The 57671-nt window shown below is 59.8% G+C and carries 42 protein-coding genes and 1 pseudogene (1 of these 43 running past the window's edge); 11 read left to right on the forward strand and 32 right to left on the reverse strand.

Translation table 11 applies throughout. The features are described 5' to 3' along the window. Positions 1 to 116: 116 nt before the first annotated feature. The 3 genes from C2U58_RS18580 to crcB are packed head-to-tail and all read left to right on the forward strand — an operon-like array spanning position 117 to position 4775. Positions 117 to 1391, forward strand: a complete 1275-nt coding sequence (locus C2U58_RS18580; RefSeq protein ID WP_102947205.1) for a tyrosine-type recombinase/integrase — start codon at positions 117 to 119, stop codon at positions 1389 to 1391. Between the two features lie 7 nt (positions 1392 to 1398). After that, positions 1399 to 4401, forward strand: a complete 3003-nt coding sequence (locus C2U58_RS18585) for a Tn3 family transposase (RefSeq protein ID WP_102947214.1) — start codon at positions 1399 to 1401, stop codon at positions 4399 to 4401. After that, positions 4398 to 4775, forward strand: a complete 378-nt coding sequence (crcB, locus tag C2U58_RS18590; protein ID WP_102947206.1) for a fluoride efflux transporter CrcB — start codon at positions 4398 to 4400, stop codon at positions 4773 to 4775. The genes C2U58_RS18585 and crcB overlap by 4 nt, the downstream gene beginning before the upstream one ends. A gap of 126 nt (positions 4776 to 4901) precedes the next feature. Here crcB and C2U58_RS18595 read toward each other — a convergent pair whose 3' ends face one another. Next, positions 4902 to 5858: an IS5 family transposase gene (locus tag C2U58_RS18595; RefSeq protein ID WP_102947207.1), complete on the reverse strand. Its 957-nt coding sequence runs from the start codon at positions 5856 to 5858 to the stop codon at positions 4902 to 4904. A gap of 350 nt (positions 5859 to 6208) precedes the next feature. On the opposite strand from C2U58_RS18595, the gene C2U58_RS18600 reads away from it, so the two are divergent. The 3 genes from C2U58_RS18600 to C2U58_RS18615 all read left to right on the forward strand — a co-directional run bounded on the left by C2U58_RS18600 (position 6209) and on the right by C2U58_RS18615 (position 9781). Beyond that, positions 6209 to 7348 carry a glutathione-independent formaldehyde dehydrogenase gene (locus C2U58_RS18600; protein ID WP_102947208.1) on the forward strand — a complete coding sequence of 380 codons (1140 nt, stop codon included), beginning with the start codon at positions 6209 to 6211 and terminating at the stop codon, positions 7346 to 7348. A gap of 203 nt (positions 7349 to 7551) precedes the next feature. After that, entirely contained in the window at positions 7552 to 7833 is a 282-nt protein-coding gene (locus tag C2U58_RS18605; protein WP_102947209.1) for a DUF427 domain-containing protein, read from the forward strand. A 511-nt stretch (positions 7834 to 8344) separates the two neighbouring features. Next, entirely contained in the window at positions 8345 to 9781 is a 1437-nt protein-coding gene (locus C2U58_RS18615; protein WP_216362419.1) for a hypothetical protein, read from the forward strand. A gap of 344 nt (positions 9782 to 10125) precedes the next feature. Here the strand turns inward: C2U58_RS18615 and C2U58_RS18620 are convergent, their stop codons facing one another. The 5 genes from C2U58_RS18620 to C2U58_RS18640 form a co-directional block, all read right to left on the reverse strand. Next, complete coding sequence (locus C2U58_RS18620; RefSeq protein WP_253256787.1) at positions 10126 to 13950, reverse strand: hypothetical protein; 3825 nt, start codon at positions 13948 to 13950, stop codon at positions 10126 to 10128. 91 nt (positions 13951 to 14041) lie between these two features. After that, positions 14042 to 15253 carry a Wadjet anti-phage system protein JetD domain-containing protein gene (locus tag C2U58_RS18625; RefSeq protein WP_102947211.1) on the reverse strand — a complete coding sequence of 404 codons (1212 nt, stop codon included), beginning with the start codon at positions 15251 to 15253 and terminating at the stop codon, positions 14042 to 14044. Then, entirely contained in the window at positions 15250 to 18669 is a 3420-nt protein-coding gene (locus tag C2U58_RS18630) for an SbcC/MukB-like Walker B domain-containing protein (protein ID WP_164171574.1), read from the reverse strand. The genes C2U58_RS18625 and C2U58_RS18630 overlap by 4 nt, the downstream gene beginning before the upstream one ends. After that, positions 18656 to 19312, reverse strand: coding sequence for a DUF4194 domain-containing protein (locus C2U58_RS18635; RefSeq protein WP_102947213.1), 657 nt, complete (start codon positions 19310 to 19312; stop codon positions 18656 to 18658). Before C2U58_RS18635 ends, C2U58_RS18630 begins: the two co-directional genes overlap by 14 nt. Before the next feature lies 1 nt (position 19313). Continuing rightward, complete coding sequence (locus tag C2U58_RS18640) at positions 19314 to 20735, reverse strand: Wadjet anti-phage system protein JetA family protein (protein WP_049400904.1); 1422 nt, start codon at positions 20733 to 20735, stop codon at positions 19314 to 19316. Positions 20736 to 20853: 118 nt separating this feature from the next. On the opposite strand from C2U58_RS18640, the gene C2U58_RS19945 reads away from it, so the two are divergent. The 4 genes from C2U58_RS19945 to C2U58_RS20335 all read left to right on the forward strand — a co-directional run bounded on the left by C2U58_RS19945 (position 20854) and on the right by C2U58_RS20335 (position 27203). After that, a complete protein-coding gene (locus C2U58_RS19945; RefSeq protein WP_146027645.1) occupies positions 20854 to 21711 on the forward strand; it encodes a hypothetical protein in 858 nt (285 codons plus the stop codon). Between the two features lie 353 nt (positions 21712 to 22064). After that, positions 22065 to 23630, forward strand: coding sequence for a hypothetical protein (locus tag C2U58_RS18655; protein ID WP_017354470.1), 1566 nt, complete (start codon positions 22065 to 22067; stop codon positions 23628 to 23630). A 57-nt stretch (positions 23631 to 23687) separates the two neighbouring features. Further along, a complete protein-coding gene (locus C2U58_RS18660; RefSeq protein ID WP_017354471.1) occupies positions 23688 to 26444 on the forward strand; it encodes a caspase family protein in 2757 nt (918 codons plus the stop codon). A 504-nt stretch (positions 26445 to 26948) separates the two neighbouring features. Then, a complete protein-coding gene (locus tag C2U58_RS20335; RefSeq protein ID WP_239669690.1) occupies positions 26949 to 27203 on the forward strand; it encodes a hypothetical protein in 255 nt (84 codons plus the stop codon). Positions 27204 to 28070: 867 nt separating this feature from the next. Here the strand turns inward: C2U58_RS20335 and C2U58_RS18675 are convergent. The 8 genes from C2U58_RS18675 to C2U58_RS18710 all read right to left on the reverse strand — a co-directional run bounded on the left by C2U58_RS18675 (position 28071) and on the right by C2U58_RS18710 (position 35748). Further along, on the reverse strand, positions 28071 to 29111 hold the full coding sequence (locus C2U58_RS18675; RefSeq protein ID WP_017354473.1) for a lipid A deacylase LpxR family protein: 1041 nt from the start codon (positions 29109 to 29111) through the stop codon (positions 28071 to 28073). Positions 29112 to 29654: 543 nt separating this feature from the next. Next, positions 29655 to 30398: a cation diffusion facilitator family transporter gene (locus tag C2U58_RS18680; protein ID WP_049400906.1), complete on the reverse strand. Its 744-nt coding sequence runs from the start codon at positions 30396 to 30398 to the stop codon at positions 29655 to 29657. A gap of 97 nt (positions 30399 to 30495) precedes the next feature. Then, positions 30496 to 31071: an S-(hydroxymethyl)glutathione synthase gene (gene gfa, locus C2U58_RS18685; RefSeq protein ID WP_005413334.1), complete on the reverse strand. Its 576-nt coding sequence runs from the start codon at positions 31069 to 31071 to the stop codon at positions 30496 to 30498. A gap of 56 nt (positions 31072 to 31127) precedes the next feature. Then, entirely contained in the window at positions 31128 to 32237 is a 1110-nt protein-coding gene (locus tag C2U58_RS18690; RefSeq protein WP_005413335.1) for an S-(hydroxymethyl)glutathione dehydrogenase/class III alcohol dehydrogenase, read from the reverse strand. A 265-nt stretch (positions 32238 to 32502) separates the two neighbouring features. Beyond that, positions 32503 to 33792: an NAD(P)/FAD-dependent oxidoreductase gene (locus C2U58_RS18695; protein WP_037590709.1), complete on the reverse strand. Its 1290-nt coding sequence runs from the start codon at positions 33790 to 33792 to the stop codon at positions 32503 to 32505. Positions 33793 to 33864: 72 nt separating this feature from the next. Then, complete coding sequence (locus tag C2U58_RS18700; RefSeq protein ID WP_017354476.1) at positions 33865 to 34737, reverse strand: carbon-nitrogen hydrolase family protein; 873 nt, start codon at positions 34735 to 34737, stop codon at positions 33865 to 33867. Beyond that, positions 34734 to 35339 (reverse strand): GNAT family N-acetyltransferase, encoded by a 606-nt coding sequence (locus tag C2U58_RS18705; RefSeq protein ID WP_017354477.1) that lies wholly within the window; start codon positions 35337 to 35339, stop codon positions 34734 to 34736. Before C2U58_RS18705 ends, C2U58_RS18700 begins: the two co-directional genes overlap by 4 nt. Before the next feature lies 1 nt (position 35340). Then, complete coding sequence (locus tag C2U58_RS18710) at positions 35341 to 35748, reverse strand: ketosteroid isomerase-related protein (protein ID WP_017354478.1); 408 nt, start codon at positions 35746 to 35748, stop codon at positions 35341 to 35343. 131 nt (positions 35749 to 35879) lie between these two features. Between C2U58_RS18710 and C2U58_RS18715 the strand changes: the two genes are divergently transcribed. Further along, positions 35880 to 36839, forward strand: coding sequence for a LysR family transcriptional regulator (locus C2U58_RS18715; protein ID WP_017354479.1), 960 nt, complete (start codon positions 35880 to 35882; stop codon positions 36837 to 36839). A gap of 85 nt (positions 36840 to 36924) precedes the next feature. On the opposite strand, the gene C2U58_RS18720 is transcribed toward C2U58_RS18715, so the two are convergent. From C2U58_RS18720 to glp, 18 genes and pseudogenes are all read right to left on the reverse strand, one after another. After that, on the reverse strand, positions 36925 to 39576 hold the full coding sequence (locus C2U58_RS18720) for an excinuclease ABC subunit UvrA (RefSeq protein ID WP_026070507.1): 2652 nt from the start codon (positions 39574 to 39576) through the stop codon (positions 36925 to 36927). 41 nt (positions 39577 to 39617) lie between these two features. Then, positions 39618 to 40946, reverse strand: coding sequence for a replication-associated recombination protein A (locus C2U58_RS18725; protein WP_005413341.1), 1329 nt, complete (start codon positions 40944 to 40946; stop codon positions 39618 to 39620). Positions 40947 to 41000: 54 nt separating this feature from the next. After that, positions 41001 to 42305: an NAD(P)/FAD-dependent oxidoreductase gene (locus C2U58_RS18730; RefSeq protein WP_026070508.1), complete on the reverse strand. Its 1305-nt coding sequence runs from the start codon at positions 42303 to 42305 to the stop codon at positions 41001 to 41003. A gap of 15 nt (positions 42306 to 42320) precedes the next feature. Continuing rightward, entirely contained in the window at positions 42321 to 43151 is an 831-nt protein-coding gene (gene fghA, locus C2U58_RS18735) for an S-formylglutathione hydrolase (RefSeq protein WP_017354482.1), read from the reverse strand. 68 nt (positions 43152 to 43219) lie between these two features. Beyond that, positions 43220 to 44548, reverse strand: a complete 1329-nt coding sequence (locus C2U58_RS18740; protein ID WP_026070509.1) for a DUF3422 family protein — start codon at positions 44546 to 44548, stop codon at positions 43220 to 43222. A 503-nt stretch (positions 44549 to 45051) separates the two neighbouring features. After that, on the reverse strand, positions 45052 to 45327 hold the full coding sequence (gene frmR / locus C2U58_RS18745) for a formaldehyde-responsive transcriptional repressor FrmR (RefSeq protein ID WP_017354484.1): 276 nt from the start codon (positions 45325 to 45327) through the stop codon (positions 45052 to 45054). Between the two features lie 212 nt (positions 45328 to 45539). Next, on the reverse strand, positions 45540 to 47519 hold the full coding sequence (gene uvrB / locus C2U58_RS18750) for an excinuclease ABC subunit UvrB (RefSeq protein WP_017354485.1): 1980 nt from the start codon (positions 47517 to 47519) through the stop codon (positions 45540 to 45542). Between the two features lie 233 nt (positions 47520 to 47752). Continuing rightward, positions 47753 to 48676: a bestrophin family protein gene (locus C2U58_RS18755; protein ID WP_227832955.1), complete on the reverse strand. Its 924-nt coding sequence runs from the start codon at positions 48674 to 48676 to the stop codon at positions 47753 to 47755. A 120-nt stretch (positions 48677 to 48796) separates the two neighbouring features. Then, the gene (locus C2U58_RS18760) at positions 48797 to 50818 is read right to left on the reverse strand and encodes a cache domain-containing protein (protein WP_017354487.1); all 2022 of its coding nucleotides are present in this window, start codon (positions 50816 to 50818) and stop codon (positions 48797 to 48799) included. Between the two features lie 9 nt (positions 50819 to 50827). Further along, the gene (locus C2U58_RS18765; RefSeq protein ID WP_026070510.1) at positions 50828 to 52225 is read right to left on the reverse strand and encodes a sigma-54 dependent transcriptional regulator; all 1398 of its coding nucleotides are present in this window, start codon (positions 52223 to 52225) and stop codon (positions 50828 to 50830) included. Between the two features lie 685 nt (positions 52226 to 52910). Beyond that, positions 52911 to 53570, reverse strand: a pseudogene (locus tag C2U58_RS18770) (ATP-binding cassette domain-containing protein); the annotation flags it as partial. Next, entirely contained in the window at positions 53560 to 54243 is a 684-nt protein-coding gene (modB, locus tag C2U58_RS18775; RefSeq protein WP_005413347.1) for a molybdate ABC transporter permease subunit, read from the reverse strand. The pseudogene C2U58_RS18770 and the gene modB, both read right to left, overlap by 11 nt. A gap of 3 nt (positions 54244 to 54246) precedes the next feature. Next, positions 54247 to 54990, reverse strand: coding sequence for a molybdate ABC transporter substrate-binding protein (gene modA, locus C2U58_RS18780; protein WP_026070511.1), 744 nt, complete (start codon positions 54988 to 54990; stop codon positions 54247 to 54249). A gap of 87 nt (positions 54991 to 55077) precedes the next feature. After that, complete coding sequence (locus tag C2U58_RS18785; protein ID WP_017354491.1) at positions 55078 to 55437, reverse strand: hypothetical protein; 360 nt, start codon at positions 55435 to 55437, stop codon at positions 55078 to 55080. Continuing rightward, positions 55434 to 56000, reverse strand: a complete 567-nt coding sequence (locus tag C2U58_RS18790; RefSeq protein ID WP_026070512.1) for a molybdenum cofactor guanylyltransferase — start codon at positions 55998 to 56000, stop codon at positions 55434 to 55436. Before C2U58_RS18790 ends, C2U58_RS18785 begins: the two co-directional genes overlap by 4 nt. Next, complete coding sequence (locus C2U58_RS18795) at positions 55966 to 56484, reverse strand: molybdenum cofactor biosynthesis protein MoaE (protein ID WP_017354493.1); 519 nt, start codon at positions 56482 to 56484, stop codon at positions 55966 to 55968. Before C2U58_RS18795 ends, C2U58_RS18790 begins: the two co-directional genes overlap by 35 nt. 3 nt (positions 56485 to 56487) lie before the next feature. Then, the gene (locus C2U58_RS18800) at positions 56488 to 56748 is read right to left on the reverse strand and encodes a MoaD/ThiS family protein (RefSeq protein WP_017354494.1); all 261 of its coding nucleotides are present in this window, start codon (positions 56746 to 56748) and stop codon (positions 56488 to 56490) included. Then, positions 56748 to 57671, reverse strand: partial view of a gephyrin-like molybdotransferase Glp gene (glp, locus tag C2U58_RS18805; protein ID WP_017354495.1) — the 3' portion only. The gene runs 330 nt beyond the window's last position; 924 of the gene's 1254 nt are visible here — the last part of the coding sequence; the start codon falls outside the window, past its right edge; the stop codon is at positions 56748 to 56750. Before glp ends, C2U58_RS18800 begins: the two co-directional genes overlap by 1 nt.

Here is a 57671-nt window from a genome sequence, read left to right on the forward strand (position 1 = left end):
GAATTATCCCGCCTTAGCCCCAAAACTGGGGTAGAGTCGGCCCGAAGCGGTACGAAACCCTCAGCGCAGGCGATTCGTCGTCGGTCCGCAGCGATGGCAAGCGGGGAGCACCCACCATGAGCACGGTCGAGCAGTACCTGGATGCGGCCACCCGCGCCAACACCGAGCGCGCGTACGCCGGCGCGACCCGTCACTTCGAGGTCGACTGGGGCGGTCATCTGCCGGCGACCGCCGATCAGGTGGCCCGCTACCTGGCCGCCTACGCGGGGCAACTCGCACTCAACACGCTCAAGCACCGGCTCGCAGCCTTGGCCCAGTGGCATCACGCGCACGGCTTTGCCGACCCCACGCGGGCCCCGATCGTGCGCAAGGTGCTCAAGGGCATCCAGACCTTGCACCCGAGCCAAGAGAAGCGCGCCACACCGCTGCAGCTCACGCAACTGGGCCAGGTGGTGGATTGGCTCGACGGCGCCGCGGCCGCGGCCGGCACGCGCGGCGATCCGGCCGGCCGGCTCCGGCACCTGCGCGATCGCGCCCTGGTGCTGCTGGGCTTCTGGCGCGGCTTCCGCGGCGACGAACTGGTTCGTCTGCAGGTGCAGGACCTGCGCCTGGTGCCCGGCGAAGGCATGACCTGCTTCCTGTCGCACAGCAAGGGCGACCGCCAGCACACCGGCCGGACCTACAAGGTGCCGGCGCTGTCGCGCTGGTGTCCGGTCGCGGCGACCTCGGCCTGGATCGCGGCGGCCGACCTCCACGAGGGCCCGCTGTTCCGCGCGGTCGACCAGTGGGCGGGGATCGCCGCCACGCCGCTGCATCCCAACAGCCTGGTGCGCCTGCTGCGGCGGATCTTCCGCGAGGCCGGCCTGGCCTCGCCCGACGACTACAGCAGCCACTCGCTGCGCCGGGGTTTCGCCGGCTGGGCCAACGCCAACGGCTGGGACGTGAAGGCGCTGATGGAGTACGTCGGCTGGCGCGACGTAAATTCGGCGATGCGCTACCTCGATGGCGCCGATCCGTTCGCCCGTGAGCGCATCGAAGCCAGTCTGCCGCCGATCGCGCCCCCGCGCCTGGCGCTGCCGGCGCCGGCTGTCGCGCCGGTGCCGAGCACGACAGTGGAGGCGACCATCACGCTGACCCGGCTCACCCCGCGCGTGCGCGGCCTGGCCAAGGCCCATCGGCTGATCGAGCAGATCTGCCTGCACCCCCACCAGGCGCAGCGGCTCGATGCCGATGGCACTCGCTACCGCCTGGCGATCGCCGCATCTGACGACGCGGCGCTGGAAGAAACCATCGCGATGCTGCTCGACGAGATGCACCGCATCGCCGACAACCACCAGTGCTTCCTCGCCGTCGCCTTGCGCGATGAAGCGGGCGGCCGCCATTGGGACTGAGCTGCGCATGACGACGCTGCACGAAACCGCCTACCCACGCCTCAAGCCCGATCCCACCGCCAAAGAACTGCAGGACATCTACACGCCCAGCGAGGCGGAACTTCAGTGCGTCCGAAGCATCACCAGCGGCCCGGCCACGCGTCTGGCCCTGTTGCTGCATCTGAAGCTGTTTCAGCGGTTGGGTTATTTCACGACACTGGACGAGGTGCCCCAACGCATCGCGCAGCACGTCGCCCAGGCCGTGGGGATGCGGCGCGTACCGGCCGACCGGTTGGCGAGCTACGACACGTCCGGTGGCAAGCGTGGGCACCTGGCCCAGCTGCGGGCGTTCCTCAATGTCCGCCCGCTCGATAGCGCCGGGCGTGACTGGCTTGGCACGGTTGCTGAAACGGCGGCTCAGACCAAACACATCGTGCCCGACATCGTGAACGTGATGCTCGAAGAGCTGGTGCACCACCGCTTTGAGCTGCCGGCGTTCAGCACGCTCGAACGTCTCGCGATCGCCGCCCGCGAACAGGTCCACGACGCGCACTACCGCCAGATTACGGACGCGCTGACGCCGGCGATGCGGGCGCTGATCGACGAGCTGCTGCTGACGCCGCCGGGCAGCCATCACAGCGGCTGGCACGCGCTCAAGCGCGAGCCCAAGCGGCCGACCAACAAGGAAGTGCGCCATTACCTGCAGCACATCCAGCGCCTGCGTACCTTGGCCGAGCAACTGCCGCCGATTGATGTCTCGGTGCCCAAGCTCAAGCAATTCCGCGCGATGGCCCGCGCGCTCGATGCCAGCGAACTGGCCGAACTGGTCCCGGTCAAGCGCTATGCGCTGGCCGCGATCTTCATCCGTTCGCAGTACCGCAAGACGCTCGACGATGCGGCCGACCTGTTCATCCGGCTGATTCAGAACCTGGAGAACACCGCGCAGCAGAAGCTGATCGCCTACCAGCTCGAACACAGCAAGCGCGCCGACGCGCTGATCGGCCAGCTCCGGGAGATCCTGCAGGCCTACCAGGTCGAGGGCACCGATACCCAGCGCGTGGATGCGATCGAGGGCGTGCTGGTCGCCGACATCAGCCTGCTGATGGCCGAATGCGATGAGCACATGGCCTACGCCGGCCGCAACTACCTGCCGTTCCTGCTGGCGCCGTACGGGACATTGCGCCCGCTGCTGTTCAACTGTCTGGAGATCATGGGCCTGCGGGCCGCCAGCCAGGATCCCAGCATGGAGCACATGATCGGCGCCGTACTCGCGCTGCGCAGCCAGCGTCGCGAGGCGGTCGACGCGGCCGGGCTGGGGCTGGAGGTGACCACCGACCTGACTTGGCTGTCGGCCGCCTGGCGAAAGCACGTGCTGCCCAAGGCCTTGGCTGCTGCCAGCCCCGGCTGGATCCACCGCAAGTATTTCGAGCTGGCGGTGCTGGCGCAGGTCAAGGACGAACTCAAATCCGGCGACTTGTACATCCCGCACGGCGAGCGCTACGACGACTACCGCGAGCAGCTGGTCGACGAGGCGACGTTCGCGCAGGAGCTGGACGCCTACGGCGAGGTATCGGGGATCGCCACCGACGCGGCCGACTTTGTGCAGGGCTTGCGCACCGAGCTGACGACATTGGCCGATGCCGTCGATGCCCGGTTTCCGGACAACCTGCACGCCAGCGTGGTCGACGGGCGATTGGTGCTCAGGCGCCTGCAGGGCGCCCAGGTAACGCAGGCGATCGCCGCGGTGGATAGCGCGATCACTGAACGCCTGCCACCGACCAGCATCGTCGATGTCCTGGTTGACACCACCCGCTGGCTGGATCTGCACGTGCACTTCCGTCCGATCGCCGGCACCGACGCGCGGGTCGACGATCTGCTGCGGCGGGTGATCACCACGCTGTTCTGCTACGGCTGCAATCTTGGGCCGACCCAGACCGCGCGCTCGGTCAAGGGTTTCAGCCGGCGTCAGATCTCCTGGTTGAACCTGAAATACGTCACCGACGAGACCCTCGACAAGGCGATCGTCGAGGTGATCAACCTGTACAACAAGTTCGAGCTGCCCGGTTATTGGGGCAGCGGCAAGAGCGCCTCGGCCGACGGCACCAAGTGGAGCGTGTACGAGCAGAACCTGTTGTCGGAGTACCACATCCGGTACGGCGGCTATGGCGGCATCGGCTATTACCACGTGTCCGACAAGTACATCGCGTTGTTCAGCCACTTCATCCCGTGCGGCGTGCACGAGGCGGTCTACATCCTCGACGGGCTGCTGGCCAACCGCTCCGACATCCAGCCCGACACGGTGCACGGCGACACCCAGGCGCAGAGCTTCCCGGTGTTCGGGCTGGCGCATCTGCTAGGCATCAACCTGATGCCTCGCATCCGCAACATCAAGGATCTGGTGTTCTCCCGGCCGGAGCCGGGGCGGACGTACGAGAACATCCAGGCACTGTTCGGCGACAGCATCGACTGGAAGCTGATCGAGACCCACCTGCACGACATGCTGCGGGTCGCGATTTCCATCAAAGTGGGCAAGATTACCGCCTCGACCATCCTGCGCCGGCTCGGCACCTACAGCCGGAAGAACAAGCTGTACTGGGCGTTTCGCGAACTGGGCAAGGCCGTGCGCACGTTGTTCCTGCTGCGCTACATCGACGATGTCGAAGTGCGCAAAACCATCCACGCCGCCACCAACAAAAGCGAGGAGTTCAACGGCTTCGTCAAATGGGCGTTCTTCGGCGGCGAGGGCATCATTGCCGAGAACGTCCAGCACGAGCAGCGCAAGATCGTGCGTTACAACCAGCTGGTGGCCAACCTGGTCATCCTGCACAACGTGGAGCAGATGACCCGGGTGCTGGCGGAGCTGCGGCAAGATGGCGCTAACATCAGCCCGGAAGTGCTTGCTGGGTTGTCGCCATACCGGACCAGCCACATCAACCGGTTCGGCGACTACACGCTGGACCTCAAGCGCGAAGTCGAGCCGATCGATTTCTCCAGGCGCATTCTTGAGTTCACGGCAGGTCACACAGCATGAAAGCCATCCTGCTCGTGGGTCTCGGAGGGTTCATTGGCGCGGTCGCTCGCTACAAGCTTGGCGGCGTCGTCCTACACCTGACCGCACAAGAGCGCTTTCCGTACAGCACGTTCGCCGTCAACGTGCTGGGATGTCTCGTTGTGGGCATTCTTGCCGGCCTCGCCGAGCGGTTCGAGCTGTTTGGCCCAAGCACAAGATTGTTCCTCTTCACCGGCCTACTCGGCGGGTTTACCACGTTTTCTGCATTCGGCCTTGAAGCAACCCACCTGTTGCGGCGTGGCGAGCTGTGGGTTGCCGTGCTGTACGCGGGCGCAAGTGTTGTACTCGGCATCGCCGCAGTCTGGCTGGGCATTAAGGCAACGCTGATCAAGTAGCTGCACAGCGATTGCACTGATCAAGATGAATTCGATGAAGCGATTTTTGTCCCTACATGGACTTTTGTAGCTTGAACCTTGCAGCGGTCGGGGATTTTCACCCCCATCGCTGCCCACCAAGGGCATCTATCCCGCCACACGGGCACGCGCCAAGTACAGGTTGGCCAGCCCCAACACCACGAAGCTGCGATTGGCATTCTTCTCCAGCCCTCGGTAGCGCACCTTGCTGAAGCCCCACAGCCGCTTCACCACCGCGAACACGTGTTCCACCCGTGCCCGGATCCTGGACTTGTTGCGGTTGCGCTCGGCTTCATCCACTTCGCCGCCCTTGCGCACCCGCTGGTTGGTGAAGTCCTTGGCATGCGGCGCATGCTCGCCAATCAGGGCCTTCTGGCTGGCATAGGCACTGTCGCCATAGACCCGCCGCTCCTCCCCGTGCAGCAGGTCCTCCAGCAAGTGCTTGTCGTGTACGTTGGCTGCGGTCACCGCCGCGCTGTGCGCCAGCCCCGTGCGGCTGTCCACGCCAATGTGCAGCTTCATCCCGTAATACCACTGCTGGCCTTTGCGCGTCTGGTGCATGTCAGGATCGCGGGCCTTGTCGGCGTTCTTGGTCGAACTCGGTGCTGCGATTATCGTGGCATCCACGATCGTGCCGGTGCCCACCTTCAGGCCGCGGTCCTCAAGCACGTCTCCCACTTGGGCGAACAACGCTGCGCCCAACTCGTGGTGCTCCAGCAAGCGGCGGAACTTCAGCAGCGTGGTGGCGTCGGGCACCCGCTCGCGGCCCAGGTCGATCCCCACGAACCGCCGCAGCGCCGGACTATCGAGCAGTGCTTCCTCGCATGCCTGGTCGGCCAGGTTGAACCAGTGCTGCACGAAATACATCCGCAGCATCCGCTCCAGCCCCACCGGCGGACGACCGTTGCCAGGCTTGGGGTAGTGCGGCTCGATCACCGCGCACAGCGCCGACCACGGCACGATCTGCTCCATCGTCGAAAGAAACACATCCCGGCGCGTGGGCCGACGGTACTGCTCGAACCCAACTTCCTGATCCGCCGCCATCGCCAAGGTCTGCTGCTTCATCGCTCGATTCCCGCTATCCAATACATGAGACTATTTTCTCAGGTTTTTGAGACTTGATCAGCGTTGCCTTAGACAAATTCGCGGCACCTGGCGTTACTTGCGGAGCGGTTGCCTCATGAATCCAGCAGGCGTTTCAGGTCAATCGATGGCGCTTCAGTGGCAAGCACGATTGTCGGTCATCGAGAAAAACCCCCAGGGCCGGACGAAGCCGGTTTCACCCACGGATCACATCGTCTTGCCGCGATGCATACGCGCCGATCGCTAAGCTCGCTTCAACACCCTTACCGCACAACAACAACGCTGCGACAGCGCGTCGGCACCCGGCGTCACTCTCGCTCAAGGAATTCCCCATGAAAGCCCTCGTCTATAACGGCCCGCGAGATGTCAGCGTGGTCGATGTCCCCGATGCGAAAGTCGAAAAATCCACCGATGCCCTGGTGCGCATCACCACCACCAATATCTGCGGCTCCGATCTGCACATGTACGAAGGTCGCACCGACATGCAGGCCGGGCGCATCCTCGGCCACGAGAACCTGGGCGAGGTGATCGAAGTCGGCGATGCGGTGGATCGGGTCAAGGTCGGCGACCGCGTGTGCCTGCCCTTCAACATCGGCTGTGGTTTCTGCGCCAACTGCGAACGCGGCAAGACTGGGTATTGCCTGACGGTGAACCCGGGCAACGCCGGCGGCGCCTACGGATTCGCCGGCATGGGACCGTACGAAGGTGGCCAGGCCGAGTATCTGCGCGTGCCGTATGCCGACTTCAACTGCCTGGTGTTGCCGCCGGATGCGCAGGAGAAGGAGAACGACTACGTGATGCTTTCCGATATCTTTCCCACCGGTTATCACGCCACCGAACTGGCCGGCGTGCAGCCTGGCGAAACGGTGGTGATCTACGGCGCCGGGCCAGTGGGACTGATGGCGGCGTATTCGGCGATGATCAAGGGCGCCAGCAAGGTCATGGTGGTCGACATGCAGAAGGACCGCCTGGCACTGGCCGAAAAAATCGGTGCAATCGCGATCCACGACGTGGAAGGCAGCGGCGTCGAGCAGGTGCTCGAACTCACAGAAGGCAACGGCGCCGATCGCGGCTGCGAATGCGTCGGTTATCAATGTTTCAACTGCAAGGGCCATGAAGTGCCCAACCTGACCATGAACAACCTGGTCAAGACGGTGAAGCCGACCGGCGGGATAGGCGTCGTGGGCGTGTTCATTCCCGAGGACCCGGGTGCCGAGGACAAGCTGGCCAAGCAAGGCCACCTGGCTTTCAACTTCGGTGAGTTCTGGTTCAAGGGCCAGCAGATCCGCACCGGCCAGGCCAACGTCAAGGCGTACAACCGCCAACTCTGCAACCTGATCCAGGCAGGCAAGGCCAAGCCTTCATTCCTGATCTCGCATGAGTTGCCACTGGCGCAGGCGCCCGAGGGTTACAAACGTTTCGATGCGCGCGAAGACGGCTGGACCAAGGTGGTTTTGAAGCCCGGTGGCTGAGTGCGGGCAATCACTAGCTTCACAAACCTGCCTGCAGTCAGATTTTCCTGTGGGAGCGACGTCAGTCGCGATGAGGCATTACCGGTAAAGCTTCATCGCGACTGACGTCGCTCTCACAGGATCAGCAGGTCGGAAGAGGCTGTATGTCCGTTTCTTTTTGTCGACGCGCATACTGGCCGGCACCCTCACTGCAGGTTCCCCCAATGAAACAAGCCATCTGGAACGACACCACCCTGGCCAGCAGCGACGCTACGGTCGTAGTCGAAAACAACCACTATTTCCCCTTGGCGTCGCTCCCGCGCGAATACTTCCGCGAATCCAGCCACACTACGGTATGTCCGTGGAAAGGCACGGCGCACTACTACGACGTGGTGGTCGGAGATGCGGTCAACGCCAATGCGGCCTGGTACTACCCGGAGCCGAAGGACGCCGCCAAACAGATTCGCGGGCATGTTGCGTTCTGGAAGGGTGTGCAGGGGACGTAGAAGGGGCGTCGCTTCGTACGCAGCGGCCACCCTGCTTTTGTGGGAGCGACGTGAGTCGTGATGAAGCTTTACCGGTAATGCCTCATCGCGACTCACGTCGCTCCCACAGTAGTTGCACCAACCATTGCCGCCGCACGAGGACGCCGCAGCTTCGCGATCGCGACGAGCTTTGACGAGGTTGGCTCGCACGTCATCGATGGCCAAACCCCGCGTGGGATCGGCTTTGAGTGCGTCGTAGGCCACGGCGACCTCGGTGCGCAGCCAATGCTCGCACTCAGCAGCGAGAGGGGGATAGCGGTCGCGCTCCATGCCTCACTCTAGGCGTCGGCTCTGGGAGCAGCATAGCAACCCGGGGCTTGCAGTGGCACAGTCGTCGCTGGAAACTTTAACCATGCCAATGACTTAACTCGCTTTTAGCTGTTTTTTACACGAATCCCTGCCGACCCTCCAGTTGGGGCGGCCCTTCCAGTCGAGCGAGCTACCACTCAGCGACACGGACCTTTTGGAGGATTTGCTGCACTTTGCCTATCGGCTTCCCATTGCAGAGGTTCAGCGGCACGCGCGCAATTGCGCGCTGAGCTTGGCAAGGCAAGCCGGACAGGGTCAATCTTTGTTCACATCTCTTATCCGGCGACTTATGGACGGTGAGTTGGACGCCCCCTTGCAGGCACTCGGAACGCTGCTCGCTGCCGACAGCGCGAACCTCGAGCCCGTATTGGGCCGCGCCGTAGCTGCAATGGTCAGTCACCGTGACATTGCGGTAGCCGAGTCAGCCACGCTCTTGTCGCATCGGTGGGGGCTGGCTGTCTCTTTGGACGCGACGCCACTGCCACTCTTCTATCTCCTCGAATTCAGTGACCTGCCAGAGAGCGACCAGGCATTCACGGACGAGAGAACTGGTGCAATGCGCGTCGAATCGCCGCTTGGCTGGACTCGTATGTTGCGCTCGACGGCACGTCACATTGCAAAGGCGGCAGACATCGAGGAGATGACAGTCCGCCGGCGCGCGGCGATGTTCATCCAGGATTGGGGTGGACTTGAGGCCTTCGGGCCCTCTGGTGTCAAAGAGCTTGAGGCTCAGCTTCGTGTCCTTGATATGCAGATCACTTACATGAAGCCACACGCCTACATTGCCATTGCTGCCCTTCGCCACGTCGCAGGGGAACTGCGCCTGGCCGGCAAGTTGGAGAGCCGGGACAGTCCGATGCTGTTGGAGAAATTGGGCTACCCCCTTCCGCCTCGGCCATTGATGCTCCCGCGAGTTCGTCCCGAGTGGATTCGAAGGCCGCTGATTGACCGAAGTGCCGGTTGGTCCGAGCGAGAGCAGAAGTGGATTGACGAGGTTGACGGCGATGTTGCCCCTTTCCTGGCGCACTGCGACGGCCAAGTCGTGGCCGAGGTGTCTCGCTTCCATATCCACAAGGCACGACTGTCAGAGCACCGCTTCTACCGCTTTAGAGCACCTTGGGCAGAGACTGATAGTGAAGACTTCGACGATTGTTACGCCAAGCTGCCCATCGCTGTTTGGCTAGGCCAGTACGTCCCACTCGACAATGATCTGGCACCAACGCTGGTAAGGCGAGTTGTCTGCTCCGTGGACATGGGCTTTGACACAGCGGCCAATCCGTTTGCATTATGCCCAAACTGGGTTGAGGGGCTTCGCTGGCGCGCTCATGACGAGACACCGAGCGTATTCTTCGATGCGAGCGGAACGGTGGTCGCAGAGCTTCACTGGTGGCGTGACGCCGGCCCGGTTGGAATCGATGCGGATTCTCTGTGGGGCGAGGGTTGCTACCTCGTTGTGACGCCGGCTGGCCTGGAGCAACTCACCGCCGCTTGTGGGAAAGAGTCCTTAGCCGTTAACGTGTTCGCAAGCAGGCATATAGAGCAGCCGAGTAATTGCGGGCAAACTCTCCTAAGAACGGCGAAGGGCGGATACTCGGTCTAAGGCCATCCATACTCCGCTTCGATCCTAGACGCTTAACTACAGGCTGTTATCGCTGACGACAGCCCTTCTGGCGTAAGAACTGGAAGGACCGCTATGCGAGCGCAGCCTGCACCCACGCTGCCACGCCGCCCCGCTACCCGTTGAGGTAGTCGGCCTGCATACGCCCACGGCCCAGCAGATCCGACTGGGCCATGTTGGGCGTCACAACCTGGAGCGGCTCACCTGGCGATGCCAGCTGGCCCCATATCGGCTGGACATCGAATTCACAATGAGCCAACAGGACCGAGTATCTATGCGGGGCGCAACACCAAGATGACTAGCCGGCTCCATCTCACCCATACGCATCATTCAAAGCGCTGTTCCCGTCGACTTTGATCTTGCGCCTCCCGCTGTCGCTCTCTTCTCACTGTGAGCTCGACCCGTTCAAGCCTTTCCGCCGCAAGATTTCTCACTTCAGCCAATGGATGCTCCAGCAGCTCAGCAAAAGCTTTGGCCCGAATTTCTATGATGTCAGCCAACGAGCTAGACCAACTCATGGGCTGGATTCCGGCAAACATCACATCGACGATGCATTGCTTGTCCACTGCGGCTTCCAGCAAGCCTTTGATGGACGCACTGAGGACAACGCGTTTGGGATGCTCTAGTGGTATATCGCTTGCCTCTACAGTTGAGTAGGCGCAAGTCGCTGCAGCAACGCGCACGATCCGATCTTGATCGCCACGACACCAGGCAACCAGTCGATCCACCGGTATACTACTGAGTGACGGCGACGTACCTCCGAACCTATACTTGAAAAGGTGATCAATCAAACGACGCTCCCTATCGTCGCCCGTGAAGATATCTCCAAGGACAATCTCCGGGAAGTTGCGGAATAGCGTTGTGATGAGGACTTCGAAGTCAGAGCTACGAATTCTGAGATCATCCAACCCTTCGCAAAGCAACCTCACGATCTCTTTGACTTCCTGTTCTGGAGCCGACTCAGATAGGCACTGCTGGGCGATGCGCTTGGTCCCTCGGATGCGCTTCAGTTCAGTCTGTCCGCACTTCCCCGCGAGTAGACCGCGAATGGCGACGCGCCCTGCCGAAAGGAGATCTTCATTCGGCGCATAGTTTCCGCCTCTCCCCGCGAAGAATCGCATTTCCAGCACACTAAGCGTGGTGTAGAAGCCATCGTGCCGCTGGTTCAATATGGTGAATAGTTCCGTGAGCTCGCTGTCGGTAAGGGACTCGTGCATGCGGCCATAGGCAAGCTGACCAAACCGCCACGCTTCGAACTCTTCCCCTCGTGCCAACTCAATGAGCATATTGAACCCCCATGGGCCAATCTTGATGGCGCTGAGCAGGTAGATGAAAAACGCCCGCAACAATGGATGATCCAGCACGCGCTCCAGCATCACCATGGCCAAGCCGGGGTCGATATCGTGCGCAGCGCTGATATAGCCTCGAAGCATCTGTGGATTGAGCTCCGCAGGCACTTGCAGTTGCACCAGGCTCAAGAGACGCTCATAAGTAGCAAGTAGGTCGACGCTGCCTTGCGCCAGCCCAATGCCGAAAGGATGCAGTGCATCGAACTCGCCCGACCAAATCCCTGGACCCAATCGCTCTAAGCAACTTAGCTCTGCTGCGGCCATCTCACCAAGAGAGATGATCTTCTCTTGGATCATCTCGTCACTGAAGGTTACTTGCTCCCCCCTACTCTCGATGTGATCCCAAGTATTGGACAGCACATAGGCCTCGATCTCCGAATAGAGGTCGGATGGTGCCGCAACGCGCGAAAGTGACTCCAGCCGAGCCAGTAGGTCGGGATGAGCTGAGTCGCCATCGAAGCCAAGCGTCTTCTTTACCGAGACCCACATCTGCGGCCACTCCCCCTTCGAAGCATGATTTCTGACTATCTCCTCGAGATCATCAAAACAGCCCGCAAACGTCCATAGTTCCCGAAAATGACCTGCCAGGAGTGAGCGCGCCCATTCGCGAAGAGTCAAGTCATCGCATGTAAGCGCCGGTCGCAGCAAGTTCAAGAAGCCGACATACCACTCGAGCTCTTCGGCACGCGTTCGCGGCTGCCAGCCAGCATCACGTCTACGTGCACCGAAGTCGAACGCCGAGAAAGACGTCCAGTGCGTCGCTTCGAACGCAGCATGGAACAGCTCGGCTGCGATCTCGCGATGCCTCTCGGTGCCCGACTCGAGTAGCTTGCTGACAAACGCGCACCGCCGTTCTGGTCGCGCCAGCGTACCTGACAGGTGCAACGAGAACAGATGCCGCATCTGTCCAACTATGCTGTCCCTGTTCTCACCTGACTTCTCGGCCTCGGAGAACTTCAGCATGACCGTCGCAGCACGATCAAACTTATCCTCGTCGTAAGCTAGCTGGTGCAGCAGGCGCACGAACAACCTGAAGTTTCGGTTCTCGCGCGAGGCAAAGCCTGGCTTGGTTGCGGCGTTCTCGATCAGCTGCAGCACGGTCTCCGGGAATACCGGCGCTATGTATAGCAATGCAGACAGCGTGCCTTCGTTACACGATCCAATATCATGCAGCGGTCCGCCGGGGCTCACCCAACTATTTGCCATCCGAACCGCAGGCCCGAAATCGTGCAGGTATCCCAGTCGATGCGCACATGAGACGAAAAGTCGGAGGTTCTCTGGCTTTAGCAGCTCGGCATTGATTGCGTCGACAGGGATGTTCTCCAGCGCACGCTTCGCCAAACGATTGGCAAGTGCATGAGGAAGAACTGCTCTCCACTCACCACGACTCTGCGCGAGCTGACGACGCATCAACTCAGCCTGAGCCCGATGCAGACCACGACGATCGAGGCCAACGACGGCACTTAGGACGCCAAGCTCATCATTGAACTCGGACGAGGAAACATTGAAGGAATAGACGAGCGATAGCGCTTCAGCGCATTCCAGAAGTTCATTGGACGCTCCTTTTCGTTGACTGAACAACCTATGGAAAAGGTCCTCGTCGGAGAAGTTTGTCAACGTCTCATCTGCATCTACCCGGCTGGCCAGCGCGATCGCGATGCGCGAATTGCCCCCGGAAAATTCGGCGATTTTGCCAGCGTTCAACTTCCCGATGTCTGGGTGCCGCCGCTGGATCAGCATCGAGACCGTCTCCTCGCTGCACGGCTCGAGGTGGATCACTTCGGTTTCCTCAGGACGATCGTCCGAGATGTCGTACTCGATTGTCAGAAGGCTGAGCATCGCGCTACTTGCGGAGACCTGCTTCTGCAACTGCCGATGCACGTCTGGCGGGCAGTTGTCCAGCACCAATTGAACCGCATGATCGTTAGCCACGATGTATGAAACTAGCTCGGATGCCGTCGGTGTCAAGTTCTCACCCAGGTCGGCGTAGATTGCGCTAGCTGGTGACAAGGCCTCCTCACCAACGTTCGCCTCAAACAGGGCCTGCGCGAATCGCGTCTTCCCCACTCCGGAGAGGCCGGTGATGCGAACCGCACTACCGCGGCGGCGCAACCGTTCTCGAGCTAGATGTATGCCCTCAGAAACAGGCATGGGAGTCTTTGCGCTCGAGTTCGCGTCAATCACGCAGGGGTGGTCATCAACAAGGAATGCGTCGTTCTGGGCTGGGGGAGTAGCTGCCCACCTCCCGAAAGGCCTCCAGCCGGACAAGGGGCGGCCGAGGCGCGCACGAACCCACAGCGCAACGCTTGGATGCCGCCGTAGCCAAGTCGCCAATCGATCTCGACCATAAAAGTCAACGCGCAGAGACGCTTTTCCAGGAAGGATCCCCGCGACCGCCTCCATCGCCCGCACTCGACTCGCCAACATGCTGTCTGAACAATCGTCCTTGCCACTAACGATAATGTAGGCACCATTCCGATCGGCAAGATCTGCAAGTACGAGCTTTGGGGTGCCACCCTCCAACATCTCGTCCCTGCATGCCGCCGCACCCATAGCACGCTTCTTGACCTGGAAACCGCAGATCCCACGAGGAACAAAGCCGTCGTTGGACGGCAAGTCCATAGCCTCAATACGGACATCCAAACCGCCATCAGGTGCCTCCTGCGCACCTCCCCACATAACGCTCTTCGGCCGACGCCCCTGCTGGATTACCTCCGCTTCGCAAAGACGGGCAACCAATTCACGCAGATCGCCAGCACTGAGCGCCGTGATATCTACAGCATCAAGTTCAAAAAATCTCATGATTCCCTTCCCGCAATGATCGGGGCACGCGCATCAAGGCATTAAAGACGGCGCAAAGCAATTTGTCGCCTAGGTCAGACTGCCCAGAATTCTAGGAGCCTGGAAACTGTGGAAGGAGAACCTCCTGCTCCAGCGTCCCCGGATGCGTTTCCACATGAATGGCCAAGTCATTCCACCCGATGGATCGACAAGTTCGAGACATTGCGCTAGACACCGATTCAGCCGTTGGCTTGAGAGCGTAACCGAGACCAATGAGCTCCCTGGGATCCATCAACCACGGCTTCAGGGTGAACCCCGCCTCGGCGGCAGATCCTGCGATGACGGCGCCAATCCTCATCCCGCCCTCATCCAAGTCGCCGAAATGGAACGCCTGAGTTGTCTGGCGAGGAAGTGATTTCAAGATCAGCATGTAGACCTGTCTCCAGGATGGGGACGGCATACCACCGGTATAGAGCAGTACGAGGCCGACCTGATCAGATGCAGCCTCAGCAAACTCATGGAATGTCTGTCGATTCTCAATGGTAAGAACACGCCAGCTCGGCACGGCTGGATTCGGCACGAATCCAGCGATGTGGGCAGGAGCGAAGCCGAGATATGGATGAACCACTCCCACCACCGTAGTCGACGTAACAACCGTAAGCGGACCTGAGATCAGTACGGGCAATGGTTCCTTGTGCAGGCCTATGGCCGAGAAGACCTCGCTACTATCAAGTCCAGATGGTGCAATAGAGTTGAACCAAAGCAAATCGATCCATTTCACGATGCCCTCCACTCGCTTGCTGTCACCAAACATCATGGCCGAAACCCGGCGCAACAGTTCGTCCCTGACGACACCTCGCCTTGCTGAAATGAGTCTGATTGCATCCAGTATTTGCGCTACAGAAGCATCGGTAGCCTCTTGCCCGCGAACCTTATGGCCCAGCGACCAGCGCTCAATGACCTCGGTCAGTACGGGGAAAAGGCCGGTGTGAGTGTCCAGCATGGAACGGGCCTCTGATACGGAATCACGACGAAGTCGTGCGCCCAAGAAGTTCGCCAGCTTTGCGAGGTTCAGTACGGCAACGCCCGCAACATCTAGAGGCGGCTGCACCATCACCTTGGCCTTGATTTCGATGGCTCCAGAGCGCTCAGCCAGTTCAAGTTCGGAACGAAACGCTCTTGCATCCTCGATGCTGCGCAGGCTGAAGAACTCTGGGCATGATGACTCTGTCAGCCTGAGAGCTATTCGCTCATCCTTGCCACGACTCACTGCTTTCTGGGAGCGATTGAAAATTGACGTCAGGAAGGCCCGGGCTATAGTCATGCAACGACCCCTTCCCCATGGGGCATTCGACTTGCTTCAACACGCTTGAGCTCTTCCTCGAGAAGCTCGGGATGCTTGCGCCAGTTGTCGGAATCCAGAATTACATGACCATCGTCATCAATGCGGACGTGTTTGATGGAGATAAGATCGTCGTCACGGTACATCTCGATGTAGGTATCCACCGATTCGTTGATCTTACCCAAGGCATCGTCCGGTGCCGCGACGATGGGCTGAAGGCCCAATGCCTTCAGGTACTCAAAGACGGCACGGGTATTCACTGAGTCAATCTTGTCACCCAACTCATCGAAAATTATCAGCGACATGCCGCCTTGATCACCGCGCAACTTTCCCAATGCGCGCGCCATCGACGCTGCAGCAACGATGAAAAGAGGCGCGCGGTGCTCGCCCCCGGAACCCTTGTCCATGCGCTTTGAGAAGTCGGTCACCGTCACACCATTGCTGCGAACGTCAATCTCGAAGTTGAAGAAATTGCGATAGTCCTCCAGAAGCCTGTTGGCCTCTGCATCCTTTCCCTCAAGCATCGCCCTGAACTCAGGAGGAGCATCCACCTGGCCAGAGAAGATATCCCCCTCCAGTCCCGCACCAGCCACCTTCAGTATGAATTTGTACAGCGACTCATGATCCTTATTGAGATTGGTGACGAAGTGATACTTCTCGTTGTTCGAGAATGGCGGCAAGCGCTCCATCGTACTGTTCAGCTCATTGAGCGTGCTGCGCATGCTGGCGAAGTGGTCGCTCAGGCGGGCGGCGATCTGCACCTTGAACGTTTGCTCTGCCGCTTCTGCAGCTTCCGCGGAAAGCACTTGGTAGTGATGGAGCTCGGATTCCTCTAGCCGTTGCTTCTCCTGAGCCATTGTCTCGCACATGGCGCCCAGGTCGCCCACCGCGATATCCATCTGAGGATCGAATTGGTTTGCGTACGTGGACATGTCACTTGCCAACGCCTGCACTTGGGAAGACAGCTGATTGCCACTTCTAACCGTAGCGTCACTGATCTTCGCCACAATCGTATGCAGCGATAGGCCGGAACCATCAAACTCATCGCGTTTTGTTTCGAACCACTCATCACCCACGTATTCATTGCGGCGACTGAGAGCCGCCTTTGAGCAGATTCCGTTGGTTCTATCCGCAAGCTCGTCTAGCCGTCTCTGTGCTTGCCGGAAAGCCTCACCATGAGTTCCGACGTCTCTGCTGCTTTCTTCCAGCTTCGACTGTGCTGCCAAGGCAGCTCGCCTTGCCTCTGTGATGAGCAGCTGACGAGCAAGGAGATCAGGTGCGCTTGCGATCTCTTGCATCGCCGCCTTTGCATCAAGCGCGGATTGCTCCTGAATGTGCGAGTTCAGCCATCTTTCAATGTCCTGGATACGTCCTTCAAGTCCCACCAACTTCTCAAGGGCTTCAACCAACTGGCGCGACCGGTTCGCCTCCTGCTCGCACTCGGCTGCGTTCTGCCCCAACGTGCTGCGCTGCTGCCGAAGCACCGCCAGGCGATGGCTGGCATCTTGGCGTCCCAGCACCAGTTCCGTTGCAGACAAGGGGCGTCGACGGCCGAAATCAGCACGTCCAGCCTGCTCGCCAGTACGGGTGAAGCCCTCAGGGCTATCCGTAGTGACGCGCTCCAATCGCTCCAGCCGGCCGAGTCGAAGACGGATATAGTCCACCGCCACTTGATTGTCACCCGCGATCAGATGCGCGAGACCCATTGGCGGAACTACACCCATATCCGCCTTCGACTTCACCGGGTTCACCAACAGTACTGAATCCGGCTTTGTATCCCACGGAATCTTGTTGAAAACGGACAAGGCATCCTCAAATTTGCCGCTACGGACAACCAGGGCAGTGCGCGAACGACCAAGGAATCCCTCGATTACGGGTGCCCAGTCAGCATCTGTGACCGTGACCAAATCGCAGACGGGCGTGCACAGAAGTCCTTTATCTCCAAGTATGTTCACAACTGCTTGGACGGCCGGCGGGAGTTCCGCTTTGCCTTCTTGGATGCGTTTGATCTGCTCGTTAGCGATCCTAAGCTCATTTCCGAGCTTGGACAGCCTCTGCTCGTCATGGTCTAGCTGACGCCTTGCCGACTGGATGATCGGAGCAACCCGCATGCTGGACTCGCGCAATGCTGCCGAGGCCTGCGAAACGTCAAGCACAAGCGCATCGGATACGGATGTGCTGGAAACCGCGTCAAGAAGCTCAACCCAAGGCATCGCCAGATGCTGCCAGCCTCCGAGATCGGGTTTCACGCGGTTGGCCTTCTCGAAGCCCGCCACCACCTCGCGAAGGGCCTGGGCCACATTGGTTTTGATAGGTCTAAGTGATCTCTCTCGTTCGCTGGCCAGGTCACGGGCGGCACTGATCGCCGGATCTGCTGCTGATTGAAGCTCTAGTTCGATGTGCACGCCGTTGAGTCGATCATGCTCTGCCTTGGCGCTGTCGACTGCGTTCTGCGCTGCCTGATGCCTGTCCCGCGCTTCATGCAGCGTAGTTTGTGCCGCATCAACAGCATCCATGTGTTGTTCACGCTCATAGTCATCCAACAGCGCCCTATAGGTCGCTGCGTGCATCCGAGTCTGAGTAGCCTTATGACCGGCTGCGATCAAGCTTTTGACGTACTCAAGCCTGTCCAGTGTTTCCAGAACCTTGGCTTGAAGCGAGCGCAGATTGTCGAGCTGGGAGCGGAAGTTCTTGAGCTCGATAGGATGGGCATCGACAATGTAATTTCGAACAAAGCTGCTGGTGTCAGGAACTTTCTGCAGATTAAGCGCATTCTTCATCGCTCGCCGAAAAGCTCTCGGGTCGATGCTGCCCCCTCCTTTGGGGCGCAAGGCGAACAACATTGCTTCAACCTGCTTCTCCGCCGACGGAGGCACTGCGAGCCTACCATTCACGCGACTGACTGCGTCCTCCATCAGCTTATTGAACGTTCCCCAGGCCAACGGCAAAAGTTCCGCCTCGGCGTTCGCTTCAAGATGATCATCTAACGCGAGCGCAACCCCTTGGACCACATAGCGCCCGTAGACGTGCAGCTTTGGGTCGCCCACTGATGCGCCCAGGGCCAGGCCAACCGAAACCGGCGGCAATTCGCCCTCAGTGTCGCGAAACACCATGGTCAAATAGGACGTCGCATTCTCACGAATATGCTCGTCACCGCGATAGTAACCGAGGCAGTATTCGCGCACTGAACGCCCCCGAGTGCCTGATACGCCCCCTGACTGCGCATTGAGATCGATTTGATTCTGATCCCCTCCGTACAAGACGATCTGCATCGCATCCAGAATCGCAGATTTTCCCGATCCGTTAGGCGCCACAATGCCCGTTGCAGGACTAAAGCTCAGGGTTTCGGCACGGAATAGGAAAAACTGTACCAGGTGAAATTTCTCAAGCAGATACATTGCCATCCTCCGTGACTTCATTCATTGCGTCGAAAGTAGCTGCATCCCCCTCACCTGCCACTTCCTTGCGGAAGGATTCCAGATGGCTCAAGTATTCCTTCCGCAGCAGATCTCCGATCGCGGGATGGATGCGAACCTTCGCGAGCTGATTCCGTACATCGTCCCTGTCCTCAAAGGCAGCAATCCCCCAGCGCTTGAACTTGGCCATCAAAGAGCGGAAGTCCCCAGGCGAGGGAAAGTCCCTGCCCGTTTCCTTCTCGTAGTGCTCTTGCAAGTCAGGCAAATCGACGAAAGTTTCGCCATTTGGCTCTTCGCGCCCCTCGAAACGGACGCGATGATGAACGCCGGCGAGCACCAACAGCAGCAGGGTTTCGTCCTTGCTGGCTCGCTGTTGGGTCAGTACGTGCACGGGCCGCGCCACGATGTACTGGTAGTTGGTGTCGTGCAACAGCTCGATGCCGAGGGGACGAACTACCTGCTCAAAGTCATTGATATTTCGGCTGACAATGCCGTAATCCTTCCGGGTCGCCCGGTCCGAGGCGGACAAGACCTGGTGGGTTACTAGCCGATAGGCCGCCTGCTCGTAGTCCTGCTCCTCGTACATAGTGTCGCGGCTAAGCGCCTTTTCCCAGTGGCGTGCCATGTCATTTCACCTTGGTGATGTAGAAGTCCGGCATGTCCAAATACGGCCCGGCAATTCGTTCATCACCGGCGCTTTGGAAGCGATATCCAGGTAGTCGCTTTGAAATTCCTTCATGGTGCTTCTTTCCGAGGCCTGTCATTGCTTCCTGTGCGTAGGTGGACAGCGTCTGCACCATTCGAAATTGCTTGATACCGGTGATGGGAAGCTGAGACGCCCGGATCTGCCTACCTCCTCCCATGACACCCTGCAAGTACACCCTCACCTCTGTTGGCATGGCGGTACGCGCATCACGCGCACGCCTGTGCAGGTTCATCCGCGCCTCCTGCTCGGCTGTCATCTGCCGCGGAGAATCCGCGGTCCTGGGAATGGGCGGACGGGCGATGCGTGGTTGAAACAGGAGTTCACCGGAAAGCAATGCTCCGGGCCCAACGGGCATGGAGGCGTCGAAGTTCTCCGCAGCATTGACTCCGGCGATAGCCTTTTTGATCCGTCTCTCGAGCTGGCCCGGCGCGCGAAGCTGGTACTCGATCATGGCCAGCATGCGACGCTCGATATGGCGCTGATCCTGGCCCAAGCGATCGAAGTAGTCTTGCAGACGATAGACATTGCTCAATCGCCTGATCGCCTTCTCATAGACAGCCTCAGCCGTGCCTTTATCACCTTTGTAGCGTCGCTCGGCCAACCACACGATGATCCGTTCCCGATGATCCCCGTAATGGATTTCCTGAGTTAGGCTCAACACCTGCGCCTTTCGTGCGAGGGGGTGATCGGCGCCAGCCAAGTCCGCATAGTCAGCCATGACGTGCTTGGAAATGTAGTCTTCAAACAACCGACGGATAGCCGCCCCGGGGGTCGCGGACTTGAATATCTCGCGCTGCAGGGTACGCACGTTCAGACTCATGGCGGCAATCCCGGACAGAAGCGCATGGGCGCTGTCGCCGGCGTTTACGAAGTCGTCACCGTAGACATTGCTTGCAGGATCAAGCACCCGACGTAATGTGTCTTCAATGGAACGCATCTTCGCGCCCACCATCGCCGGCGTGTCTTCTGTGAAGACCTGCAAGGTGGCAAGGAAACGGCTTACCACAGCAGTCATGGACAGAGTGCGCGTGAGTCCCACCTGCTCTTCTTCGAACCAGCCATTCTCCGTGAGATGGCTCAAGTACATGTTGGCGCGAATGTTGAGCGGAGTGAGCTGGCCTACCCCCTCTTCTGCCTGCCAAGCGTCATCGTGTTCGAGGTAGTTCTCGATGAACTGCGTCAACTGCCGCCGTTCCCAGCCGGTCGCCGGGGGAACCTCAGCCTCTGGCCCGAAGAATTCTTCGTACAGACCCAAGAGCAGCCGCCAGTAGTTCTCCCGATTTGCCGAGGCCAATGGGCGAAAGAGTTGCGATGGCAGTACCTCAAACAGAGAGCTGGACACTGTGCAACTCCACAGAAGTTGGGCTATCTACTTCACATTAGCATAAACGCTAACATATCATAAACGCTAACTTAGCATCAATGCTAAGCTGCGTGTCATCTGACCCCGGCCCAGCCCCATGCCCCGCCCCCGCCCCAATCCAAACAAAAGTCCGGAAACACTTCGAGCCATCGAAACGCTGCTCCTCTGGGAGGGGCAAGTCACCAATGAGCGAGTACGCCAAGTGTTTGATCTGCATATCACCACGGTAAGTCGATTGCTAACCCAATATGCTGAACTCAATGGAGGCGGCCTTGAGTACCGAAGCCATGTGCGCGGATACGTGGCGATGTCTGGCTTCAGACCCCTCCTAACCGAAGGGCTGATCGAAGAGTACCTTGCGTTTGAGCGCCCCCAGGAAGCTACAGGCTTTATCGAGAGCTCCCAGCTTATCCTCGGCGGCGTTGAACGACGCCACTTCGCACTGCTTAATCGTGCCTGCAGAGAGGGCAAGGGGCTCGTTGGCGAGCACCGGTCCATGCGCAACCCAGCACCTCGCACCAAACGACTGTTCCCTCATGCGCTGGTGCAGGCAGGCAGGCGCTGGCATGTTCGCGCATTTGTCATCGCCGAGGACGAGGCGGAAGCCGGACGCTTCCTGGACCTGTCTATAAATCGGCTGAGCGGCTTGAAACAGCTGGCTGATCCTCGGCCAGAGCGGGCCGAGCCTAGCCAGGACGCCGCCTGGCAGACACAGGTAGAGCTGTCGATCGTCCCCCATCCGCATCTGACACCAGATCAGAAGGATATGGTGCGTATCGAGTATTTCGGAGGTAAGGCAGCCTACAGGTTAAGAACCCGTGCCGCACTACTCCAATACCGACTACATGAACTGCGCTGCGCCACCGATGCAGAGAAGGAGCCGCCGAACGAATTTCACCTCTGCGTCGACGATCCAACCGCGATCCAACCGTGGCTATTTGGCGAGCTGAATTAGCGGATGGCATGATCGTAGCCAAACTTGAGGCCCGGCACGGATACCGCGCTACCCCTGCCTGGGTAGCTACCCTACATAGGAACCGTATCAGATGGACGCCATTGGCATTCAAAGCCAATTCTCCGTCTGTACCTCAATGATCAGGTCGATGAGCCGTGCCCTCGTGTCCCTATCGATCGAGCGCCAAATGCAAACTACCGCCCCAGCTGCGGCATGGTCCGGGGCATTCAACTCTAGCCCTTCGCTTACTCGGCATTGAGGTGACCAATCCCTACCTAGGCGATTACTGATTGCCCACTTCATAAACTCATGGCACTCTGGGTTGGCATCATTCTGGTCACAGGGGGCCAGGTATGGGCAGTCTGCATCAAATCCACAGTCGCAACGGCCGTATCGGTGCCGGAACCGATACGAAGCCAGAGGATATCGACGCTATCGTCACGGCGCTTCGTAAGGACGGGCGTGGTCATTTGCTGCTTTACTTTCACGGGGGCCTGGTCGACAAGGCCGCGGGTATCGGTATTGCCCAGCGACTTGAGGGGCGCTTTTCTCAATCGGCCTATCCGGTTTTTTCCGTGTGGGAGTCGGGTTTCGTTGAAACGATCCGCAACAACCTGCGCGAGCTGCCGGATGAGCCGGTATTCAAGAATCTGGTGCGCAAGGCGCTAGAGTACGCGCTCCGCCGCTTGGGAGGTAGCAACGGCGCCCGGACCATCACGCCGGGCAACGTCGATGCAGGGAAGGTCCGCCAGGCAGTTGATACATATTGGAGCGATCCCAGTCGCAATCACGTGCCCTACCGTGATTTCAAACCTGTAGTGGGGCCCTCAGGTGCGCGTGCGGCGAGTGCGCTGATCGACGACGCCGAGATCGAAGCCGACTTGCAAACCGACAGCGAGTTTGTGGTCGCCATGCAAACCCTGCCAACCGCGTTAGACGAAGCACGCGATGCATTCATCGGGGGCGGAGCGAGCGTTCGAGATACCCCGTTCTCGCAGGCGGTATCAACGCAGGTCGCCGGGGTCGAGGGAGGCCGCGGGTTGATCGTCTGGTTCAAAGTTTCCCTTCTGGTGAAGCGCATCCTGCAGGGTGTTCTGCGTCGGTACGCGGATCAACGCGATCACGGCCTGTATGCAACGGTCGTAGAGGAAGTGTTGCGTGGTGTTCATTTTGGTGGCAGTGGACTCAATGAATGGGGCAAGGCACTCCAGTGGAACCGCATGAAGCAGGACTCACTCGATGCGTTCGGCGACGGCTCCGACCTGTATGCCGGAACTGCGCTGCTGGAGCGGCTGCGTGCCGCCCATGCCTCTGAAGGGCTGCTATCGAGGATCACTCTAGTCGGCCACAGCACTGGCGCCGTCTACATCGCCAATTGGCTTGACAAGGCATCAGAGCTTCTGCCGGCCGAGATTGCATTCGACGTCGTGTTCCTGGCGCCCGCCATCACCTACGAGCGCTTTGCCGCCACGATCACCCAACATGGCGATCGCATCCGTCACTTCCGCTTGTTTGGCATGCGCGATGAATTCGAACGGGACGATCAGGTCGTCGGAGACGACTCTAAATTTCCCAATGGGCAGGACTGGAAGCGCTTCATCTATCCCAGCTCCCTCCTCTATCTGGTGTCGGGTGTCCTCGAATCGCGCCCAAATTCCGACGGAACGCTCGTCGACGAACCGGACATGCCGCTGCTGGGCATGGAACGCTTCTTCGCTTGGCACCACATCTACTCAGATAGCAAGTTTCCCGAAATAGGTGCAGTCCGCGCGTGGCTCGGAGCTGCACCGAACCGTACGATCTGGTCCAAGTCCCAAGGACAGACAGCAGGCTTGAACAGCACAAGCATTGATCACGGAGCTTTCGACGACGACGAAGATACGCTGCTCAGCGTTGAGAGCCTCCTCGGCGGATGGTGACATCTTCGAGAGCACGCCAAAGGTGCCCTTGTGTACGCAACAGGGAGAGATGTGGACATGCCGCGAGATGATCACTACGCGATCGTGCTGACAATTAACCGTTATCCCGGCCTGAGTGACCTCCATGGACCTGAGAACGATGGCGAAGAGTTCCGGCAATGGCTCCTCGATCCGGAGTACGGCGACCTGGACACCCGACGTATCCAAGTCATACGGTCGCAGGATTATGGCGTGGCAGCGACCCCGGACGACGCAAACCCGACCGAGAAGGAGCTCAAGAAGGCGCTTAATCTATGGCTGCGCACCCCGAACGGATGGCATGACCGCATTGGACAGCGCTTGTATCTGTTCTTCGCCGGACACGGGTTCACAGCCGGTTCGGCGATTCACGACCCGGCACTATTCTCGGCCGTCGCGCAAAACGGCGACACGGCGCATATCGCCGTCCTGCGTTATGCGTCGAAAATCGCCAACGCGGGTTTCTTTGATGAAATCATCCTGGTAACGGACTGCTGCCAGGACGTACTCAAGGCGAGCCAGGTGCTCGAGCCGACTTGGACCCCGCCGGACCGGCAACGAACGGCACACGTCCGATTGTTCCAGGCGTATGGAGCGCCGCGGGGACGTCAGTCCTTTGAGCGCAACATTGGCCCGGCCGGGCAGTCTCGCGGCCTGTTCACTAGCGTCCTACTGGACGCGCTGCGCAGCGCACCGCCTGACGCCGACGGATGGGTGACGGATCGCGCCGTCGCGGACTACTTCCAGGTGCTATGGGCCGATCGCTACGAACAGGAAACCGGATACACGCCACCACTGACTCCCGCAACGAAGCGGATTCGAATATATCAGCGCCCGGCGTCGGCGCCAGCTTCCGCGCTCCCACGCCGGGTTGCCGTCGACCTGAGCCGCATCATTGCTAAATTCGCGGCCATCGACCGGCAACCGGATCCTGACATCTCACCTTACCCACCCGCGCCGCCCACCGACATGACGCCAAATGGGCAGCTACGCAGTAGCCAGCTTCGCCAGCTCGAGCATCCCATCGTGGAGCTGACCCCGGGTCTGCATCTCGTCGTTACACCAGGGAATCTACCCGACGTCGCCTTCGAGGTTCCCTACCCGGTGCTGCCAGCTGCAGGCAACACCCCTCCCGTTGCTGCACCTATCGACATGCCCGCTTTGCGAACCGACGAGGTTGCAGCGCAGCCGGTGGTGTTGAGGACGGACAATCCCAACGCGCAGATCACGGTGCTCGATGCTAGCTACGCTCGTGTCAGCATCGGTACGGGAGTGGTCTCGCTGTCCTTAGCTCCGGGACTCTACAAAGCCCTGGTGCACGTCGGGGCCGAATCGGCGCAATCGCTGTTCGTTGTTGCGGATGCGCCCCTCGACCAGCGGTTGCCCGGGCCCGAATTTTCCGCGGCTGCGCCCGTCATCGGCACGTCAACCACGCACCAAAATCAGTCCCTTCATGCCGCTGAATACTCGATGATTCCGACGGAGCCAAGCCGCGATCTCAGCGAAATCGGTGAGGTCTTTGTCTTCGCGCGCGACTCCAGTTTCAGTCCCGACGGCTCTCTAAACCCCGCGCCACCGTGGCGGCAGTGGCACCTCAGTTCCCTTGTAGGGGCAACCTTGGAGGAGCGCCTCATCCACAGTGGTACGGACGACAGGCTCGGCTACGCCTACCTCAAATTAGCAGCAACAGCTGGCAGCCTCGCACTGCGAACGGCCAGCCCTTGGGACGAGTCGAATGAAGACGGACTGGTCGTCCCGGTGATTAAGGGGTGGCGTACCGAGATCTACCTTGACTGTACCTCAGCTCCGCCAACCCCTCCGATGGTGGACACTCAGGGCGCACGAATGCTCGACTTGGCGACTGCCTCCATCCATCTGGTCCGGATGGGAAGTGCGTCACTGCTGTTCGATCCGATCGGGCTTGCGACGGAGGCGGCGCGAGCGCAGCTTACAGTCGGCCGGGAGGTGGCGGTGCCATCAACCGAGCAAGCAATGGCCAGCCCGATGTGGGCCTTGTACGCGGCCCTCGCTGCCTTCCAGCGGGGCGGGCAGCACATCGATACCGTTGGACAATGCGTTGCAGCCGTTCCTAAGGAAATCAGGGAGGGTCTATCCGATTTTGCGGTGCTCGCGCAATGGCTAGGCCTATCGAACGTGGCCCATCCGCTCCGTAACCCACCCGCGCTGGCGGCCTCATGGAGCCTTGCCTCAAAGCTGGAGGCGCGAGGCGGACTGGCCTCCGAACTGTTCGAGGAGATCGGCCAATGGCGGTCCGGTGGGAGTCTATGGACTCTCTGGCAGCGTTCAGTTGATGACCGCTGGTTGTTGCGAAATCGGCTTTCTGACCAGGCTATGGGCACTCTGAAGGGTAATGCACAGGGGATTGACGACGCGGCAACCCCGCAAGTGCTCGCCCCCGCCTGGTCACTGGACACCTGGGTTCCGGTCGAAGACGGCCTGAGGTGTCCTAATCCCACCCATAGCCCCTTCCAGCAAGCACTCCGTCGGCGTCTTCTGGATGCGCTGGCTGAGCGCCACACCGATGCCGACAGCGGCGCCTTCACCACTGTGTCGCTGCCACCCGAGTCCGATGTCTTCGCCTTGGCAGCGGAGCTCATGCTGTCGCCGATATACGCCATGGCCGCCTATAGCAAGCTGTATGCGGAAGCCCGCCGCCAATCCGACCTGGGCCCTCTCATCGAGTGGGTAACGGTGAACGGAGATGAACCCGACCCAGACTCGACAGCCACCAAGTCGAAGCGCAGCACTCACCTGCAATCAATGGACGACTACTGAGAGGCGAATCGTAAGCGCGGCCTTCACGCGAACCCCATCCAAGTATTCTTAGCGGTGTCTAGGCAAAGTTGTCCCAAGTCACTGCCGACCTGCGTTGCCAGCCCGAAGCGGTTATAGGTCAAGAATCTAGATGAGGTGCGACGCCCGGCCTACAGGATGACATCCTCCCGCGTGTTAGGCGGCTCTCAAGTAGCGCCATTTCTTGGTGGTCCTTGTGCCTTCGCTGTGGCAGTTTGCGATTCGGACCTCACACTACTCACATAGAATGCTGAAATGCCGGTAAGCGCCAATCTCGCCTACGACCTTCTCAAGACCGTGAGCAAACTGGAATTCCAGCTCCGACGGCACGGGGACTTCTTCCGGAAAGACCGGACGGGGCAACCGACGTCCGACGTGGCTTGGCGCAAGGTGCAAGAGCGCGTCCGAAAGTTGGGCGACGATTTCGCGTCAGAGGTTCCTGAGTCGGCGCGTGCGCGCCTTCTCTGTCAACGCGATGAGCGCCCCATGAAGCAGATGATTATTGAAGAGAACGGGAACTTGGTGGCCCGCTTTTGCCCCTGCCCATTGGATGCCGAATCGGATGCGGTCGCGCTGGTGGAAGCCATGCGGCAAGTCCGCAACAACCTCTTCCATGGTGGCAAAGAAGATTCGGAAGTGGATCCGTACGAAGAAGACAACGATTGGGTCTACGCCGCGACGCAGGTTGCGATTGCTCTCCAGCATGCGTTGTCTAACGGACGGCTCGACAATCGCGAATGAAACCACCTCACGAAACTCTCGGGACGGCCCTAGGCCGTTGACGAGCGTGCAGCAAGGGGCGACGCGGCGATTGGCATAGCGCTAGCTAAGGCGAGGGGTGCCGACTAAACGCAGCATTGGCCGGGGGCATTCATGGTAGGTCGGTCACATCAGATCCGTAATTCTGAGATCATCTGGGTCCGATCTTCTGAACCAGGCACGCTTGCGCGCCAAAGGCCGATGCTCGAATGATCGCGCACCTCGTCGAACTATCTCTCGCCCAAGGAGCTCAATAGCTGACTGCTTCCATGATCCTCTGGATGTAGTGACTAGTACGACCTTTTTCCCAGGGAACATGTTGCTCCTAACAAACTCCCAAGCCGGCGGCGCTGGGCAACCACGCCAGATGGGTGTTCCCAAATAGATAGCGTCATAGGGAGCTAGATCCATCCACGCGGGATTTATCCACGCGTCATCAAGACCCCCATCAGCCATAGCATTCACCCACCCGGCCAAGCCCAATGAGTAGTCAAATGCTTCGACAGCACGCAGATCGGCGTGTAACTGGTTCGCCAGATAACTAGAGGCTAAGGCGGTGTGCCCAGAGCGAGAGTAGTAGACCACCAGGGCATCGGGTAAAGGAGATCTCGATGGGGCCGGCGCCTTTAGCTTCTGAAGTTTCTCCAGCCTTCGTCGCGCTGCCCACACGACACAGCAATCAATCACCTTGATCCCAGCGGCAAGCGCGACGATGACTACGACGAGCTTGGTGATTAGCATCATTCAGTACTCTCCATCATGCACTCCCGCGTTACTTCTGTAGTCGCTCTGCGAGGTACTGCACTCAAGGACATTGCATGGTCGAACACCCGCGATCGTCGCCACCTACTATAGCGAGCGGCTAATAGTGAAGCTTCCGAACACCGGCGACTGGCGCTGGCCATAGAACTCCCGGGTGCTGTGGTAACGCGCCATTGCGAATCTCCAGCGCCCGCGCATCACCGCGATGCCGTAGCCGCCTTGGGCGACCACGTGGCGCTTGTCCACGCTGTGGCTGTTGCGGAAGGTATTGCCGTCCAGAGTGATGTCGCGGATTACCCATGCCGCGTCGGTGGTCGCAAACAAGTGCCAGGACCAGCCGCTGAGGCGGCCACCACGGGTCGGCGCGGTGTTCTCGCCGGCCGGGCGCAGCGGCGTGCTGCCGAAGTCGTCGGGCAGCTTCCAGCCGAAGCGCACTTCGCCACCGGCGTTGGCCTTGGTTTCCAGGTTGCCGATCGCACCGCCATAGTGACTGATCGCATCCCAGCCCCAGCCGCCGGCATTGACACTGGCATCGGCCGGCCAGCGGCGCATGCGCTCGTGGGTCAGCATGAACACCGGCTCGTTGTGCAGCTGGTTGTCCCAACCCTTGAACTTCTCGTCCCCTAGCGCGTCGTGCACGGCGTTCTGCACCTGCCTGCCCTGGGCCCAGGGCCCGACCACGCCCACGGCCAGCTGGGTGGTCTGCAGGCGGTCGCCGCTGCGTGCGTTGAAGCCGAAGCTGGCCAGCAGCACGCCGGCATACGGCCGGTCATCCTCGATCAGGTCGCGGCGGGTCGGGTCGGTGGGGGTGAAGATGGCCTGGCCGATGCTGAAGATCATGTTCTGCTGCTCGAACCTGCCGGGGTGCAGGCCTTCCAGGTACTGGTTCACCCAGCGCGCCATGCGCGGCAGGCACGGGTCGGCGGTGTAGTCGACCAGGTTCGGCGAGACCAGGGTCAGCTGCGCGCCGTTGGTATAGCCCTGGTCTTGGTGGCGGCCACCGAACAGGTCGTTGTCGACGCGGAAGCTGATCTGCGGCGGGTGATCGCGCATCGCGTCCGGGCCACATTGTTCGGCCGCCTGGGCCACCGGGGCTCGGGCAGCGGCCAGGAACACGAGTGCCGCCATCACAGACAACCGACTAAGCGCCAGTCTTTTCATGGGCTTGCTGCCATTTGACTCAATGTGAGGTTCAATTGAAGATCTAATGCGCTGTCGCAGTAGACCCGGAGGAAGGGGTTTGAGCCATACACCAGGCCATCAGCCGGCCGCACGCCAATTGCTTTCAAAGGCGGCGCATCCCTGCAGCAGTATCTAGCGCTCTTGGGCTCGCCAAGACGTTCGCCTGAGCAAGAGATCGTCCAGGCCCTCCCCTAGTGCCGCAACAGCCGGCGCCCCAGGTACTGACCTAGACTGAAGGGCACGTCACCTCGCTGCGAAGCAACGTCAGCCGCTCAAGATGGACGTTTCAGAATCACAGTCAGTTTGTTGATCTCTGACTGAGAGAATGGCCACCCCGCCAGCAACTCCGCATCATGTGAGGTGGGGCATATGCGCTCAGCGGGCTCGCCAGATGCGTCCAGGAATGACTCCGGTCGCAGCGAGTTTTGTGGAAGGCTCCCAATCGCAGGGCTAGCCTCCGTGCTGAGCACGGAGGCACCACCGCACTAGCTACTTACGCCGACCTATCCACGCCGAAATGGAGCTACGAAGCAATCTAATGGCCCAGACTGCGACAACCGACGCTCCGATGAGGCCTGTGACTGAGTCCAGCCACGTCACGTCCCAGATCATCCCCACGACAAGTGCAGTAATTGCGAGTGCCGTTACAGCGGTGTCCGTAGCGACGTGAAGATAGGCCGCACGAAGATTGGGACTCCTGCGCGCATCGGCCCCCTTCTCGTCAGCATGGCGCTCATGCGGAACGTGGCAGTGATCAACCGCAGCACCTTCGCGATGGTAGGCAGAATGTAGCCACCGCGCTGAGAATATATTTGTAATCAAACCCGCAACGGCGATGGCAAGCGCTTCTGAGTACTGAACAGCCTCTGGCGCATGGAGACGCTCCGTCGATTCATAGGCCATCGAAGCGGCAATCCAAAGCATGATCATCGCGCTTACGCTCGCCGCGATGAGCTCAACCGCTAGCACCCGAGCCGCGCGCTCTGGGCGGCTCTGATTCCGCTCAGCGTACCAAGCGATAGAAAGTGCGAACAGGAGTACCAGCACGTGAGAGCTCATGTGCCAGCCATCTGCGAGAAGAGCCATCGAGTTGAAGGCCCATCCTCCAGCAATTTCGACGGACATCATGACCGCAGTGAGAGTCGCGGCCTTCGTAATTGCCCGTGCGTTGCCGGTGCTCTGTACGCCCTGCAGAGTCCGCTCGTGCATTGCGTTGGGGGGAAGCAAGGACATGGTCGAAGACTCCAGGCTCTGAGCGAAAATGTATACGCCGGTGGCGTACTGTCAGGAAGTACCGCCCCTTGCATGCAAGGGGCGGCATTTACACTGCTTAGGAGAGAACGCCGCTGAGTCGTGCAGCATGCGCGGACAGCGCATCCATGAGCGGCGGGTTCAACACGTCGTACGGCTCCAGGGACAGAGCCTTCAGGCGGCTACGGACGCCGTCCATCTGTTCCGGCCTTGCGCCGCCGCCTTCGATGATCGAAGACACGAATGCGGCGAAGCGCGGTTCTTCCCAGCCCTTCTGTTCGGACAGTTCAACGTGAATGAAGTCCAGGCCGTAGAAGGCATGGGACTTGTTCTCGATGCGGCCAAACATGTGGACACCGCAGTCCTTGCACGCGTGGCGCTGGATGGTCGCAGCCGGATCGACAATCGCCAGCTTGTCGGCATTCGCCGTGATCGAAACGGTATCGCGGGGAACGACACCGACCACGGAGAAGATGGCGCCTTCCGGCTTCCAGCACTTGGTGCAACCACAGGCATGGTTGTGGGCCACATTGCTTGCGACGGAGATCTCAACCGGCTTGTCAGAGCACAGGCACTTCAGCGTGCCGCCCTTGAAGCCGGCGGTTCCGGCAACGACGCCGGAATCGACCGAGGGATGGATAGTTTGGTGTTGCATGGACTTAAACTCCTATTGTTGGAAGTGCAGCACCGGTTGCCCGGTGCTGCGGTGCATCAGTAGTTGATGACAGTACGAATGGACTTGCCTTCGTGCATGAGTTCGAAGGCTTCGTTGATTGCTTCCAGGCCCATCGTATGGGTCACGAACGGAGCCAGATCGATCTCACCCCGCATGGCGTCTTCGACCATGCCAGGCAGCTGGCTACGGCCCTTCACACCACCGAAGGCGCTGCCAATCCAGCGACGACCGGTCACGAGCTGGAACGGACGGGTGGAGATCTCCTGACCAGCACCGGCCACACCGATGACAACGCTCTGGCCCCAGCCGCGGTGTGCACACTCCAGCGCCGAACGCATCACATTGACGTTGCCGATGCACTCGAAGCTGTGATCGACGCCCCAGCCGGTCATCTCAACGATGACTTCTTGAACCGGACGGTCGTAATCCTTCGGGTTCACGAATTCGGTTGCGCCGAACTGCTTGGCCAACTCGAACTTGGACGGGTTGGTGTCCACTGCGATGATGCGACCAGCCTTCGCCTGACGAGCACCCTGGATCACCGCCAGGCCGATGCCACCGAGGCCGAACACGGCCACGCTGTCACCTTCCTGCACCTTGGCCGTGTTGTGCACCGCACCAATGCCAGTGGTGACACCGCAACCGAGCAGGCAGACGTGCTCCGGATTCGCTTCCGGATTGATCTTGGCCAGAGAGACTTCGGCCACGACGGTGTACTCGCTGAAGGTCGAGCAGCCCATGTAGTGATACAGCGGCTGGCCGTTGTAGCTGAAGCGGCTGGTGCCATCAGGCATCACACCCTTACCCTGGGTGGCGCGTACGGCAACGCACAGGTTGGTCTTGCCGCTCTTGCAGAACAGACACTCACCGCATTCTGCGGTGTACAGCGGGATGACGTGATCGCCGGGCTTCACACTGGTCACGCCCTCGCCCACTTCGACAACGATGCCGGCGCCTTCATGGCCCAGCACCACCGGGAACAGGCCTTCAGGGTCATTGCCCGACAGGGTGAATGCGTCGGTATGGCAGACACCAGTGCTGGTGATCTTCACCAGTACTTCGCCCTTCTTCGGCGGAGCAACATCGATTTCGACGATCTCGAGCGGTTGACCGGGACCGAATGCAACGGCTGCACGGGATTTCATGTGAGTTCTCCTTGGGTGTAACGAGATAAGTGCGACAACGGTCTTTGGGGCGAGCTTGATCAGTGGTACATCGGGCGCGCCGCCCCTGGCGCCGGCTCTAGAACGCGTTTCAATCAGGTCGAATGCGCCTACAGCATTCTTCTTGGCGAGCTGTTGGGACCAAGTATTGGACTTCGATGGATTGCTGTATATGGAACAGATTGGATTTCATAATTCCTTGCGTTGGAATTGTTGACTCGCAGCTCCGCCCCTCAGCTCGCCCGCATCAATGCAACTTGAGGCGAGGCTCCGTACTCCGTCCCAATGCGTCTGCCAGCATGCGCGCAACCACCCGGCGTGTACCGAACAGGCTCCTCTGGTGCATGCGATACAGTGAGATGTAGAACATCCTGGCCAGCCAGCCCTCGACCTTGAATGACCCCATGAGGTTACCCATCAGCGTGCCAACGGCGCCCTCCCTCGACAGGGACACCAGCGATCCATAGTCTCGATAGGTGAAGCTGGGCAGCGGGCGTCCCTCGATACGGCGGGTAATCGCCTGCGCAAGGAAGTGAGCCTGCTGATGAGCGGCCTGTGCCCTGGGGGGAACGTTTGTACCGCTGTGTCCATTCGGGCAGGCTGCACAATCCCCGAATGCGAAGATGTTCGGATCCTGCGTTGTCTGCAGCGTTTCAGATACCTCGAGCTGGTTGATGCGATTGGTCTTTAGGTTCCCGAGGGATGCAAGGAAGACGGGAGCACGGATGCCCGCCGCCCATACCTTCAGCCTCGCAGCAACCTTGATGCCATTGGCGAGTTGCAGGCCCTCTTCATCCACTAGGGTCACAGCCGAGCCACACATGACACGAACGCCTTCATGTACAAGTCGCTCGGCGACCGGCAGGCTCACGCGCTCTGGCAGAGCTGGCAGCACTCGCGGACCAGCCTCGATAAGCGTGATTTTCAGATTCTCGGGAGAGATCTTGTCCAGCCCATAAGCGCTAAATTGCCTTGCAGCATCACGCAGCTCGGCCGCCAGCTCGACACCGGTGGCGCCGGCGCCGACGATCGCAACCTCCAGTGTTTCTGACTTGCCGCGCGCTTGCGCGCCCATGTACTCGCTCAGCAGCCGCTTCTGGAAAGCAATGGCGGCATCGGGATCGTCCAGGAACAGGCAATGATCCGCTGCACCGGGAGTTCCAAAGTCGTTCGTTCCGCTACCCACGCTGATCACCAGGGTGTCGTAGGAGATCGAGCGACGGGGCGCAATAACGTTGCCCTCCTCATCGTACAGTGGGGCAAGCTCGATCTTTCTGGACTTCTGATCCAAACCCGTCATCCGCCCCAACTGAAACTGGAAGTGATTCCAGCTAGCCTGGGCGAGATAGTTGAGCTCACTTTCTGCGGCATCCAACGCGCCTGAGGCAACCTCGTGAAGAAGTGGCTTCCACAGATGCGTCATCCGAGCATCGACAAGAGTGACTTTTGCTCGCCCTGAGCGCCCGAGCTTCCGGCCCAGCTGCGTAGCCAGCTCCAGCCCTCCGGCCCCACCACCAACAATGACAATACGATGCATTTTGATTCCCCAGGTATTTGAGTTGCCAGCGACGCCCACGAGCACTTCATGGCCCAGGCATCTAGACGTTGGTTAGTTCAGGACCTCAACGGAATGGAAGCGGAGCTGACCATCCCAATCCTTGTCGACGGCTACCTGCGCTCGTGCACGGCTTGCTTCGAGCGCTGCGAAGTCAATGTCAGCAATCGCCCACTCCTGATCGTCGGAGGTCGCTGCGAGCACGCCGTCACTGGGGAAGCCATGGTCCATCGGTGAGAGGATCATTGCCTCACCGGTGTTGACATCAAGCGCTTCACTCCAGTCGGCGACGCCAGCGGTGACCGCCTTTGCCACGAACATCCGATTCTCAAGCGCTCGCGCTCGGCACCCAACATCGACACGGGTGGCACCGGCGTCGGTGTCGGTGCAACTTGGCACCAACAGCAAGCGCACCCCTGCCTCCTGCTGGAGGCGAACAGGAAGCGGAAATTCGCTGTCATAGCAAACCGCAATCCCGACACGCTTTCCGTCCTGCTCAAACGCCGCGATGCGATCGCCAGGCTCGATGACAACTGCCTGCTTCTCGAAGCCAGTAAGCTGAAGCTTGTCCTGCCATCCGCTGCGACCATCAGCTGTGAACCACCAGGCACGGTTGCGATACATCCCATGGGATGTTGCGGTGAGGAACGTTCCTGCCTGGATGGTCATTCCCAGTTCGACAGCCAAGGTGCTATAGAGCTCACACCATGCGCTCTGATAGATCTGGAGCGACTCCAGGGTGGACCTCAGGCTAAGCTGAAGAGCTTCTGGAAGAGTCGAACCCAGTTCCAGCGACAGGTATTCCGGAAGTACTGCAAGCTCAACTCCTTGTTCCCGTGCGTCATTCAGAATTCGGCGCTGGCGCGCAGCGAACTCGGCAAAGGTCTTCGGACGACCGATCACGTACTTAGCTGCTGCAATCTTCATGTAACGTCCTCCAAGGAACGGAGCCAAAGTGAAAGTGTCTGCTCGGTTTCGTGCGTGGCCCCATGCTGCCGCCAAGGAAGAGCGACCTTCATCGCGCTCTGTTGTGCATACCCACGGCGAGTCCAGAAGCCTTCATTGCTTCGATATCCAGGTGGCCTAAGCGGATCAGTCTCCGACCGAACCACCGACGCGAAAGAAGACCACTTGAAGCCCTTTCGTCGGGCTTGCTCCTCTCTTCGATCAAAGAAGACGTGGCCCAAGCCAGCTCCTCTGTACTCCGGCCTCAGTACGGACTCCCCGCAGTAGAAGACTTCTTCTGGCCGGGGACCGTGCTCCTGGAAGGGACGAATGAAAGCGGCATCGGCGCTCAACAAAGGAAGGCCAGTCGATGCACCTACAACGTCCCTTCCATCCCTGGCCAGGACAACGATGCCCCCGTCAGACGTCGCATAATTGCGGAGGTAGTGACGCTCATAGTCCATGTCTCCTTCGTACAGGTAGGGATAGCTACTGAATATCTCGATCCGCAACTGAGCGACGCGATCGAGCCAGTCCTCGATTTCGGTGCCGACCAGTACCTCTACTCGCACGTTGGTAGCCATTTCAGGGCGCCTTGTGGACCTGGGAAATCCAGTCCTCCAGGTTGTAGTAGTTGGTGACGCGCGCAATCTTTCCATCACGGATGTCAAAGAACGCGCCACCGGGAAGAACATAGATCTGCCCTGCCGCTGCAGGGAGACCTTCGTCCGTGTGGTGGTAGAGTCCGTGCACCACGTACTCCGCGCCGGCACGCGCACCATCGCTGCTGTACATCACCACGATGTCGTGAAGCTGCTCGCTGTAGCAGGAATCCATGCGGCTCAGGAACGCGCGGAATGCGTCGATCCCTACTTCGCGACTCCCCTGATTTAGATCGTGCACAACGTCATCAGTGAGCATCGAGAGCATCGCGTCGCGATCACCGCGGTTGAATGCCTGGTAGTACTCTTCGATGTAGTTGAACTTGCTCATCAGGTTCTCCGGTCAGGTGAGGGTGTGGAGGAATTCTGGAGACCTGAAGAATTGTTGTATATGGAATTGATAGGATTTCATAATTCCCTGAAATGGAATAATATGAGCCCAACGACCATGGGGGCCTTGAGATGAACAGCGAGCTGGATCTTCTAAAGACGTTTAGGGCCGCGGCTGAGGCGCCGAGCTTTCGTGAGGCCGCTGTTCGACTGGGAAGCTCTCCTCAGGCCATCACCCGAGCGATACAGGCCCTTGAAAGTCATTACGGGGAGCTGTTGTTCCACCGAAGCACACGCCAGGTTCGCATCACGGCCTTTGGGGAGGATCTCTTACATCAGCTGCGGCCGGCGCTTGAGGGCTTAGACAAGCTGTGGCGCCCGCGAACCAAGGCGACGGCCTCACAGATTGTGGGCACAGTCCGAATTAGTGCCCCTCACAGCATGGGCTCCAGGGCAGTTCTTGCCGCCTTGGATACAGTGACCCAAAGTCACCCGGGAATTGTCTTGGACGTTCGCTTAAGCGATCGGGTTGCAGACGCTGTCGATGAAGGGATCGATGTCGGAATCCGCGTCGGCTTCATGCGTGATAGCAGATTCATTGCGAAGAAGGCAGGAGAGATGCGACTGCACATCGTTGGCTCCCCCGCACTTGTAGAGAGAATCGGAGCACCAGCGGAGACTAGCGAGCTCTCGCGGTTTCCACTGGTTGCATCGGTGGACATCAATACAGGCAGGCCCTGGCCCTGGTACCTGGCTGGAGGCGTACAGGTGGCGCCGACAGCACCGGTCTTCATTGCAGACAATGCCGACATGGAGATGGCAGGGGTCATTGCGGGCTTGGGGTTTGCCCAACTTGCTGATTACATGGCTGCCCCACTCATTCAGTCAGGTGTTCTGCAGCGTGTGATGGAAGAATTCGATCCTGCGCCGTGGGGCTTGTACGTCTATCGGCCTCAACGCGGCCCAGTCTCACCTCGCGTCAGAGTAGTTTTCGATGCACTCCATTCCGCCGTCGGAGCACTACCAAGCCTTACGCAGATGGCGCCCTCCCCCACCTCGGCCCTAACGCCATCCAAAGCAGGGAAGCGCTAATGCCGAGTCGCTTGGCCGCTCTCTGATACGGGATCTGGCCGCCATGAGCGCCAGGGACGCTCATGGTGGCCAAAAGAGCGTCGGGTCAACCCGCGCGGGCGAGTTCCTCAGCCAAGAAGGGGGCGGTACGGCTTCTCTTCACGCGAGCGACCTGTTTTGGAGTTCCTGCCGCCACGATCTGCCCGCCCGCATCACCGGCACCTGGACCCACGTCGATTACCCAATCCGCCTGAGCAACGGCACGCATGTCGTGCTCAATCATGACCACCGTATTGCCGGCATCAACGAGCCGCTGGAGCTGCACAAGCAGCCTATCCGCGTCCGAGGCATGGAGGCCCGTAGTGGGTTCATCCAGGACATACAGTGTCCGCCCGCGCTGGCTTCGTTGAAGCTCTGTGGCCAGCTTGATGCGCTGCGCTTCACCACCCGATAGCTCGGTAGCCGGCTGGCCCAGTCGAAGGTATCCAAGGCCAATCTCCTTCAGCAACTGAAGTGGGCGAGCGATCGCGTCCTCATCGCCAAAGAATTCACGTGCATCCTCGACAGTCATCCGCAGAACGTCTGCAATGTTCTTACCGTTCCAAAGCACCTTCAGCGTAGCTTCGTTGTATCGCGCACCGTGGCACGTTGGGCACGGTGCATAGACGCTAGGCATAAACAGCAGCTCGACGCTCACGAACCCCTCCCCTTCGCACGTCTCACAACGTCCCTTGGCCACGTTGAAGGAGAATCGACCTGCGTCGTAACGTCGACGCCGCGCATCTGGTGTTGCGGCAAACAGCTTTCGAACATGATCGAAAAGGCCGGTGTAAGTCGCGAGATTCGATCGCGGCGTCCGTCCGATTGGCTTCTGATCAACCTGGACGAGACGCTGAATAGCATCGACATCTCCGCCGAGGTGTCCCCCTGTCGTCTCGATGACGGTTGGCCCGTCTGCTGCCCCCGTTTCCACCGCGTCGTCTTCAGGCTCGTGTCCAAGTTGAAGCATCATCAGCTCCGGCAACGCTTGGGCGACGAGGCTGGACTTGCCCGATCCCGAAATCCCGGTCACCGCGGTGAGGATGCCCAGAGGTATCTTCGCATCAATGCGCTTCAGGTTGTGACGCTGGATGCCCTGAAGTTCCAGCCAACCACTCGCTTGACGCTCTTGGCCACTAGGGGGCGGGACCTTGTCAAAGAGGTACAACGCGGTACGTGACTCGTCGATGTCACGAAGACCATCCGGCTCTCCGCTGTAGAGCACTTTGCCGCCCCGCTCTCCCGCCTCAGGCCCAACATCCACCAACCACTGGGCACGGCGCATCAGCTCCAGATCGTGCTCCACAACAAATACGGAATTACCACCGTCGCGGAGGCGGTCCAAGGCGTCATAGAGAGCCTGGCTGTCGGAGGGATGAAGACCTGCCGACGGCTCGTCCAACACGTACACCACGCCAAAGAGCAGCGAGCTCAACTGCGTGGCGAGTCTCAATCGCTGCAGCTCGCCAGCGGACAATGTCGGCGTAGCGCGATCCAAAGTTAGATAGCCAAGCCCAAGGCCACGCAACTGACTGATTCGGCTCATCACTCCACTAGCGAGGCGCTGCGCGGCCAGGCGCTTCTCCTCCGACAGCGCTGAGGTGCGGCGGACGTCAGGAGACACCGCGTGGACCGCCCGCCCACTGGCCGCCCTATCGGCGCGATCACGACGGGTGGCTTCCTTGTTCGCCTTGCCCCCGCCAGCATGAGCACTGAAGTCTCCTTGAGAAATGGGCTCGAGCAGGGAAGCCAGTTGGTCAAGAGGCATCTGCATGAATTGACCAATGTCCACACCCGCAAATGTCACTGACAGCGACTCTGCCTTAAGGCGCTTGCCATGGCAGGTGGGACAAAGCTTACCCTCCATGTATCGCGATACGCGGCGCCTCATCAGGGCACTTTGCGTGTTAGCAAACGTGTGCAGGACATACCTACGGGCGCCAGTGAAGGTTCCCATGTAGCTCGGCTCAGTTTTACGCTTCAGGGCCGCACGCGTCTCCGCCGGCGTGAACCCAGCATAGACCGGCACAGTGGGCGACTCCTCGGTAAACAGAATCCAATCGCGGTCTTTCTTGGGAAGGTCCTTCCAAGGCCTATCAATGTCGTAGCCCAGCGTCACCAGAATGTCGCGAAGGTTCTGCCCGTGCCATGCAGGTGGCCACGAAGCAATGGCACGCTCACGGATGCTCAGCTTTGGATCCGGCACCATGAGGGCCTCTGTCACCTCGTACACATGGCCAAGGCCATGGCAGGTCGCGCATGCGCCCTGGGGAGTATTGGGTGAGAAGTCCTCGGCATAAAGCATAGGCTGATCAGCCGGATATGCTCCCGCGCGGGAATACATCATACGAATGAGGCTGGATAGCGTGGTGACGCTACCCACCGAAGATCGCGCATTGCTGGCACCACGCTGCTGCTGCAGCGCTACTGCCGGCGGGAGTCCATCGATGGAGTCAACATCAGGGACGCCTGCCTGATCGATTAGGCGTCGAGCATAGGGAGCAACGGACTCAAAGTACCTCCTTTGAGCTTCCGCATAGATTGTCCCGAATGCAAGAGATGACTTCCCGGAACCGGATACACCGGAAAAGACGACCAGTGCGTTGCGAGGAATTGAGACATCAACGTCTCTAAGGTTGTTCTCACGCGCACCGCGCACCTCTACAAGGCCGCTTGCTGCGACACTGCAGGAAGCTTCACCGAATGTGGCGTTTGGCATGTGCATGTCTCTGTAGGTTGTAGACGTTAAGTTCAGCTGGATCACTGGCCCGAAGAGGGATCGGCTTCGGTTTGCGATGCCTCTTCATCCAAGGCTCGCTGCCATGCCTGTCTCTCAGCCAAGGCGCGCTCAGCTCCCCGATCAGTGGGCCGATACCAGTTCGGCCTCTCCACACCCTCCGGCAGGTACGTCTGTCCAGCTGCGTAGCCGTCTGGCTCATGATGCGCGTAGCGATATGCTTGTCGATACCCCATCTGCCTCATAAGCTTCGCTGGAGCATTCCGAAGATGCATGGGAACTGGTAATGATCCGTGCTCCTTGACGAAGGCCCTTGCTAGATCCCAAGCCGCATAGGACGCATTCGACTTGGGGGAGAGCGCCAGATAGGTCGCAGCCTGGGCCAAGACAATTTCACCTTCAGGAGAGCCAAGTCGCTCATACGCCTGCGCAGCGTGGATGGCCAAGTGCAGAGCGCCCGGATCAGCATTTCCGATATCTTCGCTTGCCATAACAATCATTCGACGTGTGACCTGGCTCACGTCCCCGCCCCCATCCAGAATGCGCGCTAGCCAGTAGAGGGAGGCGTCGGGATCAGAGCCACGCAGTGATTTGTGAAACGCGGAGAGCTGCCAATAGAACTCGTCCCCGCCCTTATCGAATCGACGCAGTGACGGGCTGGTGGAGCGCTTGGCAAACTCAAGATCCACCTCTTCCACCCGCTTCTCAGAGGCCGCAGTTGAGACCTGCTCGAGAAGATTCAGGAATCTGCGGCCATCACCATCAGCGAAGCCCTTCAGCAGCTGCAATGCGGGATCGGAGAGGTCAACGCCTCGCAAGTGAGGTCTGGCGCGTTCGTAGAGCTTCTCAAGATCTGCGTCAGACAGAGGCTCAAGTGTGTACACCTGCGCGCGCGAAAGCAGCGCCGAGTTAACGGCCAGTCCTGGATGCTCTGTGGTGCCGCCCACCAGCGTGAGTAGCCCTGATTCAACGTGAGGTAGCAGCGCATCCTGCTGGGCCTTGTTGAACCGGTGAATTTCGTCGACGAAAAGTACCGTGGAGCGACCGCGGACGTCGAGTTCGGCCCGCGCATCATCAATGGCCTGCCTGATGTCCTTTACCCCGGCGAGTACGGCGGAGATCGCAATGAAGTGACTGTCAGTCACCATCGCTGCGAGGCGCCCCAGGGTGGTCTTACCGACGCCCGGGGGCCCCCACATGATGAAGGAGTGCAGACTTCTTGCTTCAAAGGCAAGACGCAAAGGCTTCCCCGGCCCCAGCAGGTGTTGCTGCCCAACGAACTCGTCGAGAGACTTCGGTCGTAGCAGTTCGGCCAGTGGTGCCCTTGGTTTCGCTGTGAATAGATCTGCCAAGGTGTTCTCCTTCGGGAAGTCAGTTGCGAGTGTGCATTCAGAGCGTCTTGGCCCCTATTTCAGCTTCCCATCCAATGAGCCGCTTGTGGCATTGCTTGCTTTTTCACGGAGGATGATGCGAGCCCCTCTGTATCCAACGCTGTGATTCCATACCCAGCTCATTGCGACGCTCAGGCGATTTCGCACTCCGATAAGGAAGTAGATGTGAGCGAGCTTCCAGATCCACCATGCGATTCCTCCGCTCAGCTTTAGCTTCCCCATATCGATTACTGCAAGGCTGCGTCCAATCGTGGCGAGGTTGCCCTGGTGCCGGTACTTGAATGCAGCGGTCCTCCGCGCCCCTGTTATCAGCCCTTCAATCTGGCCCGCGACGTACTTGCCTTGCTGCTTGGCCGCCGGCGCGATTCCAGGAACGGTCTTTCCGTCCGCAGTGGCTGATGAAGCAGTGTCCCCGATCACGAAAATGTTGGGGGAACCAGGCACCGTTAGATCAGGGCCGACGATTGCGCGCCCCGCCCGATCTGATTCGGTGTCGAGCCAACGTGCGGCTGGAGACGCCTGAACTCCCGCTGCCCAGACGATTGTGGATGCCGCCAGCTTCTTGCCATTGAGCATCACCCCATCAGAGGCGCACTCGGTGACAGGGGCCCCCAACAAAACGGATACCCCAAGCTTCTCGAGGGCGCGCCTCGTGTACTCGGAGAGCTTTTCAGGAAAGACGGGGAGCAGCCGCGGACCCGCCTCAATGAGAAATACCCGGGTTTTGCTGGGATCAACTGACCGAAAGTCATCCTGCAGCGTGCCACGCGCCAGCTCCGCGATGGTTCCGGCAAGCTCGACACCTGTAGGCCCACCACCAATGATCACAAAGGTTTGAAGGGCCTCTCGAACCTCGGGATCATTGCAGAGCTCCGCTTGCTCGAACGCGCTCAAGATCCTGCCTCGAATGGTTGTTGCATCCTCCAGGCTCTTCAGGCCTGGAGCGTACTTCGACCATTCGTCATGCCCAAAGTAGGCATGTGTTGCTCCCGTAGCGAGCACAAGGGTGTCGTAAGGGTATCGAGTGCCGTCCTGAAGGATCACTTGGCGGGCAGCTTTATCCACACCCTCGACCTCCGCCATGAGGGTTCTGACCTCCGGGCGGTCACGGAACAGATAGCGGATCGGCCATGCGATCTCCGACGGTGACAGTGACGCACCAGCCACCTGGTAGAGCAGCGGCTGGAACAAGTGATAGTTCCGCCGGTCAATGATTGTTACATCGACATCCACTCCTTCAAGGTGCGTGGCGGCCTCCAGTCCGCCGAAGCCCGCCCCAACGATCACAACTTGATGACGATTTCTGGAGGTCTTGATCACGGCAGCACTCCTTGGTTAGGTGTTCAGCGCCGATGCGTGGTGCTTGAGATGATCGGCAATGAAGCTGGAGATGAAGTAGTAGCTATGGTCGTAACCATCGCGAAGGTTCAGCGAAAGCGGATGATTCACCTTGGCGCATGCATCTTGAAGCAGTTCGGGGCGGAGCTGATTCTGCAAGAAATCATCGCTGAGCCCTTGATCCACGAGCAGGGGCAGGCGCTCCTTTGCATCTGCAATCAGCTCCACGGCGTCATACTGCCGCCACTGCTCCTGATCTCCCCCCAAGTAGGCCGAAAACGCCTTCTGGCCCCAAGGAGCCTGGGTGGGTGCCACGATCGGAGAGAAGGCGGATACGCTGCGATAGCGACCTGGATTTCGCAAAGCGATGACCAAGGCACCGTGGCCGCCCATTGAGTGGCCGCTAATTGAGCGAGCCTGGCTAACAGGGAAGTTCTTCTCAACGAGAGCAGGCAGCTCACTTACAACGTAGTCATACATGCGGTAGTGGTCGGACCACGGTGCCTCGGTGGCATTGACGTAGAACCCCGCACCTTGGCCGAGATCGTAAGCTGGATCATCCGCGACGGACTCTCCGCGCGGACTTGTATCCGGAGCAACGATGGCAATGCCATGCTCAGCAGCGAGCTGCTGCACTGCAGACTTGGTGATGAAGTTCTGCTCTGTGCACGTCAGGCCAGAGAGCCAGTAGAGAACAGGTACCGGGCCGCTGGACGCCTGCGGAGGGAGATAGACTCCAAACTTCATGGTGCAACCAAGGCTGGATGATTCATGCTGGTAGACGTCCTGCCATCCACCGAAGCTTGCGTGACGCTCAATGCGTTCCATTGTTCTTTCCTCTGAGTTGAATTTGATAGGCCATCTATCGCGAATCGAATGTGGCCTTAAGCGAGGCTTTAGGCCTTGTCCTCGACTGCCGAGTCACCGTGTGCATGCCTGATCCTTCGGACAATCCACCAAATCAGCAGCAATACAGCGGGAACCAAGATCGCAGTGACGGTTGCTGCGATGTCATGCGTCCCAGGCAAACCCTTGAGCAGGTATGCGAGAAGACTCACGACGTAGTACGAGATGGCGGCCACCGACAAACCTTCCACCGTCTGCTGCAGGCGCAGCTGAACCTTCGCCCGTTCATTCATGGACGCCAGTAGGTCGCGGTTCTGCCGCTCGAGCTCAACATCAATCCACGACCGGAGGAGCGAGATCGAGCGCGTCAACTTGTCTGAGAGCTTCCCCTGTCGCTCCTTCACTGACTGGCAAGTTCGCATGGCCGGTGCAATCCTTCGATACAAGAAGTCCGCCCAGGTGCTATAGCCGGCAACTTGATCCTCCGCCAACGCATCCAGTCGCTCTTCAACAATTTCGTAGTAAGCCCGACTTGCACCAAACCTATAGAGATTTGCCGCGGCGTCCGCCTCCAACTCTGCAGCCAGGCTGGTCAAATCCGAGAGGAGCACGTCACTGTCACGACGTCCGCCGGAGGCCCTGCGCATCTCTTCAGTAATTGCAGCCAGACGCGCCTCCATGCGACGAAGATTCGACGTCATGGAACGAGTCAGCGGTAGCGCTAGGAGGGCAAGCGTTCGGTATGTCTCGACCTCGAGCAGTCGTTGCGCCAGCGCTCCTGCCCGCGCCGGAGTCAGGTCGCGATCAAGGATGAGCATGTGGGTTAGCCCTTCCTCGTCTTGACGGAAGTCGGTCACAATGGCCGCGGCACCGTTCTCAACCAGCGAGTAGCAGCGGCTGACGGGATCAAAGCAATCTATTTCCTTCTCCGCCTCCGCGGTCCAAGGCAAAAGCCTGACGCTAACAGCCGAGATCACGGGTCCTGGCGGCTTGAATCCCTGTCTAAACGGGTTGTCCCCACAAGGCTCACCTGTTTCTGAGCTCAGTGGTGCGCTCCAGAGGTAGGAAGAGAACTCAGTGTGCTTCTCGCAGTGCAGATCACCCTCATTCCACGTAAGCGCGTGATGAGGTGTGGTGTGATCCTCGACTGCAGCCCCCATACGACCTGAAAGATCGTCGATCGCGGCACGATCTCGACTCATGTCCCCTTCTGTCATGAAGGAGAGCTGGAGAAGGCTTCGCGGAGACTGGGTGAGAAGGTGCGGTCGCGCATGGACTTCCTCAACGGCGGCGCGGCGGTCCGCGTGCGCCGGCATCCCATATACGTAGCCTTCTGCTGGCGTGCCTGCAGCTTGGCTCAGGCCGGATGGGTCATTCATACATAGCCTCAAGAATGGATGATCTTCTAAACACCGCTCACGGGAGGTCTATCACTTGCTTGTGCGATAGCTCAGCGAAAGGTCGTGTGGTGGAGCCGGCTCTGGTGTAGGGCGGTAGTGGGAACCACAACAAGCTGGGAGGACAGCACCGCATAGATCGCAGGCCCTTGCTCTCCCACCTTCCAGCCAGGCGCGGACCGCATGGGAGTCGCAACGAGGCTGGAAGCTCACTTCAAAGGGCCTCCCATGACTCAGTCAGATGCCGAAGGCAACGATGCCGACAGAGATTGCCCGCTCCAAGAAATACAGACAGGCGCAACTCGACTGACATCATCCAGCATGCCTTGGAGCCTCCTGGAAAGGCCTCAACGTCCTAGTCGTGACGCCCTAACCCACGAAGGGGTTAGGAATGGCGGGTTCTACTTGGAAATGAAGTAGTTCGGACACCCATAGATTGCCTCCTCTACTTAGTACTAGCGCCATCAAGCAATGTCGCGAACTGACTAACGGAGATAGGAGCGGACAATAGAGATGGTCTCGTCAATCGACTTCCTTTGAGAGTCGGTGTGGGTGTCGCTATGCGGGAACTCTTCACGCAGATAGCTCTCCAGAACCGTCGCCATCAAACCATTGACCGCCCCGCGCACAGCAGCAAGCTGCTGAAGTACTGCAGCACATTCCGCCCCGCTCTCCAGAGCCTGCTCCAATGCAGCCACCTGTCCGCTGATCCGACGTACGCGGGTAAGGGCCTGCTTTTTCTCCCGAGGGCTGTGAGGCATTGCGCACCTGTCCGTATCACATGAGGGAACGATACTATACTCCCCGATAGTATGCAAGCTAGCAATCTGCGAGGGTCTTTAACTCCGTCAACTGAGTCTGCGCCTGATTTCGAGCCGCCGCCAGAGGCCAGTGACAGACCCCTCCCGCCCCACCCCCACACCACAAAAGGCGGGCTCCTGTAGGAGCCACGCCCCACCACTCGAAAGAGTGGTTACATGTAGATGAATTGGCGGTATAGCTTGTCTAGCTCCAGCCTGACGAACTCGATCTCCTCCTCGTCCCCGGCATCAGAGAGCTCCAGAAGCTGTCGCTCCTTTGATGTAATTCGATCACAGAGGTCTTTTAGGTTGGCGCAGAACTCCGCTGAATGGGCTTGCGACCGGTCAGGTCGAGCCTCTGTTGATCCCAACATTCCGCGAGACGTTGACGGGGTGATGCCGAACTCCTCATTGAACGCGATCTGATGCTGTCGCCTGTCATCAGTCTCAGAAATGGCCTGCCGCATCGCACTAGTGATCGTATCGGCATACATGATCGCCTTACCGCGCGAGTTTCTTGCGGCTCGTCCAATCATCTGAATGAGGGCCTGGCTCGACCGAAGGAAGCCCGCCTGGTCCGCATCAACGATAGCGACCAGAGAGGCCTCAGGAATATCGAGCCCCTCTCTCAGCAGGCTGATACCCACTAGCACATCGAACTCGCCGGCCCTCAGCCCATTGATGATCTCAACTCGATCCTCTGCCTTGATATCCGAGTGCATGTACTTCGCACGCACCCCTTGATCCTCGAGGAACTCGCACAGCTCCTCAGCAGACACCTTTGTCAGCGTGGTCACCAAGACCCTGTCGCCCTCTCGTACACAACGGGCGATCTCTGACAGAAGATCGTGCCTGTAGCCCTCCCTCGGCCTCACCTCTACCAGCGGATCGAGCAAGCCAGTGGGCCTGATGAGCTGGTCAATCAATCTTCCCTTGGATCTCCCAATCTCATAGGCGCCAGGCGTAGCCGAAACGAAGATCGTCTGGGGCTTGATGGCTTCAAACTCAGAGAAGCTAAGCGGTCTGTTGTTCATCGCCGAAGGTAGACGGAACCCGTACTCGATTAGAGTATCCTTCCTGCTCTGATCGCTCCTGAACATCGCCTCGATCTGAGGAACCATGACGTGCGACTCATCAACAAATAGCAGGCCATCCTTCGGGAGGTAGTCCATGAGTGTCGTCGGCCTAGCTCCTGAAGGCTTCGAGTTCAGGTAACTGGAGTAGTTCTCCATGCCAGAGCAATATCCCAGCTCCCTCATCATCTCCACGTCGTTCGTGATCTTCTCGTAAAGCCTATTTGCCTCAACGATTCGACCAGATGCGTTGAGCTCCGTCACCCTGGCCTCCAAATCCTTGAGGATGGCCTTCGTAGCCTCATTGATTTCTGTTTTGGGGCTTGCGAAGAGTGTCTTTGGAGAAACGAGGTAGCGCGTCTCATCGCCAAGCTTCTTCCCTGTAACCGCATCAATCCAGGTGAGCGACTGCACTCTCCCCTCGTCCGTGAGCTCTACTCTAATTGCCTTGTACTCAGAGTCGGCGGGAAAAATATCGACCACATCGCCAGACACACGGAACGTGCCACGCTTCAGGGTCCGCTCAGTCCTGTCGTACTGAAGCGATGCAAGCCGACGCAGGAAGTCCCTCTGATCCAGTTCGATTCCAAGCGCAAGCTCAACCTGCAGATCCCGGTAGCTCTGTGGGTCTCCCAGTCCATAGATTGAGGACACCGAAGCGACAACAATCACGTCTCTACGCTCAATCAGAGACTTCGTAGTCGATAGTCGAAGCCTCTCAAGGTGATCATTGATGGCTGAGTCTTTCTGGATGTAACGATCGCTACCTGGGATATAGACCTCTGGCTGGAAGAAGTCGTAGTAGGAAACGAAATACTCCACGGCGTTCTCGGGGAACAGCGCCTTCATCTCCCCGTAGAGCTGAGCAGTCAACGTCTTGTTTGGCGCAAGAATGAGCGTGGGTCGCTTCAGCCGATGGATCACATTGGCCATCGTGAAGGTCTTCCCTGACCCTGTAATTCCCTTCAAGGTCTGATGTGTTGCTCCCTCCTCGATGCCAGCAATTAGCCTGGCAATCGCTTCGGGTTGATCCCCGGCCGGCGTATGATCCGAATGCATTACGAACATATCTGTTGACATCACTTACGCTCCTACTGGCTCATTCTTGATCGTTAGAGGAACTATTCCCGTCTCACAGACTCCATCCCATATGTGCGAGCGGAACCAAGGGGGCTGTACGAATGCTATCTTTGGGCGAGTTCCTTTCAGGTGAGCCTGGCAACCCATGCCTGACTAGCGCTAGGGCGTGAGCTGGCATGTCGTTACATGCCGGAGCGGCCTCAGAAGTGCACCCGCCGCCCTCCGCTCACGCCTCACTCCTCCCTACCTGGCTGCTGTACCGACTCCTGATCGACCGCAGTCAGAGCCAGCGTTGACATTAGCTCTGTCTCGATCGTCCTCTGCATTGAGTAGATCGGGAGCGCGTTCGGCGCGGAACTGAATGGCTCCTCCAGCTGACGGCCCAGCGCATCGAGACCAAAAAACGTGTACGCCACAATGAGCACCGGTAAAAAGGTCCACCACCCCAATGTTCCTGCCAGCGCAAAAGGAAGTGTTGTGCAGAATACGATCGCAGTCCGGTGAAGCAGCAGCGAATACGAGAATGGAATCGGAGTATTGAGTATCCTCTCGCACCCCCCCTGGATACGAGCCAAGTTGGCAAGCTGCTTATCCATCACCGAGTACTGAATCGAGTCGATCCTTCCCTCATGAGCCAGATGGGCAAGCTTCAAGCCAATGCCCTGGAGCACAGCGTCCGTCGGATTCGGGCCTTGTGATGCCTTGCCAATATCCCACCAAGGTGCGATCGCATGGGCTTCGTCGGCCCGGCGCAGTCGAGAATAGAGGCCAGCACTGAAGCCACACAGGCCTCGCAGGATCTGTGCTCGGCTGTTTGGATCCAGCAGGGACGTCTGCCTGGCTATTGAGCGACACGCTATGACCAGGTCACCCCAAAGGTGCCTCGCCTCCCACCATCTGGAGTAGCAAGCGTTGTTTCGAAAGCTCATGAATACGGAAAGTGCGATACCAATGAGCGTGAACGGAACGGCACTGAAGCGAGCAAAGATTCCTGGATGCTCCGTTGATGCGAGCACCGCTCCTGCGGTCACAATGCTAATCAGTAGTAGATGCAATGCGATCCTGGGCAGGATGGTACCCCTGACGGCAAACGCAACGTCCCACAACGTCGGCTGCCTTCGCATTCTCGTTTCAACATCTGGGAGACGGTGTGTCATGCCAACCTCTGATTCATTGATCGACTGCTGGCGTCGATACGCCTAGGCAACAAATTCCTTCCACTTGAGTTCGAAATGCGAATGACATCACGCCGTTCGCATGACACTGCTACAGCAGGTCTAAAGCAGTTCATCGTCGGCAGCCTCGGGCATCCATAGTTCAATGACCGTCCCTGTCAGGCCGGTTCTCACTACCGACAGGCTGCCACCGTGGCGGTTGGCAAGCATCTGACTGATGGAAAGACCCAGCCCAGTACCTTGACGATGTTTGGTCGTAAAGAATGGCTCAAAAATTCGGACCAGAATGTCCTGAGGAATGCCGCTTCCAGTATCTGAGACTCGCAAAGCGACGCCAGGGTGACCATGAACGTCGTCAACGTCCAACGTCGCCAATCCCAGCGTTCCGCCCTTCTGCATGACATAGATTGCATTGATCAGGAGGTTCACAAGAATTTGCTGCAGCTCGCCCCGATTGCCCGTTACGAGCCGTGTGGACAGGAAGTTCTTCTCTATCTTCACGGGATGGCGCTTGATGAGGTGTTGAATCAGGGGCAGCGTCTCCAACATCAGCGTGGCAGGCTCTAACAGCTCACTATGACCGGAGTACTCACTGGGCTTGGAGAACTGCAGCAACTTGGAAACAATGGTGCTGATACGCCCAATTTGATCCTCAATGAGGTCAATCTCTTCTCCAAACCCTTGACCCTCGGGCTCCCTGATCGAGTCACGCAGAAGCTCGAGGTTCCCCTGCATGACGGCAAGCGGATTGTTGATCTCGTGCGCTATTCCTGCTGCGATCTCGCCAATTGTTGCCAGCTTCTCAGTGACAATCAGGTGCTGGGTCGTCTCTTCCAACCGTCTATTGGCTAGTGCGAGACCAGCAGTTCGCTCCTCTACCCTGGAATTGAGCTCCTCGTTCCAGGCGACCAGCTGCCGTTCCTTCTCTTCCAGCTGACAGAGCAGCTGGTCCAAGTGCGAAGCGACACGTCCGATTTCATCATTGGATGCCCCTGCTCCGGAGCGAGCACTGCGGTCGCCCGCCTTGACCCGTCCAATTGCCTGATCCATCCGCTCAAGTGGCTTGAACACGCCGCGAGCGATGTACAGAAAAAGGGGTACGGTGATGACTGCAACAAGGAGGCAACCGAACACGATCGCTCCGATGGAATTTCGACGGGCGGTGGTGAATGGCTCCTCCAGAAAGCCCACGAAGAGCATACCAATAGGTACGCCCCGGCCATTGAGAATGGGCATATAGCCGGCAATGTACCAATCATTGACTACGTAGGCTCTCGCCTGCCAGGTCTTTCCCTGGCCCAGCACGGCCTCGGCCACTTCAGAAGACACCCGTGTCCCCGACGCTGGGTTCCCTCCCGCCAACAACGCGTTGGTGCTGATGCGGGTATCACCAAGGAAGATGGAGGCTATCCCTGTTGCGCCAGTACGCAGGGCCTTATCTCGGTAGACAAGATCAGTGATCTGCTTGATGAACTCGGTGTTGTGGTTCAGCAGAGTACCCGCAATCAAGACGCCAACCTGATTGTTTGGAAGTGCAACCGGCGTTGCAGCTTGAATCATTAGGCCCCGCTTCTCACTCTGGGCCGAATCGACAGGATTCCTTGCGTTATGCGGACGAATGACCTCGGCCCGTGCGGCGAGCTTTGGGGAGATCTCCATCAGATCGTCCCGGCTTACCACCCCCACCTCCACGCTGGACGCTCCCTTCAGGGCCTTTTCGATGACTGACCAGTCCAAGTCAAGCTCAGCTGGCGAGGCCGGCTCACTACTAGCCAACAAGCGACCGTTTGAATCCAACAGTGCGATGAAGTCTAGTGAACCACCTTGGGCTTTCGACGCTAGTAGGCTGCCAAGCTCTGCATTCTTGTTGACCCCCTGGCTAATGACGCCATGGAAGCTCTGCGAATCAGCAATCGCAGCCAGCGTCGCGCGGTCGTTGACGAGCAGCTGGTTCATGTACTGTCCCGCAACTTTCAGGTCCCCGCCAACCTTCGAGGCGAGCAGTCGGTCGAAGCGCAAATCCCATTGGTAGATGAGTCCGCCGACGATAGCCGGCAGGATCACAAACATTGGAAGGATCGCGATTAGAAGCAGGCGGAAGCGAACTGAGCGCGCTCGGTTCATTGCAGATTCCTAGGCTGATACATTCCAACTGGAGCACTTACGATCAATCGTCTTTCGCGATATGCCCAAGATCGTGGCCGCTCTTTCGCGATCTCCGCCAGTCTCACGAAGCACTGCAAGGATGTGCCTGCGCTCGACCTCCGAGAGCAGCCGGCTTCGTGGGTCAGAGAGTGACTCCAACCGCTCAAGCTGAGTCGGAAAGTGTCCGAGTATCAGGCTACGCTCAACGTAGTTGTGAAGCTCGCGGACGTTCCCGGGCCACGAGTAGCTCTGAAGATATGCCCGGATCCTTTCGTCGATCGGAATCGGTTGAAGGCCAAGCTGCAGCCCCAGCTCACGCATGAAGCCCGCCGCCAGCTCCAACACATCAGCGCCGCGGTCATGAAGGCGAGGAAGCGACACCTCGAGAACGTTGATGCGATAGTAGAGATCCGACCGGAATGTTCCATTCTTCACTTCCGCAACCAAATTCTTGTTGGTTGAGAAGATGAATCTGACATCGATCGGAATCTCCCGATCTGCGCCAACTGGTCGTATCCGTCTATCTTCAAGCATCCTTAGCAGCTTTCCTTGGAGAGCCAAGGGAAGATCAGCGACTTCGTCAAACAGCAATGTTCCGCCTTCTGCATAGGCGACCAGTCCTTGGCGAGACGAGTTCGCTCCACTGAACGTTCCTTTGAGACTCCCGAACAGTTCAACGTCAATCAACTCGCTGGGAACAGCTGCACAATTTATTGGAATGAAAGGATGAGATGCCCGTGCGGACAACGCGTGCAGCGATCTTGCGGCAACCTCCTTTCCAGAGCCGGATTCTCCAGTGAACAGCACGCTACTGGGCAGTGGTGCGACCTTCGCGATCAGATCCTTGGTGGCCTGAATCGCACGCGAGCTACCTGTGAGCCTGTCTCGAAGCGCAGCTGGTGCACCGGAGCCATGTAGCTCGTGACGGAGAATGGCATTCTCCCGCCGTAGGCGACCGCGTTCCAGGCAGCGCGATATAGCGGCCAGCAACTGATTGGTTCTGAAAGGCTTGAGAAGAAAATCAGCCGCTCCCGCGCGGATAGCGCCGATAGCGGAATCCAAGTCTGCGTACGCAGTAATCAGAATGAAGTCGGCCAAGACCCCTCCCCTGCGCTGGTCCTCCAGCCACGCGATGCCACTCTTCCCTGGCAACACGTTGTCCACAATCACGATGTCAAAGTGGCGCTCCGTCAGATGCTGCTCCGCTTCAATGGTGTCAGCTGCAGCTTCCACAACTTTGCATCGCGGTCGCAAGGCACGAACCAAGAAGCTACGCATGCCAGGTTCGTCGTCAACGATCAGTATCGATGAGCGCGCAAGGTCCGGCCATGCAAGATCGCCGTTTGCGCGCTCTTCGGAAGATTGGTTGGCGCTCTTTGGCGTCATGTTTCCCTCAGTACAATTGAAGCGTGGCTAGTTCCGTCGATTCGTGTTCGAGTTCATTTCGATCTTTCGACCGCTAGATGACGGGTGACATATCGAACAAAACACCCCCTCTCACGACGTAGGACGTTGTGCACCAAAGGCCAGTCTGAGACGTTCAATGCTGTCGACCTCAGTCATATGCCAATCCGGAACTCTTGCCCTACGAGCCTAGTATCGACCTCTTGGTGGCCAAACGGACCGGGGGCTCCTCGCCATATTGCCCAGAGCGCCAATGGCCTCCGTGCCCCTCCAAGCCCCTCGGCGGTCGGTCGCCACGGGAGGCTGGAGAAGTCTCGCTCCCTTCGAGCGGATCATTACGCCAATTCGGCCATATGGGAAGCGCTGGGTGCGCGTTGTCCCCGCCTCGGCCGGAGCCACGCAGCGCGGCCAAGCGCGGGCGAGTCGATCCGCCTTGCAAGAAGGTCCAGGCCCTACCGCTCGCCTACCGGCATAGAGATGCCTATGCACCAGGGTCGTCTCCCATTTGCGCGGCTCGCGGGCAGATGTATCGTGGCTTTGGACTCTCTGAGTCTCCGACTGACTGATGGTTGCTCTTCCCCTCAAGACCCGGGCTTGTTGGGGAGCCGACTAAGGATGGTAGAAGGCGGGGCTGACGGGTCGGCCTCTGACGCGAGCCGGGAGGAGAGATCAGTCGCCCATTTTCGATGCAGGCGATCTGGCCCCCAAATATCTCAATGTCGTTGGGATCATGGCTGATCAGCAGCAGTGGAATACCGGCCCCGTCCAGCACGGCCTCCAGCTCCTGCCGCAAGTGCTGGCGAAGATCCTGGTCCAGCGCGGAGAACGGTTCATCCAGCAGCAGCGCCTGCGGCTGCGTCACCAAGGCGCGTGCCAAGGCGGTACGCTGGCGCTGGCCGCCGGACACCTGCGAGGGCAGCAGATCACCCACCGTATCGATGCGGAATGCGTGCAACCACTGCTCCACCGCATCGAAGCGCTGGCCGACCCGCGGATTCAACCAGCCCTTCTGCAGACCGAACGCCACGTTCTGGCGCACGCTCAGGTGTGGGAACAGCGCGTAATCCTGGAACACGTAGCCCAGCCGGCGGTGCTGCGGCGGCAGATCCACACCGGTGGCCGCATCGAACAGGGTCTGCCCCTGTAGGCGCACATGACCCTGGCCCGGCCTCAGCAGCCCGGCCACCGCCTTCAGGGTCAGGCTCTTGCCCGCGCCCGAGGGCCCGAACAGCACCACCTGCCGCTGCGTGCACTGCAGCGACACGTCCAATACGAAATCCTGGCCGGCCGCCTGCAGGCGACGCTGCACCTGCAGGTCAAGCCACATCACGCAGCTCCCGGCGACGTCCGCCCACCAGCCGCGCGGCCAGCAGCAGGATCACGATGCACACCACCGAGGTCAGGATCACCAGCGCATTGGCCTTGCCGTCCTGGCCGGCCTGCACCGCTTCGTAGATGGCGATCGACAGCGTCTGCGTGCGGCCGGGAATGCTGCCCGCCACCATCAGCGTCGCGCCGAACTCGCCCATCGCGCGTGCAAACGCCAGCAGCAGGCCGGCGAGGATGCCGCGCCACGCCAGCGGCAGCGTGATGCGGAAGAACACCGCTGCTTCGGACACACCGAGCGTGCGTGCGGCCTGCTCCAACTGTCCATCCACTTCCTCGAACGCCGCGCGTGCCGGCTTGAACACCAGCGGCAGCGAGGCCACCGCCGCAGCGATCACCGCCGCCTGCCAGGTGAACACCAGGTTGATGCCGAACCACGACTGCAGCCACGCGCCGATCGGGCCGTTGCGGCCGATCAGCACCAGCAGGTAATACCCCAGCACGGTCGGCGGCAGCACCATCGGCAGGGTCAGCAGCGAATCCAGCAGCTCACGGCCAGGAAATCGCCGACGTGCCAGCAGCGCGCCCAGTGCCACGCCCAGCACCAGATTGATCGCGGTGGCCCAGCCGGCCACCTTCAGCGACAACCACAGTGCGCTCCAGTCGAGATCCATGCCTCAGGGCTTGCCGAACCCATGCTTGGCCAGGATCGCCTGGCCCTGTGCCGAACGCACGAAGGTGGTGAAGCGCTTGGCTTCAACCGGTTGCGCACTGGCCTTGGTCACCGCCAACGGATAGGCAATGCGCCCCGCCACCGGCACCGCGAAGGCACGGCGCACCCGATCAGGCATCGCCTGCGCATCGGTGGCATAGACGAAGCCGGCATCCACTTCACCGCGCGCCACGTAGTCCAGCGACTGGCGAACGTTCTGCGTGGTGATGGTCTTGCCCTGCACCGACGGCCACAGGCCCGCCGCTTCCAGCGCGCCCTTGGCATAGCGGCCGACCGGCACGCTGTCCGGGTTGCCCAGTGCGATGCGCTGCACACCGGCACCGGCCAGGTCCTTCAAGGTACGCGGCGCAGCCTTGGCCTGCGGCGGCACCACCACCCACAGCGCGTTCACCGCGAACACCTCGCGGGTGCCGGCCGCCAGCAGGTCCTGCTGCTGGGCCTGGTCCATCGTGGTTTCATCGGCCGACGCGAACACATCCACCGGCGCGCCGCGGCTGATCTGCTGCAGCAGCACGCCGGACGCGGCGAAGTTGAAATCGACCTTGGTTCCCGGGTGTGCCTTCTCATAGGCGGTGCCCAGTTCGCGGAAGCTCTCGGTCAAGCTCGATGCCGCCGACACCGTCAGGTCGGCCGCCAAGGCCGGCACCGTGGCCAGCAGTCCCAGCAACAACAGTCCAACTCGTTTCATCATTGGTTTCCCCGTTTGGTTGGGTTTAGATCGGTTTCACCGCCTATCCTTGGCATCGCAGGCGCTACATAGCTGGCCCGCCCAGAGCTAGGTAGAGGGTGCACGACGGTGCGGACCTCGTTGGCGCAGGCTGTCTCGTACATCCACATCGAATTGAAGCTGCAGCGAGATGTCATCATCCAGCGCAATGCCAAAACCCAGACCATCACGACAGGGCAAACGTAATGCCAAGGACTGAACCGCTTCGCGAGGAAGCATCAACCGGCAGTACTCGCTCCCCTCCAGAAGCACCGCCTGTTGCCCTGCATGCAGTGATAGCACCATGCCCCAGCCGCGATCGCCGCCGAACCGCGTCAGGTTCTCCACCGATTCGCCGGCCAGCAACTGCGCTAGCTCCTCTTCATCAACGCGCAGACGAACTGCCTGCCGCTGTAGCTGGACTTTCATGATGCAATGAACTCGAGCTCGGTTGAGGTGTTGCAGTTGAGTAGCTGGTCGTATTCGCTATCCGCCAGTGGCAGCTCGATTGCGCCCAAGCGTTCTCGCAGGGCGTGTAGCGAGCGGTGCGCCGCCGGATTCTCGATCAATTCCCGCAACACATGCCGGCAATGGTCATCAATCTGCAACCGCATCGGCAGGGGTTCTTCCGCAAACAGCACACAGGCAGCCGAAGGCGCATCACGTAACCGTTGTAGTAACGCCGGGGTCACATTGGGCGTATCCACCGGAAGCACCAGAGCGGCAGCGTCCGGCATGCACATGGCCACACTGTAGAGCCCGCCCAACGGGCCGCAGCGTGCCACGCGATCAGGAATGCCACCGAAGGCCGGGTAGTTGCCACTCACCCATACCCTTTCCGCACCTGCCTGTCGCAGCAGGCCACGCATGTGCTCTAGCAGGGTTCGCCCGTGCCACGGTAGCAGCGCCTTGTCACGGCCCATCCGGCTGGAAAGACCACCGGCCAGCACGATGCCGTCAGTGGGAATGTTCGTGATCGTGTGCACATTCATGGGCATTGTCATGAGCTTGCGTGGGTTCGTTATCCGCATGGCAGAGACTGCAGCCTTCGGTCCACTCGCTGTCGCCGTCCTCGTAATGCTCCTGCTTCCAGATCGGGCACTGGTGCTTGACCACCTCGATCAACTGCCGGCAGGCCCGGAATGCCTCGTCTCGATGCGGGCTGCCGGCGGCCACCACCACCGCCACATCGCCAATGCCCAACCGGCCCTTGGCGTGGGCCACATACAGCTTCAGCTTCGGACCGAACGTCGCCTCGACCTCTGCCGCCAGGCGCTTGAACTCGTTCAGCACCAAAGGTTCGAACAGGTCGTACGTGATCCCGGTCACCGGCCGGCCGATGTTGACGTCGCGCACCTTGCCGATGAACACGTCGATGCCGCCGAAGCCCGGATCAGATACCGCCGCGATGCCTTCGGCCGGATCGATCGCCGCCTGCGCGCGGTCCACCACCGTCGCGATGATCTTCTCGCTCATCGCTCAGCCCCCGCTCACTGGTGGCAGGATCGCCACGCGGCCATCGTCGGGCAGCGCCTCGTGGTCGCGCAGCACGCGTTGCTGGTCGGCAAACGCCGAGTAGTCCAGCAGGCCCGCGCGGAAACCCGGCCAACGCACCGGCAGCAGCTCGCGCAGCGCCTGGCGCAGATCGGCCACGGTGCCACCGGCCACATCGACGGCGATTTCGCGGCTGGCATCCAGATCGGAAAACGCACCGAACAACTGCAGATTCACCTGTTTCATCATGACTCCTGGCTCACCAGCTGCACCGGTTCGTGGTGACCCCAGCCCTGCACGCGCACGAAGGTGCCAGCGCTGGCCAGGTCTCCCTCGGCCTCCAGCACCACCCAGGCGTTGGCCTGCAGCATGGACATCAAACGGAACGACTCCTGCCCGGACAGTACGCGCGCACTCAGGCGCCCCTGCCCGTCCATTTCCACCCGCGCCCGCGCGTGGAAGCGCAGACCGGGCGGCTTGCGCACGTCGGCCTGCAGCGGCAGCCGCAACACCGGTTCCGGTGCAAGCCCCAGCAGGCGGCGCAGTACCGGCTCGACGAAGAAGCGCTGGCCCACGGCAGCCGAAACCGGGTTGCCGGGCAGGCCGAAGTACAGCGCGCCATTGGGCAACACCGCGAACAACAACGGCTTGCCGGGGCGGATCGCCACCTTATGGAAGACGATGCGCGCACCACGGCCACGCAGCGCATCGGGAACGAAGTCGTAGCGGCCGGCCGACACCGCGCCGGTACTGATCAGCAGCTGCGCGCCAGCGGCCAGCGCTTCATCCAGCACCGCATTGAACGCGGCCACGTCGTCGCCCACCGTGCCCTGCCAGACCACCTCGGCACCGGCCGCCTGCAGGCGGCCCACCAGGTAGGGGCGATTGCTGTCACGGATCTGGCCCGATTCCAGCGCCTGCGCCGCCTCGGTCACCAGTTCCTTGCCGGTGGCGATCACCGCCGCCCTCGGCCGCGCCACCACCGCCACCTCACCCACGCCCAGGGCGTGCAGCAGGGTGCGGGCATTGATATCCAGCACCTGGCCGGCGCACAGCACGCGCTCACCCTCGCGCACGTCCTGGCCGCGCAGGCGCACGTTCTGGCCCGGCTTCACCGTCGCGGTCAGCGCGATGCGGGTCGGGCGGCCGTCCTCGCTGGCGAGGATCTC

This window comes from Stenotrophomonas sp. VV52 (assembly GCF_002893095.1).
GTDB classification, from domain to species: domain Bacteria; phylum Pseudomonadota; class Gammaproteobacteria; order Xanthomonadales; family Xanthomonadaceae; genus Stenotrophomonas; species Stenotrophomonas aracearum.

Coding starts and splice junctions, on each gene's coding strand:
- C2U58_RS18580 (WP_102947205.1), top strand. CDS start 117: ATGAGCACGGTCGAGCAGTACCTGGATGCGGCCACCCGCGCCAACACC.
- C2U58_RS18585 (WP_102947214.1), top strand. CDS start 1,399: ATGACGACGCTGCACGAAACCGCCTACCCACGCCTCAAGCCCGATCCC.
- crcB (WP_102947206.1), top strand. CDS start 4,398: ATGAAAGCCATCCTGCTCGTGGGTCTCGGAGGGTTCATTGGCGCGGTC.
- C2U58_RS18595 (WP_102947207.1), bottom strand. CDS start 5,858: ATGAAGCAGCAGACCTTGGCGATGGCGGCGGATCAGGAAGTTGGGTTC.
- C2U58_RS18600 (WP_102947208.1), top strand. CDS start 6,209: ATGAAAGCCCTCGTCTATAACGGCCCGCGAGATGTCAGCGTGGTCGAT.
- C2U58_RS18605 (WP_102947209.1), top strand. CDS start 7,552: ATGAAACAAGCCATCTGGAACGACACCACCCTGGCCAGCAGCGACGCT.
- C2U58_RS18620 (WP_253256787.1), bottom strand. CDS start 13,950: ATGAGATTTTTTGAACTTGATGCTGTAGATATCACGGCGCTCAGTGCT.
- C2U58_RS18625 (WP_102947211.1), bottom strand. CDS start 15,253: ATGACTATAGCCCGGGCCTTCCTGACGTCAATTTTCAATCGCTCCCAG.
- C2U58_RS18630 (WP_164171574.1), bottom strand. CDS start 18,669: ATGTATCTGCTTGAGAAATTTCACCTGGTACAGTTTTTCCTATTCCGT.
- C2U58_RS18635 (WP_102947213.1), bottom strand. CDS start 19,312: ATGGCACGCCACTGGGAAAAGGCGCTTAGCCGCGACACTATGTACGAG.
- C2U58_RS19945 (WP_146027645.1), top strand. CDS start 20,854: ATGCCCCGCCCCCGCCCCAATCCAAACAAAAGTCCGGAAACACTTCGA.
- C2U58_RS18655 (WP_017354470.1), top strand. CDS start 22,065: ATGGGCAGTCTGCATCAAATCCACAGTCGCAACGGCCGTATCGGTGCC.
- C2U58_RS18660 (WP_017354471.1), top strand. CDS start 23,688: ATGCCGCGAGATGATCACTACGCGATCGTGCTGACAATTAACCGTTAT.
- C2U58_RS20335 (WP_239669690.1), top strand. CDS start 26,949: ATGAAGCAGATGATTATTGAAGAGAACGGGAACTTGGTGGCCCGCTTT.
- C2U58_RS18675 (WP_017354473.1), bottom strand. CDS start 29,111: ATGGCGGCACTCGTGTTCCTGGCCGCTGCCCGAGCCCCGGTGGCCCAG.
- C2U58_RS18680 (WP_049400906.1), bottom strand. CDS start 30,398: ATGTCCTTGCTTCCCCCCAACGCAATGCACGAGCGGACTCTGCAGGGC.
- gfa (WP_005413334.1), bottom strand. CDS start 31,071: ATGCAACACCAAACTATCCATCCCTCGGTCGATTCCGGCGTCGTTGCC.
- C2U58_RS18690 (WP_005413335.1), bottom strand. CDS start 32,237: ATGAAATCCCGTGCAGCCGTTGCATTCGGTCCCGGTCAACCGCTCGAG.
- C2U58_RS18695 (WP_037590709.1), bottom strand. CDS start 33,792: ATGCATCGTATTGTCATTGTTGGTGGTGGGGCCGGAGGGCTGGAGCTG.
- C2U58_RS18700 (WP_017354476.1), bottom strand. CDS start 34,737: ATGAAGATTGCAGCAGCTAAGTACGTGATCGGTCGTCCGAAGACCTTT.
- C2U58_RS18705 (WP_017354477.1), bottom strand. CDS start 35,339: ATGGCTACCAACGTGCGAGTAGAGGTACTGGTCGGCACCGAAATCGAG.
- C2U58_RS18710 (WP_017354478.1), bottom strand. CDS start 35,748: ATGAGCAAGTTCAACTACATCGAAGAGTACTACCAGGCATTCAACCGC.
- C2U58_RS18715 (WP_017354479.1), top strand. CDS start 35,880: ATGAACAGCGAGCTGGATCTTCTAAAGACGTTTAGGGCCGCGGCTGAG.
- C2U58_RS18720 (WP_026070507.1), bottom strand. CDS start 39,576: ATGCCAAACGCCACATTCGGTGAAGCTTCCTGCAGTGTCGCAGCAAGC.
- fghA (WP_017354482.1), bottom strand. CDS start 43,151: ATGGAACGCATTGAGCGTCACGCAAGCTTCGGTGGATGGCAGGACGTC.
- C2U58_RS18740 (WP_026070509.1), bottom strand. CDS start 44,548: ATGAATGACCCATCCGGCCTGAGCCAAGCTGCAGGCACGCCAGCAGAA.
- frmR (WP_017354484.1), bottom strand. CDS start 45,327: ATGCCTCACAGCCCTCGGGAGAAAAAGCAGGCCCTTACCCGCGTACGT.
- uvrB (WP_017354485.1), bottom strand. CDS start 47,519: ATGTCAACAGATATGTTCGTAATGCATTCGGATCATACGCCGGCCGGG.
- C2U58_RS18755 (WP_227832955.1), bottom strand. CDS start 48,676: ATGACACACCGTCTCCCAGATGTTGAAACGAGAATGCGAAGGCAGCCG.
- C2U58_RS18760 (WP_017354487.1), bottom strand. CDS start 50,818: ATGAACCGAGCGCGCTCAGTTCGCTTCCGCCTGCTTCTAATCGCGATC.
- C2U58_RS18765 (WP_026070510.1), bottom strand. CDS start 52,225: ATGACGCCAAAGAGCGCCAACCAATCTTCCGAAGAGCGCGCAAACGGC.
- modB (WP_005413347.1), bottom strand. CDS start 54,243: ATGGATCTCGACTGGAGCGCACTGTGGTTGTCGCTGAAGGTGGCCGGC.
- modA (WP_026070511.1), bottom strand. CDS start 54,990: ATGAAACGAGTTGGACTGTTGTTGCTGGGACTGCTGGCCACGGTGCCG.
- C2U58_RS18785 (WP_017354491.1), bottom strand. CDS start 55,437: ATGAAAGTCCAGCTACAGCGGCAGGCAGTTCGTCTGCGCGTTGATGAA.
- C2U58_RS18790 (WP_026070512.1), bottom strand. CDS start 56,000: ATGAATGTGCACACGATCACGAACATTCCCACTGACGGCATCGTGCTG.
- C2U58_RS18795 (WP_017354493.1), bottom strand. CDS start 56,484: ATGAGCGAGAAGATCATCGCGACGGTGGTGGACCGCGCGCAGGCGGCG.
- C2U58_RS18800 (WP_017354494.1), bottom strand. CDS start 56,748: ATGAAACAGGTGAATCTGCAGTTGTTCGGTGCGTTTTCCGATCTGGAT.